Origin of the sequence: Pasteurella sp. WM03, assembly GCF_004570945.1 — a bacterium.
GTDB lineage: Bacteria > Pseudomonadota > Gammaproteobacteria > Enterobacterales > Pasteurellaceae > Rodentibacter.
This window is the reverse complement of record NZ_SPPO01000012.1, coordinates 1-56,603: the sequence shown is the minus strand read 5'-3', so window position 1 is coordinate 56,603 and position 56,603 is coordinate 1. Positions and strand designations below refer to the sequence as shown.

Below are 56,603 nucleotides of genomic sequence, written 5' to 3'. Positions count from 1 at the left end.
TCCTTTGTTTATCCATTGGCGGGTTACTCTAAAAAGATCAAAGATGTAGGTGAATTACAAGAAGGCGCTAAAGTTGTCGTACCAAATGATCCAAGTAATCGTGGTCGGGCCTTAATTCTTCTTGAAAAACAAGGCTTAATAAAACTTAAAGATGCCAATAATTTATTTTCAACTGTGTTAGATATTGTTGACAATCCCAAAAATTTAAACATAACCGAGGTTGATACCTCTATCGCTGCACGTGCGCTAGATGATGTTGATTTAGCTGTAGTAAACAATACTTATGCAGGACAAGTTGGTTTAAACGCACAAGATAATGGCGTATTTGTGGAAGATAAAGATTCCCCATATGTGAATATCATTGTAGCTAGAACTGATAACAAGGACAGCAAGGCTGTGCAAGATTTTGTGAAATCCTATCAAACCGAAGAAGTATATCAAGAAGCGAAAAAACACTTCAAAGATGGGGTTGTAAAAGGTTGGTAATTTTCACCTAACTGTAAAAATTAACTAAATCACCATTCCTATAAAAAGTGCGGTCAAAAAAATTCCTTCCCGCACTTTTCTCTAGAAACGTTTATTATCGCCCATTATGCTCAAAATATAATACTGTTGCAGCAACACGAGAATGGACATTTAATTTTCTCAACAAATTTCTAATATGTACCTTTACCGTTTCTTCCGAAATAAATAGCTGACCTGCAATTTGTTTATTCGACAAGCCCTTTGCTATAAGACTCAAAATTCCCTTCTCACGCTCAGTTAAAGAATCCATAGGATCTTGACGATATTCACGTTCAACCAATAAATCCTTAATCGAATGACTTAAAATGACTTCACCTTGTGCAATTCGTTTAATTTGTTCAAGCAAAGTATCCGGCTCAGTATCTTTGAGTAAATAACCATCTGCACCAGCATCAATTAATGTGAAAATATCATTTTTAGCATCGGAAACCGTCAAAATTATAATACGCGCATCAATCCCCTCCGCACGCAAACCTTTAAGTGTATCCAATCCAGAAAGCCCTTTCATATTCAGATCAAGAACAATTAAGTCCGGTGAAGTCTGTAACGCAATCGAAATACCTTCGGAACCATTACCTGCATCGGCAACCACTTCAAAATTATCCTCTAATTCAAGTAGCTGTTTCATTCCACGACGCATTAACGGATGATCGTCAATGAGCAAAACCCTCAATTTTTCTTGCATATTTCCCCCCTTTAAATCTTTAAATCTCTAAATCACCCTAAACATTCACTATAAAAACTTCCCCATTCTAATCCAGATTTAATCACAATTCCAAGAAGTGTAGGAAACCTAATCAATTTTATCACTACTGTCATTAATTTAAACTTCGCCGATATTTAAAAGGAAGAATTTGGATTTGTCCTTGATGGCTATGTTGGATTTGATAAAACTGTGGATAATTAAAATTACCTGATTCAATATGATACGGATTCTCCCCACCCGCTCCTGATACTTGATAAAGTTGATTAATTTGTCTTACTTTTTCATCTTTTATACCGTCACAGTGTCGGTAAATTTCCAAGTGATTCAATTCATTCAGTAAATAAACATTGAATGTACCATCTTTGTTATCTTCAAAGAAAAATTGTAAGAACCCTTCACTTGCAAAAAGATCAATTTCTGCGGGGTGTTGGCGATCCTCATTGTGAGTCTCCGTTTTTTCATCCACTGGACTTTTCAAAACATCATCGAAATCGACCGCACTTTTCCCATCATTTTCCACTTCTTGTAGGCTAACACCGCTTTCCTCAAAGAAAAACTGCCAGTTTTTTCCTGCCACACGCAAGCGGGGGATGCCCGGCATTTGGCTTTCCCCTAAACGAATGCTAATACAACGATTCACCAATCCACTAACAAGATTACGTAATGCTCGGCGATAATGTCGGCTATAACAAAAAACCTGTACAGAACGTGGGTTATTGACACCACGATAGATTTTATTTGACAGTACTTTTAAGGCAATCAAAATAGCGTTTGGCCCTTCAAAATGCAGAGTACGGATTTCATTCCAAATATTGCGATAAGTAAAATCAATACTGCCTACAAGGTTTTGTTCCAAGGGACCAAAACTAAATAAATCACTCGCTGAAAGATGATCTTTAAATTCAGCAATGGAGGAAGTCGGATCTACGGTCAAATTCACTGCAATCACAATGTTACGAATTTCACAAGAAGCGGTTAAAGCGTCACTGCTGGTGCCGGTGACCATTCTTGAAAAAGAAAGACGTAAATCTGTGACAAAATTTCTTAAAGTTTCAATACTAATAGAAGGGCTAAATAAATGAAGCTCTGTTTCTGCAGTAATTAATCGGTTAAAGTAAGCCCACGCTACCAATGTATTGAGATTTTCAGCATATTCAATAACACGGTCTTCAGAGAACATCATTTCACTTGGGAGTTTATTAATAAAATACCAACCATCTTTGAAATGTTTATTGCCACGGACTTCCAAAAAAGAGAGATGAGGCTCTGATAAATTGCGGGAAATCTGGGTATTAAGCAAGATGATTTTGCCCGGCAATTCTTCAAATGCCGTATAAAGTTTTCGAGTAAGAATATTGATGTCCTGTGGCACCATATTTGAGCTAATTTTATGCTTACGGGCAAAATTCACTAAGTTATGGTAACTCATCATCAAAAACTTCACTAAATTTTCATGAGCCTCTTTAACTCGCTTAATTTTCCAATATGGGCGGCGATTCAATTTTTGTATTAAATCAGCGTTCCAACCCCATTCTTGTGCCAAAATTCGTATGTAATTTATACGCCAGTTACTCACTTTATGCCGAGTCAAATCTTCCGTAACCTTGATATAAAAGCAACGTCGAACAAAATCAAGACGTTTAAATTCGGAAAGTGCGGTCAAATATTCCGTTACTTTAATCAGTATTGCGATATAGGGATCAAAATGGTGTACCGGTGTGGTGTTGCCAGAAAAGAGATCTTCCTTAAACTGACGAGCGATAAGGCGAGTGTTCGGATATTCTTTGGAATACGCCTCTAATAGTAAAATCTTTAACACGGACTTATATGGCGAATCAATCCCTTTGTAAAGCTGCCACAGGCTTGCACCAAAATATTCTTTTGCAGAGAATTGCCCTAATCCGCCAAAATCCACCCAATCTTGCGGATCAAGTGTCCCTTCCTCAATACGTTTTTTGACCTCTTTTTCATAATCAACCTCATCATCTACCCATAAATGCAGCCATAGTAAAGGCTTACCCGCCAAACGAACAGCAGAACGATAAAATTCATCAAGTAACAGCATATACTGTGCCGATCCGCTGTTCTCATTTGACAGTAAATCAGCATTGTAATCTCTACGAAAACGCTGCTGATCCATCAAATAGAAATTAATTTCCACATCAAACTGCATTGCCCATTCTTTAATTTTCTGAGCTTTTTGAGATAGTAAATCCCTTTCATCTTCCGTTAAACCTTCACGATGGCAAATCCAAGTATCCAAATCAGAATAACTCGTTTGGCTAATAGCCCCAAAACTCCCCATTACGTACAAACCTAAAATAGGAGAATTTGTGCGGTAAATTTGTTGCTTAATTTGCTCATAAAAGGATGGATATTCTGCTAAAAGGAATTGCTGCTGATACGCTGATAAACTAAAACCTGCAATCCCACAAGAAGATTGAACAACATAGCCAGGTAAACACGGATGGTTTAATTGAAGTAATAAAGGAAGCAAAGATAATACATGCTGTAGCCCGTCACCGGAACCTAATAAGGCACGTTCCAAACGGCGTTTATCAAGTATTTCCACATATTTTCTTGCTTGATTGAGATCGTATTTCAATACGGCATCCTACCGGATAGAAAAAGTTGGCAATACTGTACCACTTCAAGCAAATGAAAGCAAAGAATCACTACCCAACTTGAACAACATTTGCTATATTCGGGACGCTATCTTTCATTATAAAATTTACAATTATGAAACATTCATCTATGCCAACAAAATTTAGCGGATTTGCTTGGGGTCTTGCTATTTTTTGTATGCCTGTTTTACTTTGGCCCCTTGCCTTATTAATTTCTACCGGATTTTCTAAAAACCCAATATTGACAGAGGAGCAAAGCCATCTATTTTCTACCTTTTTTTGGCTCTATCCGTTTATTCTCGCCATTGTTGCACGTATCGTTTATAAATTACACGCCAAACACCCAAATCTCGCAGTAAGATTATTAGTGCTTAGTACTATCAGCTTCTACGTCATTTTGGTTTATATTTGTCTCACAAGTGCGGTTAGTTTTTTCTAGATTGTTCAATCTTATTACTTTCGATATTCTTTCCCCTAATCATCAAACAAAATGAAAAATATAGTAGAAACAAAAATGCCGTTGATATCAACGGCATTCTAACAATCATTATTTTAGACCAACAGATTTTAGCAACTCATCCGCAGCTAAAATGCCCAATTTATTACCGGCAAGCGGGCTATCTCCAGTGAGTAAATTACGGTCTTTGTGAACTTGACCACTAATACCCTGATTAATCACTTTCATGCCCAATTGTTCCAAACGAGCGGCTAACAACCAAGGTAATTTACCCGGCATATAACCAATATCAATATTTGCACCTTCATCTAACGCATCAGGGAAAACACAAAGCTCATAACCTTTAAATGGGAAATCATTCTCAGCCTTATCTATTGAGGCAGCCACTAATGCTGCCGGACCATGACAAAGCGTAATGATAAATTTGTTATTTGCCATTGCCCAATCTAAAACACGTTTTACTTCACGACTTTCCGGAATCTTATTGAATGCGCCATGACCGCCAGGAATTAACACCGCAGCGTACGGAGAATTTTCTGCCGTAACGTCATCAATGATATCAGCTAACTTTGCAGGTTTATCCAATTTTGGCAGGTATTCATTATAGATTTCTGCCACCGCTTTATCTTCTGCCGGCATTGCCCACATTTCAAATTTAGCATGGTTACCTGAAAGTGTTGCGACATCAATTTCAAACCCGGCTTTATGAATATGAAGCATAGGTAATAAAGTCTCTACCGGATGATTACCTGTTGAAAACCATTTACCATTTTGCATTTTGCATTTTGCATTTGCAAATAACGTTCATCTGTAGCGATCATCAATACCTTTTTATTCCCAGTGTAAGTTGTTCCAAATTTCACACCGTCGAAATCAGTTACCGGGCTTGTATATTGCGATAACGAGTACTCTGATGGAAAATAGGCATCGTGTTCTGCAAAATCACGCACAGGCTTTTTACTTAATTCAGTCATTATTAAAGCTCCTAGTTTATATAAGTAAATTCTGGCGCAAATTATAATGAAAAGCATACAAATCTACTTGCCTAAAATGATATTTGTATTGCCTTTTTTGACAGATTTTTATAGATAAAAATAATTCTTAGCGGAAATTCTGCTAGAATTTTATTCGTTTCTATGTTTTATTAATTACAAAAAATGACAATAAGAAAAAATACAGAAAATCTCACCGCACTTTATCATGAGCTTATCTATAAAATTTTACCCTATATTCCTAAAGAAGGGCGAGTTTATAGTCAAATTGAAGGGTTAAGTTTCTACCGTCATGATCATCCCCATTACTCTCTACCCTGTATACAACCTCTTGGTATTGTGGTTGCCTTACAAGGACGAAAGGAAATTTCACTTGGTCATCAACATATTGGTTACGAGACAGGGCAAATTCTATTTATTGGGGCAAATCTTTCGGGCTTTTCCTATATGCCCAAATGCTCATCAGATAAACCTTTTGTAGGGTTAGCACTAGAATTTGATTTTGAACAACTTGCTCATCTCGCTTGTGAATTAGACTTGAATAATAAAGAAATAAAAAAAGAAGCACCAAATCGTATTTTCAGTTTATTTAGTGCAAATAAGAAACTGCTTGAAAGTCTTTCAAGGCTTATAGATACCTTACAAGAAGTAACATTAATTAAACCACTTTCCACTCTTATAAAACACAAAATTGCCTTAAGAATCTTCCACTCACATCCTGAATTAGTCACCTTACTAAAAGATGGCAGTACTACACGCAAAATACTTGAAATTATGGCTTGGATAAAACAAAATCCACAGGAAAAAAATACACTCACTAGCCTTGCTGAACGAGCATTGATGAGCGAATCCTCATTTCGTCAACACTTTCGCGCTATTGCCGGGATTAGTCCAATACAATTTCAAAAGCAAATTAGGTTACAGCAAGCACGAATATTTATTCTACAAGAAAAACGCCCCATTGCTGAAAGTGCTAACTTAGTCGGCTATGAAAGTATCTCACAATTTTCACGGGAGTATAAAAGATTTTTTGGAATCACCGCAAAGAAAGATAAATTGGCATGGCTAACTCAAGAAAAATACGGCTAACATAGGAATAGGGAATGGAAAATAGCACTAAAAATAACACCATTATCTATACCAAATAACTGGTAATATGAGATAAACGTAATATTAGCAGAACCGACAAAAATCTAATTCTAGGTTTATTTATAGAGAGACAGTAGATAAGTCCATATATTGAAATAAATTTATTTTATAACGAACGAGTATTTCTAGATGACGTTAAAACTCCCTTTTTGTACACTTAGTACATAATACGAGATAAATTCTTATAAAAATTGAGATATTTTTCTAATAAAACTTACTTCAATTAATCTTCAATTTTGAGCTCAAAGCAAAAAGTTTATAAATATTCAACTTTTATTAAAGTACAAAAAGCTCGCAGAATTGCGAGCTTTTTATTCTTTTATTTACTATTCCGCAGAGGCTTCTACAACTTCTGGACGGTCAACTAATTCAATGTAAGCCATTGGCGCATTATCGCCTGCACGGAAACCACATTTTAGAATGCGAGTATAACCACCAGCACGCTGAGCGAAACGTGGTCCTAATTCATTGAATAATTTCGCAACAGTTTCAATGTTACGGGTACGAGCGAATGCTAAACGACGGTTTGCAACGCTATCTTCTTTAGCTAATGTAATTAACGGTTCAACTACACGGCGTAATTCTTTAGCTTTAGGCAAAGTAGTCTTGATAATTTCATGACTAATTAAAGCACTTGCTAAGTTACGAAACATCGCTTGGCGATGACTGCTATTACGGTTTAGTTGACGACCACTCTTACGATGTCGCATGATCTTATCCTTCTCAGAAAAATCTTAACCTATGGCCAAACTAGTCTTCAGCAATACTTGCTGGTGGCCAATTTTCAAGGCGCATACCAAGTGACAAGCCACGTGAAGCGAGCACATCTTTAATTTCAGTAAGAGATTTCTTACCAAGATTAGGGGTTTTTAATAACTCAACTTCTGTACGCTGTACTAAGTCACCGATATAGTGAATTGTTTCTGCTTTTAAACAATTAGCAGAACGAACTGTCAACTCTAAATCATCAACAGGACGCAATAAAATCGGATCAAATTCCGGTTTCTCTTCCTTAACTTCAGGTTGACGAACATCACGTAAATCAACGAATGCATCGAGTTGCTCTGCTAAGATTGTTGCAGCGCGACGAATTGCATCTTCAGGATCTAAAGTACCGTTTGTTTCTAACTCAATAACTAACTTATCTAAGTCTGTTCTTTGTTCTACACGGGTCGCCTCTACATTATAAGAAATGCGATCAACCGGGCTGTAACAAGCGTCAACAAGCAAACGACCTATTGGTCGCTCATCTGCCTGAGCTCGGACTGAAGCTGGAACATATCCTCTGCCACGCTGAACACGAATACGCATACTAATAGCAGCACTATCATCAGTCAAATGGCAAATTACATGATCCGGGTTTACAATTTCAACATCACCATCATGAGTGATATCCGCTGCAACAACAGGGCCAATTCCAGATTTATTTAGTGTCAGAATAACATCATCTTTATTCTGTACTTTAACCCCTAGACCTTTGAGGTTCAAAAGCACTTCAAGAATATCTTCTTGAATACCTTCCTTACTACTATATTCGTGTAACACACCATCAATCTCAACTTCAGTCACTGCACAACCTGGCATTGAAGACAGAAGGATACGACGTAATGCATTTCCTAGAGTATGACCAAAACCTCGTTCTAACGGTTCAAGGATCACCTTAGCATGTGTTGTGCTAATTTGCTCAATATCAACTAAGTGTGGTTTTAAAAATTCTGTAACAGAACCCTGCATTTTATCCTCTCTTTGCTTTTAAGCTTAACTATTATTTTGAGTAAAGCTCAACGATCAGATGTTCGTTAATATCTGCTGATAAATCGGAACGTTCAGGAATACGCTTAAATATCCCTTCCATTTTAACAGCATCAACTTCTAACCAAGTTGGTTTTTCTCTTTGTTCTGCTAATTCCAATGATGCTTTAATACGAGCTTGTTTTTTAGATTTTTCACGAACAGCAACAACATCATTGATTGAAACTTGGAAAGATGGAATATTTACAACACGACCATTTACAACAATCGCCTTATGACTCACTAACTGACGAGCCTCTGCACGAGTTGCAGCAAATCCCATACGATAAACAACGTTATCCAATCTACCTTCTAGTAATACTAATAAATTTTCACCAGTATTACCTTTCAAACGGTTTGCCTCTTTATAATAGTTACGGAACTGACGCTCTAAGATACCATAGATACGACGAACTTTTTGTTTTTCACGTAACTGACTACCATAATCAGACAAACGTGGTTTACGAGCACCATGTTGACCAGGTGCTGTATCAATCTTACATTTTGAATCAATCGCACGCACGCCTGATTTAAGAAATAAATCAGTGCCTTCACGACGGCTTAGCTTGAGTTTAGGACCCAAATATCTTGCCATTTTCTTTCTCCAACTATCCTGATTACGCCATTAAACACGACGCTTTTTCGGTGGACGACAACCATTATGAGGAATCGGAGTCACATCAGTAATGTTCGTGATACGAAAACCCGCAGCATTTAATGCACGAATTGTTGATTCACGACCTGGACCCGGACCTTTAACCATAACTTCCAAGTTCTTTAAGCCGAACTCTTTAACGATCTCAGCACAACGTTCCGCAGCAACTTGTGCAGCAAACGGAGTAGATTTACGAGAACCACGGAAACCTGAACCGCCAGCAGTTGCCCATGCTAGAGCGTTACCTTGACGATCAGTAATAGTAACGATTGTATTATTGAAAGATGCGTGAATATGCGCAACGCCATCTACAACTTGTTTTTTTACACGTTTACGTGTACGAACTGGTGTTTTAGCCATTACTTACCCCGACTATTTTTTGATCGGCTTACGAGGACCCTTACGGGTACGCGCATTAGTTTTAGTACGTTGACCACGTACCGGTAAACTACGACGATGACGTAAACCACGGTAACAACCTAAGTCTAAAAGACGTTTGATGTTTAGTGTTACTTCACGACGTAAGTCACCCTCAACGGTAAATTTACCAACTTCGTCACGCAGTTTGTCAATCTGCTCTTCAGACAATTCTCTGATCTTAACATCTTCAGCAATACCCGCAGCAGCACAAATAGCTTTTGAACGAGTTCTACCGATACCGTAAATTGCAGTTAAAGCGATTACAGCGTGTTTATGATCAGGAATGTTAATGCCTGCAATACGGGCCACTATGCACTCCTATTTCTAAAATTAATTGGTACTCTGATCATGAAAAGCCCGTTTTCAGGATACTCAAACAGAATACCAAGGACATAAATGAGTTGAGCAGTATAACTGCTCAACCGGTTCTTTGCAAGAAAATTATCAACTAACCTTGACGTTGTTTATGCTTAGGGTCACTACACAATACGCGCACAACACCTTCACGCTTAACAATTTTACAGTTACGACACATTTTCTTTACGGAAGCACGAACTTTCATTGCTTATCCTTTTATGTTAATTGGACAATTACTGCCCGAAACCTTTAAGGTTTGCTTTTTTTAGTGCTGATTCATACTGAGACGACATTAAGTGACTCTGAACTTGCACAATGAAATCCATAATTACAACAACAACAATTAGTAAAGAGGTCCCACCAAAGTAGAACTTAACATCCCAAGCTGATGTCATAATATAAGGAACTAAACACACAAATGTTACATAAAGCCCACCAATCAAGGTTAAACGGGTCATTACTTTATCTATGTAACGAGATGTTTGCTCACCTGGTCTAATACCTGGGATAAATGCACCAGATTTCTTTAAATTATCTGCTGTATCACGCGGGTTATATTGCATCCCTGTGTAGAAGAAGCTGAAGAAAATGATTGCTATTGCATAAACGAGTAAATAAAGAGGCTGACCAGGATTCAATAACATAGATAAGTTATTTAACCATTCAAATTTATCATTTTGACCAAACCATTGTGTTAATGTGGCTGGAAATAAGATAATACTTGATGCAAAGATTGCTGGCATTACATTTGCCATATTCACTTTTAATGGCAGATGTGTTGAATGCCCTCCTAAGATCTGACGACCTTGTTGACGTTTAGCATATTCAATACGAATCCGACGTTGCCCTCTTTCTACGAACACAACAAAATAAGTCACCGCGAAAACAATTGCCGCAATTAGTAGTAAAACCAATGGATGCAGTTGTCCTTGACGAGCTTGCTCAATTGTCTGCAAAATAGCTGAAGGTAACCCCGCTACGATACCACCAAAAACTAGAATTGAAATGCCATTCCCAATTCCTCTCTCGGTAATTTGCTCACCTAACCACATTAAAAACATAGTTCCAGTGACCAAACTCACAACAGAAGTAAAGTAAAAGCTAAAGCCTACATTAGGAACTAGTCCTGGTAGCATATTTGGCAAACCTGTAGAAATTGCAACAGCTTGAATTGTAGCAAAAACTACCGTCGCATAACGCGTATATTTGGTAATTTTTCTCTGACCAGCTGCCCCTTCTTTCTTTAGTTCAGCTAAAGCAGGAGAAACCGTTGCTAGCAATTGAATCACGATAGAAGCCGAAATATATGGCATAATACCTAACGCAAGAATTGAAGCTCTGCTCAATGCACCACCAGAAAACATGTTAAACATATCAATGATGGTGCCTTTTTGTTGTTCAACTAACTGAGCTAGCACAGCAGAATCAATACCAGGAACCGGAATAAATGAACCAATACGATATACAATAAGTGCAACTAGTACAAAGAGTAATCGGCTTCTTAGCTCACTTTTACCACTATTGGTACTTCTAGTTTGATAACCTGGTTGTCTAGCCATTTGCTAATTATTCCTCAACTGAACCGCCAGCAGCTTCAATCGCTACTTTCGCACCTTTAGTCACACGTAAACCGCGAACTGTAACTGCAGATTTCACTTCTCCAGCCAAAATAACTTTAGCAAACAGAATATCTTTAGTTAATACATTTGCAGCTTTTAATGCATCTAAAGTAACAATATTACCTTCTACTTTGGTTAAATCACTTAAGCGAATCTCTGCAGTTACAGAAGCCTTCATTGAGGTGAAACCAAATTTTGGTAAACGACGATATAAAGGCATTTGACCACCCTCGAAACCTCGGCGAACTCCACCACCAGTACGAGATTTTTGCCCCTTATGACCGCGACCACCAGTCTTACCTAAACCTGAACCAATACCACGACCAAGACGTTTTGCAGTGTGCTTTGAGCCTTCAGCCGGGGATAGAGTATTTAAACGCATTTCTTACTCCTCCACTTTAACCATGTATGAAACTTGGTTAATCATACCACGTACTGCAGGTGTATCAATTAACTCAACAGTATGGTGAATATGGCGAAGACCAAGACCACGCAAGGTAGCTTTGTGCTTCGGCAAACGAGCAATTGAGCTACGAACTTGTGTTACTTTGATAGTTTTAGCCATTATTAATTACCCCAAAATTTCATCAACAGTTTTACCGCGTTTCGCAGCAACCATTTCTGGTGATTTCATATTTGCTAATGCATCAATAGTTGCACGAACAACATTAATTGGGTTAGTAGAGCCATACGCCTTAGAAAGAACGTTACGTACACCCGCAACCTCCAATACCGCACGCATTGCTCCACCCGCGATAATACCAGTACCCTCACTAGCAGGCTGCATAAATACTCTTGAGCCTGTGTGCACACCCTTAACAGGATGTTGCAAAGTACCTTCATTTAAAGTGACATTAATCATATTGCGACGTGCTTTTTCCATCGCTTTTTGGATCGCTGCTGGAACCTCGCGCGCTTTACCATAACCAAAACCTACGCGACCATTACCATCGCCTACTACGGTTAACGCAGTAAAGCTCATAATACGACCACCTTTTACAGTTTTTGATACACGGTTTACTGCGATTAGCTTCTCTTGCAGTTCACCAGCTTGTTTTTCGATGTTTGACATCTCAATTTACCTCATTAGAACTGTAGACCAGCTTCACGAGCAGCGTCCGCTAAAGTTTGGACACGACCATGATATTTAAAACCGGAACGATCAAAGGCAACAGCCTGTACGCCTTTTGCTAAGGCACGCTCTGCAACAGCTTTACCAACTACTGCTGCAGCATCCTTGTTACCGGTGTATTTTACTTGCTCACGAATTGCTTTCTCAACAGTTGAAGCAGCGGCAAGCACTTCAGAACCGTTTGGTGCAATAACTTGTGCATAGATATGACGTGGAGTACGGTGAATAACTAAACGAGTTACACCTTGCTCCTTCATCATATGACGTGCACGAGCTGCACGACGGATACGAGCTGATTTCTTATCCATAGTGTTACCTTAATTATTTCTTCTTAGCCTCTTTGATACGTACTACTTCATCAGAGTAACGTACCCCTTTACCTTTATAAGGCTCAGGACGGCGATAAGCACGAATATCTGCTGCAACTTGACCGATTAACTGCTTATCTGCACCTTTCAATACAATTTCCGTTTGAGAAGGGCATTCAGCAGTAATACCTGCAGGTAAAGTGTGCTCTACTGGGTGAGAATAGCCTAAACTTAGCGCAAGAACATTACCTTTAAGTTGAGCTCTGTAACCAACACCCACTAATACTAATTTTTTAGTGAAGCCTTCAGTAACACCAATAACCATTGCATTAACTAATGCACGAGCTGTACCCGACTGAGCATTGGCCTCAACAAATCCCTCACGAGGAGAAAAAGTTAATTGACCATTATCTTGTTTAACTTCAACTGAATTATGAATTTCGCGAGATAACTCGCCATTTTTACCTTTTACTGTTAATAGCTGACCGTCAAGTTTAACCTCAACACCGGCAGGAATATTAACAGGTGCTTTTGCAACACGAGACATTTTCCTACCTCTCTATTAAGCTACATAACAGATGATCTCACCGCCTAAACCAGCTTGACGAGCTGCACGGTCAGTCATAACACCTTTAGATGTAGAAACGACAGCAACACCTAAACCACCCATAACTTTTGGTAATTCATCTTTACGTTTGTAAATACGAAGACCAGGACGGCTCACACGTTGAATACTTTCTACAACCGGTTTACCTTGGAAATATTTTAAAGTAATTTCCAACTCAGGTTTTGCACCTTCTAAAACTTTAACGCTTTCGATATAACCTTCATCAGCTAATACATTGGCGATCGCCACTTTTAGCTTGGATGAAGGCATACTGATCGCAACTTTATTCGCAGCTTGACCGTTACGAATACGTGTCAACATATCTGCGATTGGATCTTGCATACTCATTGTACTTTTTCTCCGATTCCAAAATAAAGTGGTATATTACCAACTCGCTTTTTTAAGGCCAGGGATCTCACCGCGCATAGCAGCTTCACGAACCTTAATACGACTTAAACCAAACTTACGAAGAACGCCGTGAGGACGTCCTGTTTGGCGGCAGCGGTTACGTTGACGAGACGGACTAGAATCACGTGGTAAAGATTGTAACTTTAACACAGCATTCCAACGATCTTCATCAGAGGCATTTACATCAGAAATGATTTTCTTTAATTCTACGCGTTTAGCATAGAATTTCTCAGCCAATTTAACGCGTTTTACATCGCGTGCTTTCATTGATTGTTTAGCCATTATAACCTGCCTTATTTACGGAATGGGAAATTAAAGGCAGCAAGTAGTGCTTGACCTTCTTCATCATTCTTAGCAGTGGTTGTGATAGTGATATCTAAACCACGCACACGATCTACTTTATCGTAGTCGATTTCTGGAAAGATGATTTGTTCACGCACACCCATGCTGTAGTTACCACGACCATCAAATGACTTCGCACTTAAACCACGGAAGTCACGGATACGTGGAACAGCAATTGTAATTAAACGTTCAAAGAACTCCCACATACGCTCACCACGTAGTGTTACTTTACAACCGATTGGATACCCTTGACGGATTTTAAAGCCAGCAACAGACTTGCGAGCTTTAGTTACTAAAGGTTTTTGACCGCTAATTGCTGCTAAATCCGCTACTGCGTTGTCCAGCAATTTTTTATCGGTCAATGCTTCACCCACACCCATATTCAGGGTAATCTTTTCGATTCGTGGGACTTGCATGACAGATTTGTAGCCGAATTTATTTTTTAATTCGTTTACTACTTGATCTCTGTAGTAATCATGCAGTTTCGCCATCGCATTACTCCAGTTTGTTAGATAATTTCATTGTTAGACTTAAAGAAACGCACTTTTTTACCTTCTTCAAATCTAAAACCTACACGGTCAGCTTTATTTGTTTTTGGATTAAAAATCGCAACATTTGAAACATCAATTGCTGCTTCTTTTTTCACTAAGCCACCAGCTTTACCTAAGGCAGGAACCGGTTTTTCATGTTTAGTGATAATATTGATACCTTCAACAAATACCTTACCATTTGGTAACACTTTAGTTACCTTACCACGCTTGCCTTTATCTTTACCAGCAAGCACGATTACTTCATCGTTTTGACGAATTTTTGCAGCCATTTGTCACTTCTCCTTACAGTACTTCTGGTGCCAAAGAAATGATCTTCATAAACTTCTCAGAACGAAGTTCACGAGTCACAGGTCCAAAAATACGAGTACCGATTGGTTGCTCAGTGTTATTGTTTAAAATCACACAAGCATTGCCATCGAAGCGAATGACTGATCCATCTGGGCGACGAACACCCTTCTTGGTGCGCACAACAACTGCTTTTAACACATCACCTTTTTTCACTTTACCGCGTGGAATTGCTTCTTTTACAGTAATTTTGATAATGTCGCCAACTGCAGCATAACGACGGTGCGATCCACCTAGAACCTTGATACACATTACGCTGCGAGCGCCTGAGTTATCAGCAACATCCAGCATAGTCTGTTCTTGGATCATATTAGTGCTCCGTTAAATTTAAAAAAACACCCTTTTCGGGACGAACCTCTTACATAATAGACACATAAGAGGTTGCGGAATATAGCATAACACCCTAACCAAATCAATAATATTTTGTGGATTCAATATAAAAAGAATAAAGGGAAATTGTATTTTTCATAATGTGACTTGGGGAAAATATTGTTCTGTTATATCCACCAAATCCATTAAAGAAATTAACCGCACTTTACTTTCCTCCGGCAAAAGTGCCGTTAAATTTCTCGCTATAACATCAGGCTCTATAGCGAAACATTTCCCTTCACAAGATTCAAAATACTGAGGATATTTAATCGCGAGTAATACGCCATCTTGCCAAAGTACAACGGCATCATTTTCCGTTACAGAAGACAGGAAAGTGACTAACTCATCATTATCGTAACTGCTTTGAGAAAAACAATAGAGCATACATATTCCTTAAAATGTTAGTACTTTCTCAGCTTGATGTAATTTCTTCATCAACAAACTACGATCAATGTTTTCTACGGATAAAATTAAACTTTCTTCACTTATTTTTAATTTTTCAAGGGAATTTTGACAAATAAAACGCTGCTTAATACCATACAAATCCAGTAGCTTAAACATCCGAATAAAATCCTTTTGAAGCAATAATTCGGGGCGTTGCTCCTTTAGTAGATTAAGCATACCATCATCAACAAAGAATACCCCGATATCCTCTTCATCACAAAATGCCGTCGCCGCTAATAAAGCCTCCAATCCTTCCCTTGCTTTCGATGAACCATGTGGCGCGGAACGAAACAAAAAGGCAATTTTCATAGTGTAATGAGCCTATCCGATTTTAATACTGCAGCCATAAACTCTCCTAAACCGGCAATCGTAAAACCCTCTGCCAAATTTTGTTTAGCCCTATTATTTGCTGTCATCTTGTCCACAATCCCCCGACGCTGTGAAGCAGCTACACATAAATGTAAAGGGATTGCATTCTGCTTAGAAAAAACCTGCCAATATTGCTGTAAATTTATTTCATCATTTGCGGGATAAACAAAATCATTGCCATTGGTTACACCTTCTTGGAAAAAGAAGATCTGTGTAATAGTATGCCCCTTTTTAATTAATGTTTCTGCAAATTGGTAGGCAAAATATGCCCCCTGTTTACCATAAATAGGGCTTTTAACCGCAATCACATAATTCATTATTCTTGATCTTGTTTAATTTGACGAATATAAAGGTACACGGTGTGACGAGAAATATTTAAACGTTCTGCGACCAAATTAATCGCATCCTTAATATCAAAAATACCTTTTTCGTATAAGGAAATAACAATTTGACGGTTTTTATTATTATTCGCTACCATACGATCTGTGTTCACTTCTTCAATGGTTTTCTCAATAGTTTGGGAAACTAAATCTTCGACCGAGCTGGCAAAATTCACAGAGGATGTTTCCTCCACCTCAATGGCGGGCATAAAAGACTGGATAAATTGTGAAATAGGCACATCAAGGTTAATATTGATACATAACAATCCGATCATTCGTTGATGTTTATTACGAATAGCGATCGTAACCGACTTCATCAAGACATTGCCCTTAGCCCTTGTAAAATAGGGTTGAGAAACACTCTCACTTTGCATATTACGCAAAGAACGCAATGCCCAATCTGTAATAGGCGATCCCACTTGCCGATTTGTATTATGCCCATTTGCAATGCAAATAGCAGAATGTTCAATATCTTCTAAGGAATGCAAAACAATCTCACAATGCTCACCGATAAGCGCACTTACACCATCGACCACCGCTTTGTAAGAATTTAAAATCGTGCGATCTTCATCAGTGAAAATATGTTTATTCTGTAACATAAGCAATACCCTAATCTACACTAAAAATGACCGCACTTTATGCGCTATAACAGGAATAATAAAGCACAAGCAGGGCGCTTGTGCTTCCATAAAAATTATCCATTATTTTGTTTTTGGATTCACATCTAACACTTCAACGTCAAAATAGAGTGTAGCATTTGGTGGAATAGAGGCCCCCGCCCCTTGTTTACCATAAGCTAATTCCGGAGGGAGTACCAACTCAATTTTGCCGCCTTTTTTCACTAATTGAAGCCCTTCAGTCCAGCCTTTCACGACTTGATCTAAACGAAACTCTGCCGGTTGACCACGCTCTACCGAACTATCAAAGATATCACCGTTTGGCAATTTGCCTGTGTAATGCACTTTTACCGTATCCGTTGGCTTAATCACCTCACCTTTTCCGGCCTCAACAACACGATATAATAAACCGGATTTTGTGGTTTTCACGCCCTCTTTTTTGGCAAACTCCGTACGGTATTTGTCTCCTTCATCTTGTGCTTTCTGTGCAATTTCTTTTATTTTCGCCTGTTCACGGACAATGATTTTTTGTTGAAATTGCTCTAAAGTTTGGCTCAATTCACCAATCTTTTCTTCACTAAATTTACCTTTCAATACATCATCCACTGCTTTATTTACCTGCGCTTCGTTTAATTTAATCCCACCTTGCTCCGCCATTAATTTTGCTTGTGTCATAGAATAGGCAGCTAAAGCATAAGAGACATCATCATTAAATTTTGCCTCCGTCTTTTCATCTGCAAAAACTGCACTGGAAACAACCGCACTTACCATTAATGCCGCCAATGAAATTTTTTGAATTTTTAACATTGTTATTAATCCTTTATAATAGAAAATTGCCGAATAGATTAAATCGGATTTAAGCTATTCTCAACTTTTTTTTAAAATTTAGAGAAAAATCATGCAAATTCAACAAATGTTAGAAAATCGCATTACTGAACTTGAAACGAAAGTCGCATTTCAAGAGCAATTGTTAGAGGAGTTAAACCAAGCATTAGTTCAACAACAATTTGATATGGATAAAATGCAGCTGCAGTTACGTTATATGGCGAATAAATTGAAGGATTTCCAACCCTCAAATATTGCCAGCCAAGCAGAAGAAACCCCTCCGCCGCACTACTGAAAAAAATGGATAATCAACAATGATTATCCATTTCTACTTGTGATTATTTCACCAGGCTAAACGACAGATCTTGATAAACTTTTCCCATAATCTGGATTTGCAACTTATATTTACCCAGCGGATCCGTTTCATCAAAATGCCAACATCTGACCAAACGTCTGCCTTGATCCGAAGTTGCTAATGTCGTGCGAATCACATTCACTTTACCATTTTGTGAGGTTGATACTTGAGAACCTTTTGAGGTAACCATTTGTTTTGCCGGTGCTTTTAATGTTTCAATCGTGCTCACTGCCTCAGTGAACAGTCCTTCGGCAATCCAACAAAGTCGAAGATTAGATTTATGACGTGATAATTCTGTTGTTTTAAGATCAGTGAAAGGCTCAGTTGAAGTATCAAACACAGAAAGGTAAATTTCTGACACCGCCTTTTTTTGCTCTTTTTTATTTTCTGCAGTATTGGCTATCGCCATATTTACAGAACCAAATAGCATTGTCGCAATAGACAAGAAATAAAGTATTTTTTTCATTTTTTCCTTCAATCAATAAAATAACCTAAAATCGACCGCACTTTTATTGCACGACCATCATACCAATGCAGCCCATATCAGCAAGCATGAGATTTGACGCACCAAAAATAAAAGGATAGCTATTTGAAGAAGGCTGATCAAAACGCACTAAAATTTGCGTTTTTCCTCTCACCCACACAGTATCTTTCCAAGCTAACTCACTCTCTTTCGACACACCATTCTCATTACTTTCTACGATAAATTTCGCCCCTTGAAGGGTAAACCCAACCGGTAGAGAACTGGTTAAAATCCAGCGTTCCACCGAGCCTTGTTTTGCCACCACATCCACACGACGAGGATCAAAACGTTGCTGATTAATTAAACCGCCGGTGACATCCAAAACAAATGTTCGCTCTCGTTCAACTTTTGCATTTAGCATCGACACCGCATCTGTCTCAAATTTTACGTCCATTTTTTGAGCAAAAGAGGAGAAATCACCTTGAGGGCGTAATTCTAATACGGTATTTTCCACTAATTCACCGTCAGAGGAAAACACCTGTTTCACTTTGTCAAAAATACCCCGTTTATGCCCTGAAATCAGCGAAACATTGCCACCTTCACTTAAATTAATTAAGATTTCTGTTCGCTCGCCCGGAGCCAAAATAAAGGATTTCACCACGTTGCCTTGAGGAAGAAAGCCTAAATCTTTTGCAATCACCGTGATGTCTTGATCGTTATCCAAACGCAGATCATAAGCCCGAGCCAAAGAGGCGTTGAGCAAACGCAATCTCACCCAGCCACGAGGCACATCTAAATAGGGGGATTCCAAACCATTGACCAATAAGCGATTCCCCACAAAGTGCGGTTGATTTTGTTTGAATAATTGTAGCCCTTCACTATTAAATTCCATATCCTGTAAAATTAACGGAATATCGTCTACGCCATATTTACGGGGAAGCGTGGATTTAACACTTTGCTCATCTTCAATCAACCACATTCCTACTAAACCCCGATAGGTTTGATAGGCTGAGTTAGCCAATGTCGCCGAGCGATACCAACAAGTGGCGGCGGGTTGTTCAATCGGCACAATCGGCGCCCAAGATTCCTTTTTTTTAAGCACTCGTGCTGCCCCACCAAACAACTCACCGGAAGCTTGCAAACCTTGAATAGAAAGGGAAACCTGTTGAGGTAAATTATTATGATAATTGAGTTTCGCAAAACTGCCCGATTTAATTTTGATTGTCGGTCCTAAATAATTACCGTTAAAGCCCCACACGCTGACCTGATGTTCACCGTCTAATTTATATCCCGTTTCTTCCATGGTCAGAATAATCGGGCGACCACGGCGTACTTCAACCAACGGTGGCACAACCAATTTTGGTTGTGCCGCAGCAATTAAAGGTGTCGGCACGGTGATAAGTGCGGTGGAAATTGCACTTGTTTTTAGCAACTGTCGGCGGGAAAGTTTAAGCATTTGAACTTTCCTTACCTTGATGGGCTTGCATAATTTCCGCATCTAATTCTGCAATACGCTTTTCCATCAAATCGTGGCAATATGTGGCTAAATCCCGCACGGTTTCTTTGCTATAACCGCTCGTATCAATCGGCGCCATCATTTCGCAAATCACCTTGCCGTTATCCCAACGATTTAAATTGATTTTGTTATGTGTCGTGGAACACACCACCGGAATAATCGGAACACCGGCGGCAACCGCAGCATAAAATGCACCGGTTTTAAACGGTAACAATCCCCGCCCACGGCTTCTCGTACCTTCAGGAAACATCCAAATAGAAAGGTTGTCTTTATTAATTCGCTCTGCAAGTTGAGTCATTGTGCCATGAGCTTTAGAACGATTTTCCCGATCCAAAAAAACATTTCCCGTTACCCAATACAAAATACCGAAAAACGGTATCCAAATCAGACTTTTCTTCCCAACACTCACGGTTCGAGGTTGCACCATATAAGAAATCGTCACCATATCGTAGTTATTTTGGTGATTACCAATATAAATCGCCCGCCCAAGGTTGTCTTTATTTTCCGGAAAACGGTGTTCCACTTGCAACCCGAAAAGCGGGAACAAACGCCCAAACCATCGAGCCATCACACCTACATTGCTGGGATTTTTAAAGCGGATAAAGGAATAAATCGTGCCAAGCACACAAATTAAAATACAGCAAATCACCACAATGAGGATTCGAATCAGTTTTAACATATCAATACCTATGAGAAAATTTCGCGGAAGTATAGCAAATTAGAAGGAATTTTGTGCTAATCTAGGCAAAAATTTACGGAAATTTTATGAAAAAGACTTATTTCATTGCAGATCTTCACTTAAGCGAAACACAACCAAAACTGACCGCACTTTTCTTAGATTTTATGCACAATCTTGCTCCAACAGCGGGGGCAGTTTACATTCTCGGCGATTTATTTGATTTTTGGATCGGTGATGACGAACAATCGCCATTAATTACTCAAGTTAAAAGTGCAATTAAACATCTCACAGGACAAGGTATCGCTTGCTATTTTATCCACGGCAACCGTGATTTTCTTATTGGAAAACGCTTCGCTCAAGAAACAGGAATGACTTTACTGCCCGATTATCAAATGATTAATCTTTACGGTATGCCTACCCTACTCTGCCACGGCGATACCCTTTGTATTGATGATGTCAACTATCAACAATTCCGCCTCAAGGTTCATCAAAAATGGCGACAATGGCTTTTCCTGCATTTACCCTTAAAAGTGCGGTTAAAAATTGCGGAGAAAATTCGGGCAAAAAGCCGAAAAGACAAAGCACACAAAGCCGATGAAATTATGGATGTCAATCTGCCTTTCACCTTAGCCAAAATGCAGCAATGCAATGCCCCTCTCTTAATTCACGGGCATACCCACCGTGAAGCGATCCATCACTATGAGGGCAAAAAACGCATTGTATTAGGGGATTGGCGAACCGATTATGCCTCCATTCTCGTGGCAAAAGAAAATGGGGAAATTGACTTCCTAAAATAGCCGAATTCCGTGTGAAAATATTCAAATCATCTTTTCACACTTATAACTTTTTCATCTATCAAATAGCCTTTATTTCTTTCCAAAACCAAAACTCCTCACGTACTATCAAGCGGCAAGTGATTTTTACAACAGGAGTTTTTTATGTCTCAATCTCAATTTACTATCCACAATATTGAAACCGCACCGGAAGCCGCAAAAGAAGCCTTAAGCGCGGTCAAAAATGCCAATGGATTTATTCCAAATTTAATCGGTGTATTGGCTAATGCCCCCACCGCCTTAGAAACCTATCGCACCGTGGGAGGCATTAACGGTAGAAATAGCCTTACCGCAACAGAACGTGAGGTCGTACAAATTACCGCTGCTGTAGTAAACGGCTGTGGATTCTGTGTGGCTGGCCACACGAAAATTGCCTTAAAAGTATTAAAGTTAGAGGAAGAGCTTGTGAATCAAATCCGTGCCACCGCACGCATTGAAAGCGATGATAAACTTGATACCCTCGCCCGTTTTACCCTTGCGGTCATCTTGCAAAAAGCAAAACTCACACCGGCGCAACTTCAAGCCTTTTTTGACGCAGGCTATACACAAGAAAATGCGATTGATGTCATCCTTGGCGTGAGCCTCGCCACATTATGTAACTATGTCAATAATATTGCAGAAACCCCAATCAACCCTGAATTACAACCCTTCGCATAATTCTTTCTCTCCTTATGGCAAAGTATTATCTTTGCCATTTTTCTAGGGTATGTGGATATTTTGTCACCTTTAATCATCAATAAGTTATTAATAAGAAGGAAATATAATGAACAGCCGTGATCTTTACCCTCATGAAATTTTACAAGATGTTATTGACAAAAGTTATGCCAAATCACAAGGCCATCTTAAAACCCTCGCCATTCTCAGTTTTTTAGGTGGCGGTTACGTCAGCTTCGGTTATATGGCTTATTTAAAAGTGGTGAGCGGAATACCCTCCGAGTGGAGCGGGCTTGCCACCTTATTAGGTGCGGCTGTGTTTCCTATTTGTTTAATCTGTATCCTCATCGGCGGAGGAGAACTCGCCACCGGAAACATGATGATGATGGCATTAGGGCGACTAAGTAAACGTGTCAGTTTCAAAAAATTAGTCCAAAACTGGGGGATTGTCAGCCTTGGTAACCTTGCCGGTGCACTGTTTATGGCATTTTTCTTAGGACATTATGTGGGCTTGGCAGAAGGTATTGCCTCCGCTAAAACTATCGCCATTGCAGAAGCGAAAGTACAAATGGATTTTTCCCGCGCCTTCATTTCTGCCATTGCCTGTAACTGGATGGTATGTATGGGAATTTGGTTTTATTTTGGGGCAAAACAAACTTCAGGACGAATCCTTGCCATGTGGTTTCCTGTGATGATTTTCGTGCTTATCGGTTTACAACATTTTGTCGCCAATATGTTTATCATTCCTGCCGGAATTTTTGCCGGTGCGAATATCACTTGGGGAGAATTTTTCTTAAATATGATTCCGGTTTTTCTCGGCAATGTTACCGGTGGCGCGGCGTTTGTGGGCGCTTCTTATCTGTACGCTTACCGTCATTTATTGAAAGAAGACTATCAGATCTAAATTTCATAAAGTGCGGTTAAAATCAACCGCACTTTTGTTCCATCTATTAAAAACTCGATCCCGGTTGGGTTAAAAATTTGATTTCTTCTGCGCTACTTTTCCGCCCTAATACGGCATTACGATGAGGATAGCGTCCAAAACGATCAATAATCACCTTATGTTTTAATTCAAAATCCACACTTTCCTCGGGACCAAATTGTTCAAATAAAGGCAGTGCTTGTGCATGAATCACTTTGCTTTCACTATGCATTAACGGCATTAGCATAAAATGACGTTCACGCACAGTCATATTTTTAAATTCAGGTTGTTTCACCGCCTCTTGTGCCAAGGCAATCGCCATATTGTCTTGAGCAAATGCCAACGGGCTATCACGATGTAAATTACGCGAAAACTGGTCTAACACAATAATTTCAGCTAACCGACCATATACCGTTTCACGCCAATGGCTGAGTTCCGATTGTGTCGCTTGCTGCCATAAGTCATAAAATTGCTCACGAATTTGGCAATCAAACGCCTCACTTTTAGCAAACCAAAAGGGTTTTGTTTCCTCACTAAACCAAAAATTAAGCACTCGTTGATACGACATTTAAACCTCCTACAAAGTGTTCACCGACTCTAAAAAGAGCGTTATTCTACAGGATAATCCTTTCACATAGAATGATATAAAACAACACGCAAACGTTTTCGTTTTACTGCCTTTTCCTTTATAATGACGCGCAATTTTTATTTCTATTCAGACTCAAAGGGAATCCTTATGTTTCAAATTTTCCGTGGCTCACCTGCCCTTTCCGAATTCCGCATCAATGGTTTAATGCAAAAATTCCAACAGAACGGGCTAGACGTGCGCTCTGTCTATGCCGAGTATATCCATTTTGTGGCACTCAATACACCTCTTTCCAACGAACAAGAAACCAAGTTACAAGCATTGCTCCATTACGGGCCGACCTTGGCAGAACACGACGCAAAAGGTGAAACCTTTATTGTTATCCCACGTGTTGGCACCATTTCCTCTTGGTCGTCCAAAGCGACAGATATTGCCCACAATTGTGGCTTGAAAGAAGTGGATAGAATTGAACGGGGACTTGCCTATTACTTTGAATTTAACCAACCTTTAAATGAAAAAACACAAGAAAAATTAACCGCACTTTTGCATGATCGAATGATGGAAACCGTGGTGCGTGATGCCAAAGATGCCGAAATTTTATTCCACCACCAAGCTCCCAAACCCTTCACCACCGTAGATATTTTAGGTGGAGGTCGAAAGGCGTTAGAAATCGCCAATATTGAACTGGGACTTGCATTAGCGGAAGATGAAATTGATTATTTAGTGGAAAATTTCACTGCTCTTGGACGCAACCCGAACGACATTGAACTTTATATGTTCGCCCAAGCCAACTCCGAGCATTGTCGTCATAAAATCTTTAATGCGGACTGGGTAATTAATGGTGAAAAACAAGAAAAATCCTTGTTCAAAATGATCAAAAACACCTTCGAGAAAACCCCGGATTTCGTGCTTTCCGCCTATAAAGATAACGCTGCAGTGATGGAAGGTTCAAAAGTGGGTCGCTTCTTTGCCGATCAAGACGGGCAATATCGTTACCACAATGAAGATGCACATATTTTGATGAAAGTGGAAACCCACAATCACCCAACGGCGATCTCGCCTTTCCCCGGTGCGGCAACCGGTTCCGGTGGCGAAATTCGTGATGAAGGTGCAACCGGTCGTGGAGCAAAACCGAAAGCAGGTTTAACCGGCTTTTCCGTATCAAATCTGGTTATCCCAAACTTTGAACAACCTTGGGAAAACCCGCTTTCTAAGCCTAACCGTATTGCTTCCGCCCTCGATATTATGATTGAAGGCCCGTTAGGCGGTGCGGCATTTAACAATGAATTTGGTCGCCCTGCATTACTCGGCTATTTCCGCACTTATGAAGAAAAAGTGAACAGTTTTAACGGCGAGGAAGTCCGTGGTTATCACAAACCGATTATGCTGGCAGGCGGTATCGGTAATATTCGTGCTGAACATGTGCAAAAAGGCGAAATTCCTGTTGGGGCAAAACTTATTGTATTAGGCGGCCCCGCGATGAATATCGGTTTAGGTGGCGGTGCGGCGTCTTCCATGGACAGCGGTAAATCAAAAGAAGATTTAGATTTTGCCTCCGTTCAACGGGAAAATCCAGAAATGGAACGCCGTTGCCAAGAAGTCATCGACCGTTGCTGGCAACTCGGTGAAGATAACCCGATTTTATTTATTCACGATGTAGGCGCAGGTGGTTTATCTAATGCCATGCCTGAATTGGTGCATGATGGCGAGCGTGGCGGTAAATTTGATTTACGCGCCATCCTCTGTGATGAAAAAGGCATGTCGCCCCTTGAGATTTGGTGTAACGAATCACAGGAACGCTATGTTTTAGCCATCGCCCCAGAAAAATTGGATTTATTTACCGCACTTTGCGAACGCGAACGTGCGCCATTTGCGGTAATTGGTGAAGCTACGGAAGAAAAACATTTAACCTTGCACGACAGCCATTTCGATAATAATCCGATTGATTTACCAATGAACGTGCTGCTCGGTAAAACGCCAAAAATGACCCGCAATGTGCAATCAAGTGCGGTCGAAAATCCACCTGTTTCACAAGACAATATTGTGCTGAAAGAAGCCCTCCATCGTGTATTACGTTTACCGGTGGTGGCAGAAAAAACCTTCCTCATTACCATTGGCGACCGCTCTGTCACCGGTATGGTGGCACGGGATCAAATGGTCGGGCCATGGCAAATTCCGGTTTCCGATGTGGCGGTCACCACCGCAAGTCTTGATAGCTATCATGGTGAAGCCATGTCAATGGGCGAACGAGCGCCTGTGGCATTACTTGATTTTGGTGCCTCTGCTCGTTTGGCCGTAGCGGAATCTATCACCAACATTGCGGCAACCAATATCGGCGATATCAAACGTATCAAACTTTCCGCCAACTGGATGTCAGCAGCCGGCCATGGTGGTGAAGATGCCGGACTTTATGAAGCGGTGAAAGCCGTCGGTGAAGAACTTTGCCCTGCTCTTGGCATCACCATTCCGGTAGGCAAAGATTCCATGTCAATGAAAACGACTTGGGAAGAAAACGGCGAGAAAAAAACCGTCACTGCTCCACTTTCTTTAGTGATCAGTGCCTTTGCCCGCGTGGAGGATGTGCGTAAAACCGTCACCCCACAACTGCGCACCGATAAAGGGGCATCCCGCCTCTTGCTGATCGATTTAGGCGAAGGCAAAAATCGTCTTGGTGCAACCGCCCTTGCCCAAGTTTATAAGCAATTAGGCGATAAACCGGCGGATGTGGAAAATGCGAATACATTAAAACAATTTTTTGATGCCATGCAAGCCTTGGTGGCAGAGCATAAATTATTGGCTTACCACGACCGTTCCGACGGTGGGTTAATCGTCACGCTTGCGGAAATGGCCTTTGCCGGAAACTGTGGTATCGAAGTAGATATCTCCGCCTTAGGCGATAATGATCTCGCAGTGCTCTTTAACGAAGAACTGGGGGCGGTCATTCAAGTGGCGGAAAGCGAATTAACCGCTGTACGTGAAATCTTGAATGCGCATAATTTATTACCGCTTACCCACGAACTCGGTGCGGTGACCACAGATGATCATCTCGAAATCGCACGTGGCAATAAAAAACTACTCAGTGAAAAACGTTCTGAATTGCGTGGTATCTGGGCAGAATTAACCCATCAAATGCAACGTTTACGGGATAACCCGGAATGTGCCGATCAAGAATTTGAGGTGAAAAAAGATCCTGAGAACAAAGGATTATCTGCGAGCTTAACCTATGATCCGAATGAAGATATTGCCGCACCTTATATTGCGAAAGGCGCAAAACCGAAAGTGGCCGTGTTGCGTGAACAAGGCGTAAACAGCCATGTGGAAATGGCGGCGGCATTTGACCGTGCCGGATTTGCTGCGATTGATGTTCATATGAGCGACTTAATGGCAGGTCGTTACCATTTAAATGATTTTAATGCGATGGTCGCGTGCGGCGGTTTCTCTTACGGTGACGTTCTCGGTGCCGGCGGTGGTTGGGCAAAATCGATTTTGTTTAACCCACAATTACGGGATCAATTCAGCCAATTCTTTGCCAATGAAAATACCCTTTCTTTAGGCGTATGTAACGGTTGTCAGTTTATCTCTAATCTTGCGGAAATCATTCCGGGTGCGGAAAACTGGCCTCGCTTTGTGCGAAATAAATCGGAACGTTTTGAAGCCCGTGTTGGTTTAGTGAAAATCAACGATACCCACTCTTTATGGTTCCAAGGTATGGCGGGTTCCCATATGCCGATTGCTGTTTCCCATGGAGAAGGGCGTGTGGAATTCAAAACACCGGAAAATTTAACCGCACTTCAAGCGCAAAATTTAATTGTTGCACAATATATTGATAACAATTTGAATGTGACAGAAACCTATCCGGCCAATCCAAACGGATCAGTGTTAGGTATCACCGCTATTTCAAACGTGGACGGTCGTATTGCAGCCATGATGCCGCACCCTGAACGAGTATTCCGTACCGTAAGTAACTCATGGTATCCGGAAGATTGGAGCGAGGATGGCGCTTGGATGAGGCTCTTCAGAAATGCGAGAGTTGCGTTTAAATAAAGGAATCTTAACGGAAAGTAAGGACACACTATGTGTGTCCGCTTATAGCATATTGAAATAATTTGATTTTATAACGGATACTGGCAATGTGTCCTACTAAATATACAAGTTTCTACGATATCTCCCTAAATTTCTTAATAGGTTCAAACTAAAAGTGCGGTTGATTTCAACCGCACTTTTTTCATCTTAATATAAAACCCTTGCGCGGATTGTACCATCAATTTCACGCAATTTAGTCAATAATGGCGCAGTATCCTCTGTTTCTACATCCACTACCACATAACCAATTTTCGGATCGGTTTGTAAATATTGTGCAGCGATATTGATATTGGCTTCCACAAAAATTTGGTTAATCTTATTCAATACGCCCGGACGATTTTCGTGAATATGCAATAAACGTTTAGTGCCAGCGTGTTCCGGTAAGGAGACTTCCGGAAAATTCACCGAGGATAATGTTGAACCATTATCGGAATATTTCACAAATTTCCCCGCCACTTCAAAACCAATATTTTCCTGTGCCTCTGCCGTTGATCCGCCAATATGCGGCGTTAAAATCACATTATCAAATTCACGTAATGGCGAGACAAATTCTTCATTAATTGACGCTGGCTCAACAGGGAACACATCAATCGCCGCACCATGAATTTTTCCCTCTTTTAACGCTTTAGCAAGGGCATCAATGTCCACTACCGAACCACGTGCCGCATTAATTAAAATAGATCCTTGTTTAAGTTGTGCGATACGTTCGGCGCTCATTAAATTTTTGGTTGAAGCTAATTCCGGCACATGTAACGAAATGACATCACAAGATCCAAGCAATTCTTCTAAACTACGCACTTGTTTAGCATTACCTAACGGCAATTTATTTTCAATATCGTAGAAATATACATCCATCCCCAAGGACTCTGCAATAATACTTAATTGAGAACCGATATGGCCATAACCGACAATACCTAATTTTTTACCACGTACTTCATGTGAACCTGTGGCGGATTTATTCCATACCCCACGGTGCACTTCCGCATTAGCTTGTGGCACATTACGCATCAAGAGCAGAATTTCACCCAACACTAATTCTGCAACCGAACGGGTATTTGAAAATGGCGCGTTAAATACCGGAATTCCCCATGCTTTCGCCGCATTAAGATCAACCTGATTAGTACCAATACAAAAACAACCGACCGCAATCAGTTTTGGTGCGGCATCAATCATTTCTTCGGTTAAATGCGTACGTGAACGCAAACCAATAAAATGCGCATCTTTAATCGCCGCTTTTAACTCATCACCATCAAGGGCTTTTTTGTAATAATCAATATTTGTGTAGCCTGCGGCATGCAGAGTATCCAACGCACTTTGGTGCACGCCTTCCAGCAATACAAATTTGATTTTTGATTTGTCGAGTGACACTTTATTTGTCATGTTTGCCTTCCTTATATTTATTTCTATAAATTATTCAATAATTTTTGCACCTTCAGGCGTACCAACAATCACGATATCCGCACCACGTAACGCAAAAATACCGTTTGTTACTACACCGGCAACATTATTGAGTTCTTTTTCCATTTCCACCGGATTTAGAATAGCAAAATTATGCACATCTAAAATCACATTGCCGTTATCCGTCACCACGCCTTCACGGTATTCCGGCGCACCACCAAGTGCGGCTAATTTTCTGCCCACTTGTGAGCGAGCCATGGGAATGACCTCCACCGGCAATGGGAAAGTAGAACCCAACACATCCACTTGTTTACTGGAATCCACAATACAAATAAATTTTTTCGCCAACGCCGCTACGATTTTTTCTCTCGTCAAGGCTGCACCGCCACCTTTAATCATCATTTTTTGCGGATTAATTTCATCTGCACCATCCACATAAATATCTAAACCTGACACCTCATTTGCACTGAACACCTCAATACCTTGTTTGCGCAATAGCTCTTCAGAAGCTTTCGAGGCCGCTACTGCACCTTTAATTTTATGTTTCACCGCCCCTAAGGCTTCAATAAAACAGTTCACCGTAGAACCGCTGCCCACACCCACAATGGTATCCGCTTTCACATACTGCAAGGCCGCTTGAGCCGCCAATTTTTTCATTTCTAATTGATCCATTTCTTTTCCTATTTTCAAGAAGTAAACGATTGCGTTACTTTAATACGCACAAATCAAATAAACAAGTGCAAATTTTGATGACTTATCATGAAAAAATAGCATGAATTAATCCCCGGCTAAAAACAAGGTTAACAATTCATTAAGAAATAATTTTCCCTGTTCGGTGATTTGCCATGTGGTTTCGGTTTCCACGATATAATTCTTTTGCAAAGCAATTTCAATCTGACTTCTGACCCCACTTTGTGCCAACCCTGTATAAGCCTCAAATTCCTCTTTCGGTACCGCTTCCAATAAACGAAAACGATTCATAAAAAATTCAAAAGGGCGGTCAATTTCAGGGACGTTTTTTTCCTCATAAAGATAGTCTCCTCTCAAGTAGCCTTTCGGGTGCTTGGTTTTTGAAAAACGCAGAATCTCCCCATCGGGAAAAGTGAGTTTTCCGTGCGCCCCACAGCCAATCGCCAAATAGTCGCCAAAGCGCCAATAATTCAAATTGTGTCGGCATTGAAATCCCGGTTTAGCATAAGCGGAAGTTTCATACTGTTGATAACCTGCCGCAGTAAGAAGTTGATGGCCTTGCTCAAAAATCGCCCACAGATTGTCTTCATCCGGTAATTGTGGCGGGCGGTAAGCAAACATCGTATTGGGTTCAATCGTGAGTTGATACCAAGAAAGATGAGGAGGTGAGAGCTCAATGGCTTGCCGTAAATCATCCAAGGCTTCGGCAAGGGTTTGATTCGGCAAGCCGTGCATTAAATCCAAGTTGAAACTTTTGAGACCGGAAACTTTCGCTAAATTGACCGCACTTTTTGCCTCTGCCCCATTATGGATTCGCCCGAGACGCTGAAGTTTATCATCATTAAAACTTTGAATCCCCATAGAAATACGGGTAACGCCAGCCGCTACATACCCCTTAAACCGCTCGGCTTCTACCGTACCGGGATTGGCTTCCAAGGTAATTTCGATATTGTCTTGAAAAGGAATAGATTTTTTTATTTCACTTAACAAATAAGCAATACTCTCCGCCGAAAACAAACTCGGCGTGCCGCCACCGATAAAAATTGAATGTAGTTTTCGATCTTGAATACTTGCCTGAAAACGCACCAAATCCGCTTTCAAATCTTGTAACAAATGATGAATATAATCTTTTTCGGGAATCTCACCTTTTTGTGCGTGAGAATTAAAATCGCAGTAAGGACATTTTTGCACACACCAAGGAATATGGATATAAAGAGAAAGTGGAGGAAGTTTGAGCATGATAATTAACACATTAGGAAAAACTTTCGCTATTCTACGCGATTAAAGGGGATATAGGAAAAGAGGCGTTGTGCCTAAGTATCAAAATATCCATAAAACAACTAGCACTAGAACAATAAAAATCTCACTAAAATCTCATTTTGTGAATGAGATCACACAAATTTGCAAAATAAATGTCTTTATTTTGTAACACAGGTGTTAGATTAATATTGTATAAAAAGCAACCTGAGGTAATAGCATGAGAATACTTAATTCTGAGCAATTACATTCCCAAATATCTAGCTCTCATCGTCTAATAAATCTGACATCATCTTTACGACACTGTTTAGATACATCAACAGTATTTGGAAATAACTTTGACTTTATTAGTCAAGAGTACTTTTTCAATGAAATTTTAGGTAGATTAATAGAAACTCTGTCAATGGATAGTTCTAGAAGACAAAATGTTATTCTTAAAAACATAAGGATTAAGTATGGCAATTACAATCATAGCAAGGAAGATTATATATATGAAACACTATGTGACAACTACTTTTTTAAAAATACAAAAAAATATATATCAAAAGAAGAAATAAAAAATATTTCTAAAAAAGCTATTAAAGAGCAAGGAGTAATCTATTTAGTAATGCCAATTTTATCTAGAAAACCATTATCTCCGGTAAAAAATAAAGGTAACTGCCCTGATTTAGGTGAAATATATACATTACTAAAGTGCTTTAATCTCGCTAAAATGCTTTCTAAGATATCTGGTGAACAATGTTGTTTTCTTTACTAGCTGATGGGTACAAATATAATAGAGCTTGTAAAACACCAAACTTTATTGTGGAGAGATACCAAAAAACATTAAAGTATTGGATATCATTGCTTAGCTTATCTAATCATGTTTCATTAATTGACTATGAACAATGGCTTAAAGATAACAATAATGAAAAGTGGGTAATAGATAGAGAAAACAAATTCCTAGAAATCTATCATACTCTATCCTATCAATTTGATAAATATTTTAATAGCAATAATATCAATAATTTAAAAAGCTGCTTACTTAATGAGATAGGGTATCAACTAGCATACACATTTTCATCAATACTTACCTCTGTCAATTACAACTCTTTATTTTCGAATAATTATGACTCTATCTACAAAGAAAAATATTTACAAAATTTCTATATTTCTTATCTGTCATCTTTAAACTTAGATCTTAGTGATATTAAGTATAGCTACTTATTTTCAAGAAGATTGATAGGAGAATACAATTCTAAATCTATAGATATTGTAAAAGCAATGAGAGAGGAAGCCTGGGAAGCAGCGAAGAGGTATGTATCAATATCCTTAACGGATAGGTATCTAAATACGATATTTAGTATAATTCCAAATTGCTTAAAGCTAACCATACATGGAAAAAAGGGAGAGATAAACTTTATATCTACCACTCAACAAGATTTATCTATCACTGCTCAGCATTCTGTTGCAGGTTTAGATTTGACAAATAACTCGATTCATTTTAAATATAGGATAGAACGAGAGTATAACAAAGAAAAAAGAATATTTATAGAGGAAAATAGTTCTATATCATTTAATCCCCTAAATGATATAGCAAAATCTTATCAACCTATATTTTATTCCAGATAAATAAAGGAGAAAAAAATGAACTCAAAAAACCACGGAGTTTTTGTTAGCGAGACTGAATTATATGAAGACATCATCAAAAACTTTGATAAGGAATGTTTACCACTAGAGTGCAATTCCATATTTATGGATGAGGAAGATCTAAAATTATTAGTATGTAATTTAAAAAACAAAATCACTACAGAATCAAAACAAATTGTAAAAAAAGCAATAGGAACGATAGAAGGGCATTTAAACTCTGCTATGTATTCTAATTTAAATGAGAAAGAATGGAAGGACTCAGCTGTTATATGTGAATTATTTAGAAATTATTTTATATCCAAAAACTCATCAACATTGAATACAATAGAATTACAAATAAAAATATTTAACGCCATAAGAAATAAAAATTTGAAATTCTATATAGCTTGGGGACATGCCAAAAGATCTTGTGGAGGACTAAAAACTGATAGCTATTATTCTGATTTCTCAGAAATATATTCTATATCTATGTTATCAACATTAATGAATGCTATAGGTTATATATTAAATAAGAAAGTAGAACTGACGGTGTATTCTGGTTCAGATAGATTTTACCCAGCCCTTTTCACAAACAAAAAGTATAGTGATGAATATGACAGTCAGAGAAATTTCATCTCTGCTATTCTAGAGCCAGAATACGCAGCAATCAATTTCAAAAAATATCCACAATCAGAAGATAAAAGATCTCATTTTGAGCAAAACCAAGTAGGAATGGAGGATATCGAAAGTCACTATAATACTATATTATTAAATATAGACTGGAAGAATATATTAGAAAATAACATTTCACCTCATAAAATAAAAATACCTAAATCATTTTCAACAATCAAGCTCAATGTTGAAGAAATTATAATATTAGCCATAACCAGTATTTTAAATGAAAAAAATCAATCTATTTGGATAGAAAAATTAGGAAATATAACAATATTCAATGAAATCATTGACTTTTTTCATAACGTTTGCTTAATTTCTACTAAGAAGTATTTATCTATACATTTACAAAAAATAAAGAAGATATCATACCTTCAGATAGCATAAGACTAACAGTTCATAAAAAGTATAATATGGATACCATACCGGCAATTTATCTATTAGGATATAAAGCGCGAAATAAACTATCACAACACACATCTTGTATTATTGAAAATAAGACTTTGGGATTTAATTCGAGATTTTCTATTCTAAAAAATAAAAAAGTTCATTGTGTTTATGTGGCGTCTAAACATTTACCTTGGTTTCAATTTCCTATACAACCTATTTTTTATACAGATTGTGATATAAAGGAATCTATAGATACCATTCTTAGGCATAAATTTTTTGAATAAGACAAGGAGACAAAAATGAAATCCTCTCTTAATCTCCTTTCACTTTTTTTCGGTCAAGCGTTGAGTGGTAGTGTGATTTCTTTACTCACACTCAGCTCCACTTTGGTGGGTAACGCTTTGTCACCTCAAGATTTTTTAGTGTCTTTGCCGATTACGATGACTATTTTAGGTTCGGCAATCACCGTCTATTTCGCGTCTTTTTTAATGGCAAAATATGGCAGAAGAACGGCATTTATTGTGAGCGGATTCATCGGTATTGTCGGGGCATTATTGGCGATTTACGCCATTTATAACGCACAATTTTATCTATTTAGCCTTGCCACTTTTATTTTGGGGGGAGCAACGGTGTTCAACCAATATTATCGTTTCGCCGCGGCGGAAGTGTTCAATGATGAAGTGAACAAAAAACGGGCAACTTCGTTGATTATCAGTGCAGGCATTGTCGGTGGCGTATTAGGTCCATTTTTAGCAGCGAAAGGCGCAAATTTATTAGCGGTAAAATATGCGGGGATTTTCTGGTTGTGTTTGGCTGTCTTTTTACTTTTAATTATCAGCCAACTTTTCCTTTCAATCAAAAATACACAAACCGTATACGCTCAAAATCAGCCTGTACCGAAAGATATTTTCTTACAGAAAGAATTTAAAATCGGTACGGCGTGCTGTGCTTTAAGTTTTGCGACGATGGTGCTATTGATGAACGCCACTCCTTTGGCAATGCATCATCAGCATTTTCAGCTTGAACAAATCAGTCCGGTGCTGCAATGGCATTTTGTAGCAATGTATAGTCCAGCGTTGTTGCTACCTTTTGTGCTGAAAAAAGTCGCGAACCAATACATTATTGGTTTAGGTTGCTTGTTGTTTATTATTGGCGGTTTATGCAGTTTGTTTTCCCAACAACATTGGGCATATTTAGCCTCATTGATGTTCATTGGCGCAGGTTGGGGCTTGATGTTTAGCGGTGGCACGTTTTTGCTTAATCAGCTATCGCCACAATATAAGCATAAATTACAAGGCACAAGTTCTCTTATCACTTATCTTGCCAATCTGACCGCCTCTTTTTCCGTGGGATTATTAATGGCAACTACCCACGGCTGGAAAATGGCGAATTTAAGTGCGGTCATTTTTATGAGTATTTTTAGCTTATGGCTCTTTCATCAATTTAAAAGAGTGAAAACTAAACCCTAACTTGAAGAAAAGTGCAGTCACTTCTTTTGAGTTTTAATACATACAAAAAGGGCTTGTTTTCACAAGCCCTAAAAAAATTTTCGATTAATTGACCGCTCTTGTGGTTTTCGTGACGGTTTTACGGCGTGGTGTTTTAGGCTTAGCCTCCACTTTAACAAACTCTATGCCTTCCGGTGGATTTTCCAATGCGAAGCCAAGCACCTCATCAATAGTTTCTACCGCATGAATAGCAAGACTTTGTTTCACATTATCCGGAATGTCTTCCAAATCTTTTACATTCTCTTTTGGAATCAATACGGTTTTAATACCGCCACGGTGTGCCGCTAAGAGTTTTTCTTTTAAGCCGCCAATTGGCAATACTTTACCACGTAAACTGATTTCCCCTGTCATCGCCACATCCGCACGCACCGGATTGCCCGTTAAACAAGACACAAGCGCCGTACACATTGCAATACCCGCACTTGGACCGTCTTTTGGTGTGGCACCGTCCGGCACGTGAATATGAATATCACGTTTCTCGTGGAACTCAGGATTAATGCCCAGTTTATCGGCACGTGAACGTACGACCGTCATAGCCGCTTGGATAGATTCTTTCATCACATCACCAAGGGAGCCGGTAAAAGTTAATTTACCTTTACCCACCACAGACGCAGTTTCAATGGTGAGCAAATCACCACCTACTTCCGTCCATGCCAAACCGGTCACTTCACCTATACGATTTTGCGTATCCGCTTTACCAAACTCAAAACGTTTCACACCAAGATAATCGTGAAGATTCTCACTATTCACCGTGATCGATTTTAGCTTAGGATTCACCAATAAATTTTTCACCGCTTTACGGCAAATTTTGGAAATTTCACGTTCTAAATTGCGCACACCGGCTTCTCGGGTGTAATAGCGGATAATATCCAAAATGGCACTTTCTTCCACCACTAATTCCCCTTTCTTCAAGCCATTACGCTCAATTTGTTTTTGTAACAAATGGCGCATCGCAATATTGAGTTTTTCATCTTCCGTATAACCGGAAAGGCGAATCACTTCCATACGATCGAGTAATGGCCCTGGAATATGCATAGAATTTGAGGTTGCCACAAACATCACATCGGAGAGATCATAATCCACTTCTAAATAATGATCGTTAAAGGTGGTGTTTTGTTCCGGATCAAGCACTTCTAATAAAGCAGAAGCCGGATCACCACGCATATCCGATGCCATTTTATCGATTTCATCAAGCAAGAATAACGGGTTTTTTACCCCCACTTTTGCCATTTTTTGAATAAGTTTGCCCGGTAATGCACCGATGTAGGTTTTGCGATGACCTCGAATTTCCGCTTCATCACGCACACCACCCAGCGCCATACGCACATATTTACGCCCGGTTGCATTAGCAATGGATTGACCAAGAGAAGTCTTACCCACCCCAGGTGGTCCAACCAAACAAAGGATCGGTCCTTTAATTTTATTGAGGCGTGCCTGCACCGCAAGATATTCTAAAATACGTTCTTTTACACGCTCCAAGCCATAGTGGTCGGCATCTAACACTTGTTGTGCTTTGGCGATATCTTTTTTCACTTTCGTGCGTTTATGCCATGGTACTTGGATCATCCATTCAATATAGCTACGAACCACCGTCGCTTCTGCTGACATTGCCGACATCATTTTGAGCTTTTGCAGTTCACTTTCCACTTTATCACGTACTTCTGCCGGCATACCTGCCGCTTCCACTTTTTGACGAAGTTGCTCCACTTCATCAATGGTATCTTCGTTTTCGCCATCGTCCATTTCTTTGCGAATCGCTTTAATTTGCTCGCTCAAATAATAGTTACGCTGGCTCTTTTCCATTTGTTTTTTCACTCGGCTACGAATGCGTTTTTCCACTTGCAGAATATCCGCTTCCGATTCCATCATACCAAGTAAATATTCTAAACGAGCTTGAATATCGGCAAGTTCCAATACGCTTTGTTTATGGCGAACACTCACCGGTAAATGTGCCGCCATGGTATCCGCAAGGCGATCTGTGTCATCAATACGTTGTAAAGCGCCTAACACATCTGCCGGCACTTTTTTATTTAAGGTCAGGTAATTTTCAAATTCGGACAATACCGCATTTTTGACAATATCTAATTCTTTTTCATCACCACGGACAGTATCAATCGGGGTGACCTCTGCCGAGAAAAATTGTTCCCCTTCTTCGAGATGATTGATTTTTGCACGTTGTTGTCCTTCTACAAGGACTTTCACCGTGCCGTCAGGCAATTTTAGTAGTTGAATAATATTGGCAATGGTGCCCACATCAAACACATCGTCAATAGTCGGTTCTTCTAAGTCCGCTTGTTTTTGTGAAACCAAAAGAAGCTGTTTATTTTCATTCATTGCTTCTTCAAGGGCATTAATGGATTTTGCCCGCCCCACAAAAAGTGGCATCACCATATAAGGGAAAACCACGACATCACGTAGCGGTAGTACGGGCATCGTACGTTGTATTCTTTTGGCGTTCATATCTTCTCTCTAATTCTATTTCGATAATTTGGGGTAATATGGGGGTAGGTTAGATGAATTCAAGGGAATCGGCTTAATTAAGACATTAAAGTGCGGTTGTTTTTCACCGCACTTTTGAGAAAAATTAAAGAATCTTTAATAATTGATCAAAATCATCAAATACCCAGTCCGGATTGGATTCGCTAATTGGAATGTTATAGTTATAACCATAGGTTAAACCCACCACGGCACAACCGGCGGCATGTGCGGCAAGAATATCATTTTTAGAATCTCCCACAAATAAAACTTGTCGAGGCTCAACCCCAAATTTACCGCATAAATAATAAAGCGGTGCGGGATGAGGTTTGATTGCCGGCAAAGATTGCCCACCTAGCATCTCGCTAAATAAATGATCGATGCCAAATGCCGCTAACACAGGTTGAACATGTTTGGTCGGTTTATTGGTTACAACAGCTAATGTATAACCTTTCTGTTTTAATGCTTCCAAGGTTTCCTTTACATTTGGATATAACCGACTCACATTGCAAAGATTCTCGCCATAATAATGGTTAAAACGCGCTTTTACTTTTTCTACATCTGCTTCACTTAACGTTTTGCCGGTTTGATCTTTTGCCCAATCTAATGCACGTGCAATCAATACCGGTGCACCGTTACCAATCCAAGTTAAAACAAGTGCCTCCGGGGCTTGTGGCAAATTAAATTCTGCTAAGGCTGAATTTACCGATAAAGCTAAATCCGGCAAGCTATTGACTAACGTGCCATCTAAATCAAAACCAATGAGTTTAAATTGTGTCTTCATTAACGTTCTCGTCTTTATACTACAATAATGAGAAATTTATCCTTGGATACCTGCGAGCTGATGTCTCATTTGATCAATCACTTGTTTATAATCAGGTTGATCAAAAATTGCCGAGCCCGCCACAAATGTATCCGCACCGGCAGCCGCAATGTCTGCAATATTATTCACTTTTACACCGCCATCAACTTCTAAACGAATATCAAAACCACTGTTATCAATGATTTGACGAACTTGTTGTAATTTTTTCAAAGTCGAAGGCAGGAAAGATTGCCCACCAAATCCCGGATTCACCGACATTAACAAAATGATGTCAATTTTATCCAGCACATAATCGAGATAGCTCAAGGGGGTCGCAGGATTAAACACTAAACCGGATTTACAGCCATGGTCACGAATCAACTGCAAAGTGCGGTCAATATGCTCGGAACTTTCCGGATGGAAAGTAATATAATTCGCACCGGCCTTAGCGAAATCAGGAATAATCCGATCCACCGGTTTCACCATCAAATGCACATCAATCGGTGCGGTAATCCCATAATCACGTAAAGCTTGGCAAACTACCGGACCAAAAGTTAAATTTGGTACATAGTGATTATCCATCACATCAAAATGAATCAGATCCGCACCGGCATTAAGCACAGTTTGAACATCATCACCTAGGCGGGCAAGATCGGCAGAAAGAATAGAAGGGGCAATAAGGTAAGGTTTCATTGTGATCTCCTGAAAGATTATTGTCGCCCTAGTTTACTACGTGAGCGTAAAAATTGCCCTGATTATTTACAAAAAACTTGAGAAAAAATGACCGCACTTAGCACATTTTTTATAAAAAACACGGTGCAATAACCAATGAATATCATGAATAATTTTGTCGATCTAAAATCATCGTAATCACTTTTAGATATTCAATGGCAAGGTCTTGATGCTCTGCACTCGCATTAAATACAAGATCTTGAGAAAGGACACCACAGGACATCTCTTTTGGAATTTCACCTTGCTCGTAGGCTTCATAATCATCACGCCAATCACCCGCAAAATAATATTGTTCTAATTTTTTAATTTTCGGTAAAAAAGCCTGCCATTTCTCAAGAAAATCACCGATTTCTGCCAGAAAGTCGGTTGATTCATCTAAAAGATTTTCCATTTCTGCTATTTGGGCTAAACGCTCTTTGGGTAACATCATTTCCTCCAAAATTTTTAAATACACAAGAGAAAGAGAGGGCAAAAACCGGTATCGTCCCTCCGTAAAAATCGCTCAAAAATCACACTTATAAGGAAGGTATAACGTGACAAAATCCCCTAAAAAATCAACCGCACTTTTTGATTAAAAGTACGGCTGAACCGGGAAAATTGCTATCAACTATACATCATAGGTGGTGGAGGCCGTGTTACCGCCACGCCCTGTCCAGTTGGTATGGAAAAACTCACCACGTGGTTTATCTGTACGTTCGTAAGTATGTGCCCCAAAGTAATCACGCTGAGCTTGTAATAAATTAGCCGGTAAACGGGCGGAAGTGTAACCATCTAAGAAGGTAATCGCTGACGCCATACACGGCATTGGAATCCCTACCTCAATAGATTTTGCCACCACTTTGCGCCAATCGCCCATTGCATTTTCTAAAATACCTTTGAAATACGCATCAGAGCCTAAGAAAATCAAATCTGGATTGGTTTCATACGCATCACGAATGTTGCCTAAGAAACGGCTGCGGATAATACAGCCTTCACGCCATAACAGTGCGGTATTGCCGTAGTTGATATTCCAATTAAAGTTTTCTGAGGCTTCGCGAATTAACATAAAACCTTGTGCGTAAGAAATAATTTTAGACGCCAATAATGCTTTACGCACCGCTTCAATCCAGACTTTTTTATCGCCTTCTACTTTGCCGATGGTTTTACTGAACAGTTTACTTGCCGCCACACGTTGATCTTTGAAAGCAGAGACACAACGGGCAAAAACAGATTCGGTAATTAAGGTTAATGGAATACCAAAATCAAGGGCATTAATCCCCGTCCATTTTCCCGTGCCTTTTTGCCCAGCGGTATCCAAAATTTTATCTACTAAACGTGTGCCATCAGTATCTTTATAGCCTAAAATATCCGCTGTAATATCAATTAAGTAACTATCTAATTCAGTCTTACGCCATTCGTTAAAAGTGGCTTCCAATTCATCATCGGACAATCCCACACCTTCTTTTAAGAATTGGTAAGCTTCACAAATTAATTGCATATCGCCGTATTCAATGCCGTTATGCACCATTTTGACAAAATGGCCTGCACCGTCTTTGCCCACCCAATCACAGCAAGGCTCACCTTGTTCGGTTTTAGCTGCAATGCCTTGTAAAATCGGTTTCACGAATTGCCACGCTTCTTCGTTACCGCCCGGCATAATGGAAGGCCCGTGTCTTGCCCCTTCTTCACCACCGGAAACCCCCGTACCAAGGAAACGAATCCCTTTTTCACGCAATGCTTCTACACGACGATTGGTATCCGGATAGTTGGAGTTACCCCCATCAATAATAATATCGCCTTCTTCTAAGTGCGGTAGTAATGCGTCAATAAATTGATCCACCACCTCACCGGCACGCACCATTAACATCACTTTACGCGGTTTTTCCAATTTAGCGGCTAAATCTTCCAAGGAATACGCCCCAATAATGTTCGTTCCTTTCGCCGCCCCTTGTAAAAACTCATCCACTTTAGAAGTGGTACGGTTATACGCCACCACTTTAAATCCGTGGTCGTTCATATTTAAAATAAGATTTTGACCCATCACGGCGAGTCCAATCACGCCGATATCGCCTTTTTGTGACATTTTTGCTCCTGTTTTATTATAGTGAAACATTAGATCACTTTAGTATTTAAAATTTTATTCTCTTTTCTTTCATTTCATATTTATCTTTATTCAAAGAGATATATTTTAATTCTATACTAAAGTTTCCATTTTTTATCATATTTTCAAAAGAATGCCTGCATTCGTTATATATTTTTTGATATATCTCATTATTTGGATATTTCTTTCCTATTTCAGAATTGGTGTATTGTGTAGGAAAACTAATTAAAGCTAGGTCTTCGCCATCTTTGATTGATGATTCCGTAGTAGGTATATAGTCAAAAGAGAAAAATAATCTACAACTGTTATTCTTGTTAATTTCTTTAGAACTTTCTCTAAATTCAGAGTTACCATCCCATATTGTATTAAAAGTTTCTGAGTAAATTTGAAGTTCAGGAAGTAGGATATCCAAGATATTACTATTGATATCTTTAAAATAAATTTTACTTTTAGCTTTTATATAACCTCCAGTAATTATTGCAGGTCCTTTGCCTGTGTTTCGAATAACAAGTCCAAAGTAATCATCTTTATAACTAACTCTAGAGGGACCTATATCTAAATAAGGGCGTAAATTAATTTCTCTGTTTTTTTCCTCAATACAAGATGTAATACCCCAAGAAATAAAAGCGCAGATAATCCCAGTACTAAGAGTAGATACAAATTCTTTATTACAGAAAAAATCCTTTATCCTATCTAAAATGCTCATATAAACTCCCTTAATTTAAACTTCTAGCTGTATTAAAACTAGTTCAAAACTAAACTATCCACATAGAATATTAGCATTAAAAGAAAAATATAGAAATCTTACTACTTGTTTTTATTCTCTGAAATCACCACATACTTTTGCGCGATAATTTCTCGAAAACTTTCGGAAGTTGTCGCCCAGTCAATCACATCCACTTTATAGGGGAGATCACTCTCGCTAAAGGCTTCACTGACCTCAGCAAAAAGCCGTAATGAAAGCGGTTCTTCGCTCATTACCACCAAATCCAAATCCGAAAATTGGCGTGCTGTACCTTTCACTCTAGAACCAAATGCCCAAACCTCATAACCTGCTAAGTAGGTTCTCAAAATATCCTGCACAATAGCGAGATGTTTGGGTTCGATATCAAAAACGTTATCCACTTTGACCGCACTTTAATTTTTCTTGAAGATATTTCACTTCGTTTAAAAACTTAGGAATTCCTTGCACCACCAAAATTGCCGTATCTTCATCGTAAGTATGGCTAGTTCGGCTACGCATTTCACGATACTGTTTCCAATCTAACCATTCGCCTTGCAATAATCCATATTCATTGCCTGTACGAATAAGATCCTGAAAGCTGATACCCTCATAAAGTTCTGGATTGGGCGAAATTGCAACTAAATGACGCTTTAACATTTTATGGCTGAGTTCATAGGTAAATTCAAAGCGTTGAATTAAACCATCACGAATCTGAATATCGTTAATATCTTGCAGATAACGATTTAGCCCTTCCTCTAAACGGAAAATCGCTTTTTCCAATGGTGTAAAATCAAGCATAATTATTGTTCTCCACAGAACATTAATTGTTCGTAACAATTTGTAAAACCAACGCCAATACCGCCGGCAACCCTTGCTTTACCAAAATACCCTTATTAGCGGTGATTGAGCCAAAAATTGCGGCAATTACCACACAAACTAAAAAGAAATAAATCACTGAAATTTGTTGAATGACATAACCAAAAATAATCCCGGCAGCCAGAAAGCCGTTGTATAAACCTTGATTGGCAAACATCACTTTCACTTTCTGTTGGGCGACAAATTCATCCGTTAAACCAAAAATACGTTTGGCTGTTTTTCCTTCAATAGCAAATATTTCTAAATAAAGAATATAGAAATGTTCGAGTGCCACAAGGGCAGTCAAAATATGGGCTAAAATTTCCACTATAATAACTTCGCCGCCGCTTTATCCAAATACCACTCCGTTATGCCATTTTGTGCTTTAATTTTCGCTGCCGGATAAGGCAAATTTTCAGCCGATGTGGTTTGGATTTCTTTCAAAATCTCCGCTTTTCCTTCCCCTGTCACAAGATAGGTAATGCGTTTTGCTTGCTTGATCAGTTTTGCCGTTTTGGAAATGCGGATTTGCCCACTTTCAGGGTGTTTTGCAATCACCGCAAGATTTTCATCATCAAAATTGGTTTGGTGAGGAAATAACGAAGCGGTATGCCCGTCTGCCCCCATACCTAAAATAATCCAATCAAAAACACCGTCAGAAATGACCGCACTTAGTTCTTCTTGGAAACGTTTTAGTTCAACCTTCGGTTCATTTTCGCCACGAATTCGATGAATATTCTCTGCGGGAATTTGAATATGATCAAATAACAATTTTTGCACTTCGCCATAATTACTTTCCGGATCTTGTGCCGCAACCATTCGCTCATCGCCCCACCAGAAATGGAGGTTTTGCCAGTTAATTGCGGTTTGGTATGGGAACTGTGATAAGGTTTTAAATAATAATTTTGGTGTAGAGCCACCGGAAAGGGAGATATGCACGGGATGGGCTGATTGGCTATAAATCACAAATTCTTGTGCAATTTTTTCAACCGCTTGCTGTGCCGTAGAGAACGTGATCGTATTCATTTTATTCCTATAAAAGTGCGGTCAGATTTTCCAGTATTTTTTTAGGGAAAAGAAAAACGGATAACCAAACCGATGATAAAATTGCAGGTATTCTATCATAGCAAAGAGGTTAAGTTATCCATTTGAAATAAGAAATTATTAATTAAATTAACGTTATCGCAAAAGTTGTTTTAATTGTGCTGCACTTGGCGAGACAACCGGCAAAAATGCCCCTTCATTCCAACGCCGAACAAAGCTCAATGATGAGTTTTTCAAATAAGCCGCACCGCCACTTGCTTCTAACTCCAACAATAAACTTTTAGCCACGAGATCAACCACCTCTAAACGTAGTGCCAGTAGTTCTTTTGGACGCTCAATAAAATATTGTTCTTCCGTCAATCCATGGTACAAACGCTGTTTGAGAGAAGCAAAATGCTCGCTTATTTGTTGCCAATCTACCACTAATGACTCACGATAAGTTAAACGTTGTTCTACTTCTTGCAATGAACGTTTTGCTAATCCTAGTGCCAAGCCAAATTGGTAACCTAAAAAATAAGGGCGAGTTTGAGCTAAAAAGTCGGGGGCATTATCAGATAAAACCCATTCCGGCTTTAGTTCCACCTCATTAAACGTTAGACTCGCAGTGTTTGCGCCTTGTAACGCGATAAACTCTAAATCAGCCGAACGAACTAACCCAATAGTATCTGATGGAATCGCAATAACCCAAGGCGCCTGATTTTCTAAACCCGCACAAAATACAGCAAGAAACCGATCTTTTCTCACATTGGTTACCCAAGGTAACTTGCCATTTAAATAATATTTACCGTCTTTTTGTATAATTTTTACGTTTAATTCCTCCAAGTTCGCCAAATATTTCACCGTGTTGGAAAGCCCTGTCGCCCCAGCAATATTGGCATTAATGAGGTCATTTAAATAATGTTCTCTAAAATAGGGATTTGAGCTAATTAAAATTTGTTTAATAAAGGTATAATGTCCCCATGCAATAAAACTGGCCGTCAGTGAATGCGATGCCAACTCTTGCAATATTTCAACAACATCCTTAGCTTCACCATCTAGGCCACCGAATGCTTGTGGGATACCAATTTTGAATGCGTCTTCATCCGCAATGCGTTTTAGTAAACCCTCCGATAAGGCTGACGATTTTTGATCTAATTCATTTGCGTTATTTTCTAACCAATGAAGAAAAGTGTCTGAAAAAAATGCCATTTCTATTCTCCTTATGTAATTTAACTAATATTCAAATTACTATAGAAAAATAGGACTGTATAAGATCAATTATTTATATGATATATATTTTAAATATAGGATGGAGGGTAAAGGTTATTCATCTAAAGAAAAGTAGGATTTTTATTATAAATAAGTATAAGTTATCTTAAATTAATATAAGATTAAAACAGCAAAGGACGTGAAACTTGAATTTCACGTCCCCCAATATCATTTAAATTTTCTTCTTCATTAATCCGCTCGGTTTACGCCATACTTTGCCTTGTCTCGCAATGAGTTTATCCGCCGCCACCGGCCCCCAAGTACCGGCTTCGTATTCATGAATCCGTCCACCGTTGGCTTTGTAATCCAAAATTGGTTGAACGAATTTCCATGCGGCATGAACGGCATCTGTACGGGCGAATAGGGTTGCATCACCTTTCATCGCATCTAGCAATAAACGCTCATAGGCAGTCAAGACTTGTGCGCCGGCAAGATCCGCATAGCGGAAATCCATTGATACTTCTTTGGCTTCAAAGCCTGCACCCGGTTTTTTCAAACCAAAACGCATTGAAATGCCTTCATCCGGTTGAATACGGATAATGAGTTTATTTTCCGGTGCATTTTGACTGAATACCGGATGTGGTGTCGTTTTAAAATGAATCACAATTTCAGTCACACGAGCAGGTAAGCGTTTCCCCGTACGCACATAGAAAGGCACACCTGCCCAACGCCAGTTTTCGATTTCACAACGCAGTGCCATATAAGTTTCCGTGTGTGAATCTGCCGGTACACCTTTTTCTTCTAAATACCCTTTCACTATGTTGCCATTCACTTCACCGGCAGTATATTGACCCAACACTAAATTATGTTCCACATCTTCTTGTGTAAGTGGACGTAAACAGTGCATCACTTTTGCCACTTCATCACGCATAGAATCCGCATTAATGATTGCCGGTGGTTCCATTGCCACCATGGCAAGTACTTGCAATAAATGATTTTGGAACATATCCCGCATTGCGCCCGAGCCGTCATAATAGCCGCCACGTTCTTCAACGCCAATGGATTCAGCACCGGTAATTTCCACATAATCAATAAAATTACGATTCCAAAGGGGTTCAAACCAACCGTTAGAAAAACGCAACACGAGCAAGTTTTGCACGGTTTCTTTACCAAGATAGTGATCAATACGATAGATTTGATGTTCTTCAAAGAAACGGTGAATTTGCACATCTAACACTTGTGCGGTTTTTTCATCGTAACCAAAAGGTTTTTCTACGATAATACGCTTCCAACCATATTCTTCCGTATTTAACCCATGTGCCGCCAAACATTCGGGAATCACACCATAAAGACTTGGTGGGGTGGACATATAATAGAGTGTGTTGCCACAGGTTTGATATTTATCGTGTAATTCGTCCAAACGAGGGACTAATTTGCCATAATCATCGGCATCTGCCGTATTGACGGATTGGTAATACAGATGATGACAAAATTCATCAAGGGTTTCTGGTGTGGTATCTTCATTCTTGATTAAAGCTTCACGCATTTTTGTACGGAAAGTTTCATCATTAAGTTCCGAACGCGCCACGCCAAGCACAGAAAAGTTCTCACCCAATCTTCCGATTTTGAAAAGATTATAAAGAGCCGGAATGAGTTTTCGGTGGGTTAAATCACCGGATGCGCCAAAAATGACGATACAGCTGTTCTCAGTTTGCATAATTATCCTTGTAAAAATACCGAGTGAAATGACGGGCTATTCTAACGAAAATTCCCCCTCTAACCAATCAATTAAATCGAAAGATAGATGTCCAACCTATAGATTTATCCGCCACCATCACAAAAGCGGGATTAATTAAGGTTTCACGTTGGTTGTATGTCAGCGGTGCAAATTGCGGATCAAAAATTTGCCCGTTCGTTTCCCCCAATAACACTTCCGCCCCTGCCGTATCCCATTCGCCGGTTTGCCCCAAACGGATATAGCAATCTACAATGCCCTCCGCCACTAAACCACTTTTTAAACTGCTCGACCCCATCACAACAAATTCACAAGGCAAATCTTTCGGTAAAATTGACCGTACTTTTTCCTGCGAGGTCGTTGCTCCCACTGCAATGCGTAATATTGGGGAACAAGAAGTGCGGTTAAAATCTGTGGTGTTTTTAGCCAATTTTTTGACTTGTTCACCCTGTTTTTTAAACGCACCAAAATCCTCCATCGCATAATAAGTGAGCGATAAAATCGGTGCATGGATAACGCTTAACACCGGTTTATTTTTACGTACGAGGGTGATTAGAACGGAAAATTGATCAGTGTGATTAATAAATTGTTGCGTACCATCAAGGGGATCGATGAGCCAATATTCTTTCCAAGTCTGTCGTTGCTCAAAAGAAATATCACAATTTTCTTCAGAAAGTACCGGCGTTTGAGGAAAAAGTGCGGTCAGTTTTTCCGTTAAAAATTGACTGACGAAAAGATCCGCTTCGGTGACCGGTGTATTATCTTCTTTAATTTGTACATCAATATGCTGCTGATAAAAACGTTGTAGATGCTTACCGGCTTGGTAAGCAATCAATAGAACTTGATTCAGTAAATGTTCATTGAGTGGCAACATAAAACCTCCCGACAATATTTTTCATCACGATTTGGTTTTGGGTAATAAAAATGGCAAGACAAAGAGAGAATAAAACACTATACCGCACATATTTAATAGTCCCAGCACTAGCCCATCTTTAATTAACCATGTCCAGATTGATATATCCGGTTCTTTTATTACGACCAATAAATAAGCAATGAAATAAAAATAGAAAAAACCGATCAATGATGAACATAGCACAATCGATAGGATATTATAGCGTACATAGCGATATTTAGTGGCGACCAAGGCAATCAGAAAAGCGGGGATGGTTGCTAGGATAAAAGCAATGAAAAGGTAGTGGCTAAAAGGTACGCTTACATCAAGATCCCAATCCAAAAACCAAAATAATGCGGTAGCTAATCCTTGCAAAATCAACGGAAATAAAATTAATGCTTTGCGATAACGTTTCATAAAATCTCCCTACAATTTCTTATGATGATTTGGTTTTTGGCAAGAGCCAAGGCAGTATAAACAAAGTGCAAAATGTCATAAAGCACATACCCAATAAAGCTCCCCAGAATGAAATAGTAAACTCAATAAGAGAGATGATGGTGAGATAATAAAAAAAACTCACTAATGCTGAGCATAGTACAATAGCGGCAATGTTATAGCGCATATAACGGAATTTAGTGGTGATCAGGCTAATCAAAAAAGCGGGAATCGCCACGAGAATAAAAACGACAAGAAAATTTTGGATAAAAGGCGTTTGGTAATATGGATCCGCATTCGCATTCAAAAACTCTACAAGAGCGGTTGCTAACCCTTGCAAGATAAGAGGAAATAAAATTAATGCGTTAAGATAAGGTTTCATAAAAAATAGGCTATCAGGAAAGATAGCCTATTTTAAAGGAATTTTAAGGATTAATCAGATTTTTTCGCACGTAATACACGAGAAGCAAAAATGATGATTCCAGCAATAAATACGGTTAAGCCTAACAATTCACCGATACTTCCCCAATTTTCAAGGTTAAGTGCCAGTGGGGCTTCGGAACCGCCGGATGTAACGGAAGCCGCAATAATAAAGGCAAGAATCACCCCCATTAAACTTTCCCCCACAATTAATCCTGCCGAGAAAAGCGTACCAAAACGTTCCGCTTTAGCCGAAATTTGTTTATCGCCGGTACGTGCGGCATAGTTTGCAATATGGCGGTTAATAAACCAGGCTAAGAATGCTCCAACGACAACCGGTGTATTAATGGATGGTGGCAAATAGATACCAATCCCCACCGCTAATACCGGTAATGCAAAGGCTTTATTGCTCACCTTTTTCAAGAAGGCATCAATAATAATTAACACCGCACCTAAACCCACGCCGGTTAAAATGTATGTCCATTCTAATTGGTTGGTAAAGATACCTTGCGAGATAGTCGTCATAATTGTGGCTTGCGGTGCGGAAAGTGCTTGGGTCGGATCCATATCCGGACGAGGTAATGCGCCGCTGAAACCATAAGCGTGATATAAAATTTCCAATACCGGTGCAATCACCAGTGAGCCGACAAAACAACCTATAATCAAAGCCACTTGCTGACGCCACGGTGTGGCTTCAACCAATAGACCTGTTTTTAAATCTTGTAAGTTATCATTAGAAATCGTTGCGGTGGTTAATACAATGGACGCGGTAAACAGCGTAAGTGCGGTTAAAAATTTCTGACCATCTGAGGTTTCAAATAAGCCCGTAGCATTACCGATAGAAACCAATACAAGAGAAATCACAATCACCGAAATAATCCCGATACCGGAAATTGGGCTGGATGATGACCCCACTAACCCCGCCATATAACCGGAAGCTGCTGCCACAAAAAAGCCGATAAATACGGCGAGGAAGGTACAAACCACCACCAATAAAATAGAAAGTTCCGGTGAAATAGGCGCAGCTGCAATAAAGTGATGGAGTGAAATCACGATCAACGCAACGGTTGCAATAAGGATATAAATCATGGTTTTTGGTGAGAGATCAATATCAATGCGATGAGCCGATTCCGATTGACCATTTTTCAGCATACGGAATGAATGCACCATGCCTTCTACCATAGGTTTCATTAAAACTAATAATGTCCAGATTGCGGCAATCCCGATAGTTCCCACACCAATAAAGCGGACTTTGGTTTTCCATGTACTCATGGCAAAATCGATTAAGCCCATATCTGTCGGCATATCACCGGACATGGTAAAGAATGGAACGGCAACGCCCCAAGTCAGCACCAACCCGACTAACATGGCAATCCCGCCGACGATACCAATCAAATAACCGGCACCTAACAACGCAAGAGAGAAGCCCATTGGTAATTGGAAAGCGGCTTTACCGGTTTGAATCCATGCACTCGCACCATCCGCCATCACACGTAAGCCATTTGTTAAAAACGCTACTACACCGGCTAATACACCGCCATACGCAATGTCTTTTACCCCTGTATCACCTTTATTATGATTTCCCGCCTTTAAAATCTCAGCGGCGGCAACCCCTTCCGGATAAGGTAAATCACTATTCACCACCATCGCACGACGTAATGGAATAGTGAACAATACCCCTAATGTTCCGCCGGAAGCACAAATCAACATGGTTTGCCAAAATGGAAAATCGTTCCAGTATCCCATCATTAATAAACCCGGCAAAACGAAAATAACAGAAGATAAAGTACCGGCTGCGGAAGCCTGAGTTTGAACCATGTTATTTTCTAAAATACTGGAATCTTTAAAGAATTTTAACACTGCCATAGAAATAACTGCGGCAGGAATGGAAGAAGCAAAAGTCATCCCGACTTTTAATCCTAAATAGACGTTAGATGCAGTGAAAATCACCGTAATTAACGCCCCGAGAATCATCCCACGAAACGTGAGTTCTTTTAAATTTGAATGAGGCATAATGTTTCCTTGGGTTAAATAACAAGGCGTTCACTTTCCCAAGAAATGCTAAAAAACTCAAGAATTATTTTAATATTTCCTCAATTAAAGTAGAAAATATTTAATAAATTATATCTTTATCAGAAAAATTATTAATATTTATTCTCCTCGGCAGTTCAAATAATCTCTTAAAGTATAAAGTGCGGTCAAATTTCGGGCTTCATTAAAATTAGGATCGCGAATCAATTCATCTAAGTTAGAGAGCGGAAAACGAACCAATTCCAACGGTTCGGGCTCATCCCCTTCAAGTTTACAGGGGTAAAAATCCTGCGCGACAAAAATATGCATTGGATTACGCATATAACTCGGACTGGTTATGACTGTACGCAAAAAATGAAACTGTTTTGCACCCAAGCCAATTTCTTCTTTTAGCTCACGATTTGCCGCCTCTTGCGGGATTTCCCCCATATCTACGCCACCTTTTGGAAAACCAAGCTCGTAACGTTCCGTCCCCACGGAGTATTCTCTAATCAGTAAAAGATCATTTCCATCAATCGGCACAATCATCACAGCCTGATGTGACCCGGGTTTAAAACGTTCGTAGGTTCGCTTTTCACCGTTACTAAATTCTAAATCAACCGCATGAATTTCAAATAAACGGGATTTTGCGACTGTGCGTGTAGATAAAATTTTCGGTAACGACGTTTGATCATCCGACATCATAGGTTTTCCTTTATTTTGTGATACCATGGGTGCAAACTGTATCACAAATTAAGCAAAGAGAGATCGTAAATGGAAGAAAAAGACGTTCGCCTCGATAAATGGTTATGGGCAGCCCGTTTTTATAAAACCCGCAGTATTGCCAAAGCAATGATTGAGGGAGGTAAGGTACATTACAACGGACAACGCGCAAAAGTGAGCAAAATTGTGGAAATCGGGGCAATCTTAAAATTACGCCAAGGCAATGAAGAGAAAGAAGTAGAGATACTGGCATTAAGCGACCAACGCCGTGGCGCGCCCGAAGCACAATTGCTTTATCGTGAAACGGATCAAAGTGTGAAAAAACGGGAAGAAATGACATGGGCAAGAAAAAATAACGCCCTTGCAATGCCCCACCCCGACCGCCGCCCGAATAAAAAAGAGCGTCGGGATTTGTTGAAGTTTAAGCATCAGGTATAAAAAAGTGCGGTTAAAAATCTAGTAATTTTTCAACCGCACTTTCTTTTTTAAGAGAATATTAAATGACGGACTCCAATGCCCAAAGTTCTTGCAAACTTTCACGTCGGCGGATTAAATGCGCTTTATCGCCATCCACTAACACTTCGGCTGTACGCGGGCGGGAATTGTAGTTGGAAGACATACTCGCCCCATAAGCGCCGGCAGAACATTGTGCGATATAATCCCCCTCGGCAATGGCAAGTTCTCGCTGTTTGCCTAAAAAATCCGAGGTTTCGCACACCGGCCCGACTACATCGTAAACCACTTTTTCACGTACTAAAGTGCGGTCAATTTCCACAATATTCATATAAGCCTCATACAATGCCGGACGAATCATATCGTTCATACCGGTATCTGTGATGGCAAAATTGCGGCTTTCGTTACTTTTCAAATACTGGACTTTTGCCACCAAAATGCCGGCATTGGCGGTGATTGCCCGTCCCGGTTCAAGAATAATTTCAAGATCCTGATAATCTTTTAATTTTTCCAACAGGGCTTTGGCATACTCGCTGGGATGAGGTGGGTTTTCATTGGTATAAGTCACCCCTAAACCGCCGCCTAAGTCTAAATGTTTCAAGGCAATGCCATCTTGTTTGAGTTGTTCCATTAACACAATTAGACGATCTGTCGCATCTAAAAAGGGTTGTAATTCTGTGAGTTGCGATCCGATATGACAATCCATTCCTGTGATCTTCACATTCGGTAGGCTTGCTGCCAGCTTATAGACTTCAAGGGCTTCGTCCACGCTGACACCAAATTTATTCTCTTTTAAACCGGTGGAAATATAGGGGTGCGTGTGCGCATCTACATCAGGGTTTACACGCAAAGAAATCGGTGCAATTTTTCCCATTTCGCCGGCAATGAGGTTGATGTGGTGAAGTTCAGACACTGATTCCACATTGAAACAACGAATCCCCACTTCTAACGCACGCATAATCTCTTCTCGGGATTTTGCGACACCGGAAAAAACGACTTTCGAAGCATCCCCCCCTGCCACCAATACGCGTTCCAATTCACCTTGCGAGACAATATCAAAACCTGAACCTAATTTTGCCATAACACTTAATACCCCAATGTTAGAGCAAGATTTCACGGCAAAACAAATTAAATGGGGATGTGAACCTAACGCCTCATTAAACGCATGCCAATGACGTTCCAGGGTCGCACGGGAATAGATATAAAGGGGCGTACCGAACTGTTCGGCAAGTTGTTGTACCGGCAGTTGCTCGGCATAGAGTTGATTATTTTGATATTGAAAAAAATTCATATTATGTCTCACCAATTATGGATTTTGTTGGGTTTGCTCTTTTTCCGGAAAATACAATGGGCCTTTTACACCACAACCTGTCGCTAAGGTACAAACTGCACTTAATACTAAAATTGACAATAATTGTTTCATTTTTTCTCTCCCACTCATCGTTAAATCCGCCTTTCACAAGGGGGCAAAAGGCTTTATAATCTGCCGCATTCTATCAGATTTGAAAGGAAAAACTTTATGAATGTTGCAGAATTTCATCAAAACATTGAACAAATTTGGCAAAAAATTGAAGAAGAATTAGAAGAGCAAGGTGCCGATGTGGATTGTGAAACTCAAGGTGCTGTGTTTACTATGACCTTTGGTAATCGCACACAAATTGTTATCAACAAACAAGAGCCTTTGTTTGAACTTTGGCTTGCCAGTAAACTAGGCGGTTTTCATTTTGCCTTCAAAAATGGTGAATGGATTTCCAATGACGGTAAAAATTTTTGGGCGAGTTTAACAGAAGCCTGTGCTGCACACGGTGAAGCTATCCAATTCTAATATGTCCCACACATCCCCTTCCCCAAAAACTCCGGAAAAACCGACCGCACTTTCCGTGCTAAATTCAGTGTTTGGTTATCAATCTTTCCGCAAAGGGCAGGAAGAAGTGATCAATGCCGCATTGAATGGACAAGATTCACTGGTAGTGATGGCAACGGGGAATGGTAAATCGCTCTGTTATCAAATTCCAGCGCTCTGTTTTAATGGGCTTACGCTGGTGATCTCCCCTCTCATATCCTTAATGAAAGATCAGGTAGATCAGTTACAGGCCAATGGTATTGAGGCAGATTTTCTCAATTCCAGCCAAACATTAGAACAGCAGCAACAAGTACAGAATAAGCTGATTTCTGGGACGCTTAAACTCCTTTATATCTCACCGGAAAAGGTGATGACGAACAGTTTTTTCCAGCTGATTTCCTATTGCCAAGTCAGTTTCATCGCGATTGATGAAGCACACTGCATTTCCCAATGGGGACACGATTTCCGCCCCGAATATACCCAACTTGGCGGGTTAAAATCCAGTTTTCCGAATGCACCTATTATGGCACTCACCGCAACGGCGGATTACGCGACGCGCCAAGATATTCTTACTCATCTCAAACTGCAAAATCCTTACAAGTATATTGGTAGTTTTGATCGCCCAAATATTCGTTACACGCTGGAAGAAAAATTTAAACCCATTGAGCAACTTGCCCGTTTTGTGTTAGCTCAAAAAGGCAAAAGCGGTATTGTTTATTGTAACAGTCGTAATAAAGTCGAACGAATAGCAGAAAGTTTACGCCATAAAGGGATATCCGCAGCAGCTTACCATGCAGGAATGGAAACCGCACAGCGTGAGCGTGTGCAACAGGATTTTCAACGTGATAATGTGCAAGTGGTAGTCGCAACCATTGCTTTTGGTATGGGAATCAATAAATCCAATGTCCGTTTCGTAGCGCATTTTGATTTACCTCGCAGCATTGAATCTTACTATCAGGAAACCGGTCGTGCGGGACGGGATGACTTACCCGCCGAAGCCGTATTATTTTATGAACCGGCAGACTATGCTTGGTTACAAAAAATCTTACTTGAGAAACCGGAAACACCCCAACGACAAATTGAGCAACATAAATTAGAAGCCATCGGTGAGTTTGCCGAAAGCCAAACTTGTCGTCGCTTGGTGTTGCTTAATTATTTCGGTGAACATCGCCAAACACCCTGCAATAACTGCGATATTTGTTTAGATCCACCGAAAAAATATGATGGTTTAGTGGATGCGCAAAAAGTGATGTCCACTATTTACCGAGTAGGGCAATGTTTCGGGGCACAATATGTGATTGGCGTATTACGAGGAATGCAAAATCAGAAAATCCTCGAACGTCAACACGATAAACTTAGCGTTTATGGTATTGGGAAAGATAAGAGTAAGGAACATTGGCAATCGGTGATTCGCCAATTGATTCACCTAGGTTTTATACAGCAAGTGATCGGAGAGTTTAACACCACCTTACAACTCACAGAAAATGCCAAACCCGTGCTAAAAGGAGAGATACCGTTGGAACTCGCCATGCCACGTATTTCCGCAATTAGCAAAATTGCTCACAGCCCACAACGAAGCACGATGGTTAATTACGATAAAGATCTGTTTGCCCGTCTGCGCTTTTTACGCAAACAAATCGCCGACAAGGAAAATATCCCACCCTATATCGTGTTCAATGATGCAACACTACAAGAGATGGCACAATATATGCCGACCTCTAATATTGAAATGCTGCAAATTAACGGCGTGGGCACAATAAAATTGGAACGATTTGCCCAACCTTTTATAAATTTGATTAAAACACACCAGAAAGCCCTGACAAAGACTGAAATAGACTAAAAAGTTCAATTTATTCTGCGAGCCTTTAGGATTTATTAAATTTATTCTAGTCTCACAAAGAAGAAATTTTTACACAGACAAGATGAGCTCATCTTGTAGAATATTTCCTATATTGTTAGAAAGATAAAAAAATCTGGTGTAGTAGAGATAGTTGATCAAAATAGGGTTAAAGCCTTATAGGGAAGAGAATTTGGTGTACTTGTTTTAATAGATCAAGTTTCTTTTATAATCGGATCACCAAAACTGAAAAAGATATTTACTAGTTATTGGCATTAATAAACTATGCTAAAAAAGCTATAAAATTCAATCAATTACTTGTAATGGCAGGCAAGGTTTCTGGCTATTCCCATAAGTTTACCAATTTCCTCAGTTGCGTTGGTTATCCATAAATGAACAAGAACACCTAAAGCAAAATCAAGATGATTTATTTTGTTTCGAAAATATACTGAATTATAGATAGAAAAAACAAATAATAGATTAGAAGGACTATTTAGTAAACCTAAGAATAAATTATCCGTTCACAATGGATTGACGAAGTATTATAAGATTATTCTTATTAAAGATTTTAAATAAATAAACGGGGTATAAGACCGAGCTAAAATTTAGGTTGGCCTTCTCCTCTGAGAATCTTGTCGACAAACAGGACATTTTTGGGCGTATCCTGTAAACAAAAATCCCCAAGCTCATCAACTCGGGGATTTATGGGTAATAAAGCCCTGGCGGTGCCCTACTCTCACATGGGGATA

The 56,603-nt window shown here is 39.6% G+C and carries 67 protein-coding genes (1 of these 67 running past the window's edge); 15 read left to right on the top strand and 52 right to left on the bottom strand.

Annotation, left to right across the window (positions count from 1 at the left end; translation table 11 throughout):
• Positions 1-486: the 3' portion of a MetQ/NlpA family lipoprotein gene (locus E4T92_RS10350; protein WP_135094696.1), read on the top strand. The gene continues 339 nt to the left of window position 1, outside the view; the window shows 486 of its 825 coding nt (coding positions 340-825); the start codon falls outside the window, past its left edge; it ends in the stop codon at positions 484-486.
• A gap of 94 nt (positions 487-580) precedes the next feature.
• Here the strand turns inward: E4T92_RS10350 and narL are convergent, their stop codons facing one another.
• Together narL and E4T92_RS10340 are read right to left on the bottom strand one after the other, a co-directional pair.
• Positions 581-1,210, bottom strand: coding sequence for a two-component system response regulator NarL (gene narL, locus E4T92_RS10345; protein ID WP_135094694.1), 630 nt, complete (start codon positions 1,208-1,210; stop codon positions 581-583).
• Positions 1,211-1,343: 133 nt separating this feature from the next.
• Positions 1,344-3,836, bottom strand: a complete 2,493-nt coding sequence (locus tag E4T92_RS10340; RefSeq protein WP_135094692.1) for a class I adenylate cyclase — start codon at positions 3,834-3,836, stop codon at positions 1,344-1,346.
• 134 nt (positions 3,837-3,970) lie between these two features.
• On the opposite strand from E4T92_RS10340, the gene E4T92_RS10335 reads away from it, so the two are divergent.
• Entirely contained in the window at positions 3,971-4,294 is a 324-nt protein-coding gene (locus tag E4T92_RS10335) for a DUF5389 family protein (protein WP_077542391.1), read from the top strand.
• A gap of 108 nt (positions 4,295-4,402) precedes the next feature.
• Here E4T92_RS10335 and E4T92_RS10330 read toward each other — a convergent pair whose 3' ends face one another.
• Positions 4,403-5,089, bottom strand: a complete 687-nt coding sequence (locus tag E4T92_RS10330; protein ID WP_228063599.1) for a DJ-1/PfpI family protein — start codon at positions 5,087-5,089, stop codon at positions 4,403-4,405.
• Complete coding sequence (locus tag E4T92_RS11290) at positions 5,047-5,286, bottom strand: hypothetical protein (RefSeq protein WP_228063598.1); 240 nt, start codon at positions 5,284-5,286, stop codon at positions 5,047-5,049. Before E4T92_RS11290 ends, E4T92_RS10330 begins: the two co-directional genes overlap by 43 nt.
• Positions 5,287-5,469: 183 nt before the next feature.
• Here E4T92_RS11290 and E4T92_RS10325 point away from each other — a divergent pair, with 183 nt between their 5' ends.
• Positions 5,470-6,393, top strand: coding sequence for an AraC family transcriptional regulator (locus E4T92_RS10325; protein WP_135094690.1), 924 nt, complete (start codon positions 5,470-5,472; stop codon positions 6,391-6,393).
• A 386-nt stretch (positions 6,394-6,779) separates the two neighbouring features.
• On the opposite strand, the gene rplQ is transcribed toward E4T92_RS10325, so the two are convergent.
• The 22 genes from rplQ to E4T92_RS10215 all read right to left on the bottom strand — a co-directional run bounded on the left by rplQ (position 6,780) and on the right by E4T92_RS10215 (position 17,974).
• The gene (gene rplQ / locus E4T92_RS10320) at positions 6,780-7,163 is read right to left on the bottom strand and encodes a 50S ribosomal protein L17 (RefSeq protein ID WP_077542388.1); all 384 of its coding nucleotides are present in this window, start codon (positions 7,161-7,163) and stop codon (positions 6,780-6,782) included.
• A gap of 40 nt (positions 7,164-7,203) precedes the next feature.
• Positions 7,204-8,187 carry a DNA-directed RNA polymerase subunit alpha gene (gene rpoA / locus E4T92_RS10315; RefSeq protein ID WP_077542387.1) on the bottom strand — a complete coding sequence of 328 codons (984 nt, stop codon included), beginning with the start codon at positions 8,185-8,187 and terminating at the stop codon, positions 7,204-7,206.
• A gap of 31 nt (positions 8,188-8,218) precedes the next feature.
• Positions 8,219-8,839 carry a 30S ribosomal protein S4 gene (rpsD, locus tag E4T92_RS10310; protein ID WP_077542386.1) on the bottom strand — a complete coding sequence of 207 codons (621 nt, stop codon included), beginning with the start codon at positions 8,837-8,839 and terminating at the stop codon, positions 8,219-8,221.
• A gap of 30 nt (positions 8,840-8,869) precedes the next feature.
• Positions 8,870-9,259 (bottom strand): 30S ribosomal protein S11, encoded by a 390-nt coding sequence (rpsK, locus tag E4T92_RS10305; RefSeq protein WP_077415376.1) that lies wholly within the window; start codon positions 9,257-9,259, stop codon positions 8,870-8,872.
• Between the two features lie 12 nt (positions 9,260-9,271).
• The gene (rpsM, locus tag E4T92_RS10300) at positions 9,272-9,628 is read right to left on the bottom strand and encodes a 30S ribosomal protein S13 (RefSeq protein WP_077542385.1); all 357 of its coding nucleotides are present in this window, start codon (positions 9,626-9,628) and stop codon (positions 9,272-9,274) included.
• A 139-nt stretch (positions 9,629-9,767) separates the two neighbouring features.
• A complete protein-coding gene (gene rpmJ / locus E4T92_RS10295; RefSeq protein ID WP_005625868.1) occupies positions 9,768-9,881 on the bottom strand; it encodes a 50S ribosomal protein L36 in 114 nt (37 codons plus the stop codon).
• Between the two features lie 28 nt (positions 9,882-9,909).
• Positions 9,910-11,235, bottom strand: a complete 1,326-nt coding sequence (gene secY, locus E4T92_RS10290) for a preprotein translocase subunit SecY (RefSeq protein ID WP_135094688.1) — start codon at positions 11,233-11,235, stop codon at positions 9,910-9,912.
• Positions 11,236-11,242: 7 nt separating this feature from the next.
• Positions 11,243-11,677, bottom strand: coding sequence for a 50S ribosomal protein L15 (gene rplO, locus E4T92_RS10285; RefSeq protein ID WP_135094686.1), 435 nt, complete (start codon positions 11,675-11,677; stop codon positions 11,243-11,245).
• Positions 11,678-11,680: 3 nt separating this feature from the next.
• The gene (rpmD, locus tag E4T92_RS10280; protein ID WP_005693169.1) at positions 11,681-11,860 is read right to left on the bottom strand and encodes a 50S ribosomal protein L30; all 180 of its coding nucleotides are present in this window, start codon (positions 11,858-11,860) and stop codon (positions 11,681-11,683) included.
• Between the two features lie 6 nt (positions 11,861-11,866).
• Positions 11,867-12,367, bottom strand: coding sequence for a 30S ribosomal protein S5 (rpsE, locus tag E4T92_RS10275; RefSeq protein WP_077426962.1), 501 nt, complete (start codon positions 12,365-12,367; stop codon positions 11,867-11,869).
• Between the two features lie 14 nt (positions 12,368-12,381).
• A complete protein-coding gene (gene rplR / locus E4T92_RS10270; protein WP_077542382.1) occupies positions 12,382-12,735 on the bottom strand; it encodes a 50S ribosomal protein L18 in 354 nt (117 codons plus the stop codon).
• A 13-nt stretch (positions 12,736-12,748) separates the two neighbouring features.
• Positions 12,749-13,282 carry a 50S ribosomal protein L6 gene (gene rplF / locus E4T92_RS10265; protein WP_135094684.1) on the bottom strand — a complete coding sequence of 178 codons (534 nt, stop codon included), beginning with the start codon at positions 13,280-13,282 and terminating at the stop codon, positions 12,749-12,751.
• Between the two features lie 15 nt (positions 13,283-13,297).
• Entirely contained in the window at positions 13,298-13,690 is a 393-nt protein-coding gene (rpsH, locus tag E4T92_RS10260) for a 30S ribosomal protein S8 (protein WP_077542380.1), read from the bottom strand.
• Between the two features lie 36 nt (positions 13,691-13,726).
• A complete protein-coding gene (gene rpsN, locus E4T92_RS10255) occupies positions 13,727-14,032 on the bottom strand; it encodes a 30S ribosomal protein S14 (RefSeq protein WP_077415358.1) in 306 nt (101 codons plus the stop codon).
• 11 nt (positions 14,033-14,043) lie between these two features.
• On the bottom strand, positions 14,044-14,583 hold the full coding sequence (gene rplE, locus E4T92_RS10250; RefSeq protein ID WP_005695093.1) for a 50S ribosomal protein L5: 540 nt from the start codon (positions 14,581-14,583) through the stop codon (positions 14,044-14,046).
• A 17-nt stretch (positions 14,584-14,600) separates the two neighbouring features.
• Positions 14,601-14,912: a 50S ribosomal protein L24 gene (rplX, locus tag E4T92_RS10245; RefSeq protein WP_077542379.1), complete on the bottom strand. Its 312-nt coding sequence runs from the start codon at positions 14,910-14,912 to the stop codon at positions 14,601-14,603.
• 13 nt (positions 14,913-14,925) lie between these two features.
• On the bottom strand, positions 14,926-15,297 hold the full coding sequence (gene rplN, locus E4T92_RS10240) for a 50S ribosomal protein L14 (RefSeq protein WP_077415353.1): 372 nt from the start codon (positions 15,295-15,297) through the stop codon (positions 14,926-14,928).
• A gap of 156 nt (positions 15,298-15,453) precedes the next feature.
• Positions 15,454-15,741 carry a DsrH/TusB family sulfur metabolism protein gene (locus tag E4T92_RS10235; RefSeq protein WP_135094682.1) on the bottom strand — a complete coding sequence of 96 codons (288 nt, stop codon included), beginning with the start codon at positions 15,739-15,741 and terminating at the stop codon, positions 15,454-15,456.
• A 9-nt stretch (positions 15,742-15,750) separates the two neighbouring features.
• A complete protein-coding gene (gene tusC / locus E4T92_RS10230) occupies positions 15,751-16,110 on the bottom strand; it encodes a sulfurtransferase complex subunit TusC (protein WP_135094680.1) in 360 nt (119 codons plus the stop codon).
• Positions 16,107-16,487, bottom strand: coding sequence for a sulfurtransferase complex subunit TusD (tusD, locus tag E4T92_RS10225; RefSeq protein ID WP_135094678.1), 381 nt, complete (start codon positions 16,485-16,487; stop codon positions 16,107-16,109). The genes tusC and tusD overlap by 4 nt, the downstream gene beginning before the upstream one ends.
• Entirely contained in the window at positions 16,487-17,149 is a 663-nt protein-coding gene (locus tag E4T92_RS10220; protein WP_077542375.1) for a transcriptional regulator, read from the bottom strand. Before E4T92_RS10220 ends, tusD begins: the two co-directional genes overlap by 1 nt.
• Before the next feature lie 102 nt (positions 17,150-17,251).
• Entirely contained in the window at positions 17,252-17,974 is a 723-nt protein-coding gene (locus tag E4T92_RS10215; RefSeq protein ID WP_135094676.1) for an FKBP-type peptidyl-prolyl cis-trans isomerase, read from the bottom strand.
• A gap of 91 nt (positions 17,975-18,065) precedes the next feature.
• On the opposite strand from E4T92_RS10215, the gene E4T92_RS10210 reads away from it, so the two are divergent.
• Positions 18,066-18,287 (top strand): SlyX family protein, encoded by a 222-nt coding sequence (locus tag E4T92_RS10210; RefSeq protein WP_135094674.1) that lies wholly within the window; start codon positions 18,066-18,068, stop codon positions 18,285-18,287.
• Between the two features lie 43 nt (positions 18,288-18,330).
• Here E4T92_RS10210 and E4T92_RS10205 read toward each other — a convergent pair whose 3' ends face one another.
• From E4T92_RS10205 to E4T92_RS10195, 3 genes are read right to left on the bottom strand one after another with little or no spacing between them, the layout of a single operon-like run.
• Positions 18,331-18,813 (bottom strand): hypothetical protein, encoded by a 483-nt coding sequence (locus E4T92_RS10205; protein WP_135094672.1) that lies wholly within the window; start codon positions 18,811-18,813, stop codon positions 18,331-18,333.
• 43 nt (positions 18,814-18,856) lie between these two features.
• The gene (locus tag E4T92_RS10200) at positions 18,857-20,266 is read right to left on the bottom strand and encodes a multicopper oxidase domain-containing protein (RefSeq protein ID WP_135094670.1); all 1,410 of its coding nucleotides are present in this window, start codon (positions 20,264-20,266) and stop codon (positions 18,857-18,859) included.
• On the bottom strand, positions 20,259-21,005 hold the full coding sequence (locus tag E4T92_RS10195) for a 1-acylglycerol-3-phosphate O-acyltransferase (RefSeq protein WP_135094668.1): 747 nt from the start codon (positions 21,003-21,005) through the stop codon (positions 20,259-20,261). The genes E4T92_RS10200 and E4T92_RS10195 overlap by 8 nt, the downstream gene beginning before the upstream one ends.
• Positions 21,006-21,091: 86 nt before the next feature.
• On the opposite strand from E4T92_RS10195, the gene lpxH reads away from it, so the two are divergent.
• From lpxH to E4T92_RS10180, 3 genes are all read left to right on the top strand, one after another.
• Positions 21,092-21,802, top strand: a complete 711-nt coding sequence (lpxH, locus tag E4T92_RS10190; RefSeq protein WP_135094666.1) for a UDP-2,3-diacylglucosamine diphosphatase — start codon at positions 21,092-21,094, stop codon at positions 21,800-21,802.
• A 141-nt stretch (positions 21,803-21,943) separates the two neighbouring features.
• On the top strand, positions 21,944-22,495 hold the full coding sequence (locus E4T92_RS10185) for a carboxymuconolactone decarboxylase family protein (protein ID WP_135094664.1): 552 nt from the start codon (positions 21,944-21,946) through the stop codon (positions 22,493-22,495).
• 106 nt (positions 22,496-22,601) lie between these two features.
• Positions 22,602-23,396 carry a formate/nitrite transporter family protein gene (locus tag E4T92_RS10180; protein WP_077493069.1) on the top strand — a complete coding sequence of 265 codons (795 nt, stop codon included), beginning with the start codon at positions 22,602-22,604 and terminating at the stop codon, positions 23,394-23,396.
• A 46-nt stretch (positions 23,397-23,442) separates the two neighbouring features.
• Here E4T92_RS10180 and E4T92_RS10175 read toward each other — a convergent pair whose 3' ends face one another.
• A complete protein-coding gene (locus E4T92_RS10175; protein WP_135094662.1) occupies positions 23,443-23,982 on the bottom strand; it encodes a DUF924 family protein in 540 nt (179 codons plus the stop codon).
• 168 nt (positions 23,983-24,150) lie between these two features.
• On the opposite strand from E4T92_RS10175, the gene purL reads away from it, so the two are divergent.
• Positions 24,151-28,044, top strand: coding sequence for a phosphoribosylformylglycinamidine synthase (purL, locus tag E4T92_RS10170; protein WP_135094660.1), 3,894 nt, complete (start codon positions 24,151-24,153; stop codon positions 28,042-28,044).
• Positions 28,045-28,230: 186 nt separating this feature from the next.
• Here the strand turns inward: purL and serA are convergent, their stop codons facing one another.
• The 3 genes from serA to hemW form a co-directional block, all read right to left on the bottom strand.
• Complete coding sequence (gene serA / locus E4T92_RS10165; protein ID WP_135094658.1) at positions 28,231-29,463, bottom strand: phosphoglycerate dehydrogenase; 1,233 nt, start codon at positions 29,461-29,463, stop codon at positions 28,231-28,233.
• Positions 29,464-29,493: 30 nt separating this feature from the next.
• Complete coding sequence (gene rpiA, locus E4T92_RS10160) at positions 29,494-30,153, bottom strand: ribose-5-phosphate isomerase RpiA (protein WP_135094656.1); 660 nt, start codon at positions 30,151-30,153, stop codon at positions 29,494-29,496.
• Positions 30,154-30,258: 105 nt separating this feature from the next.
• Positions 30,259-31,410, bottom strand: coding sequence for a radical SAM family heme chaperone HemW (gene hemW / locus E4T92_RS10155; RefSeq protein WP_077542362.1), 1,152 nt, complete (start codon positions 31,408-31,410; stop codon positions 30,259-30,261).
• Positions 31,411-31,648: 238 nt separating this feature from the next.
• Between hemW and E4T92_RS10150 the strand changes: the two genes are divergently transcribed.
• The 4 genes from E4T92_RS10150 (at position 31,649) to E4T92_RS10135 (ending at position 35,567) form a co-directional block, all read left to right on the top strand.
• A complete protein-coding gene (locus E4T92_RS10150; RefSeq protein ID WP_077542361.1) occupies positions 31,649-32,185 on the top strand; it encodes a hypothetical protein in 537 nt (178 codons plus the stop codon).
• Positions 32,167-33,039, top strand: a complete 873-nt coding sequence (locus tag E4T92_RS10145) for a hypothetical protein (RefSeq protein ID WP_135094654.1) — start codon at positions 32,167-32,169, stop codon at positions 33,037-33,039. The genes E4T92_RS10150 and E4T92_RS10145 overlap by 19 nt, the downstream gene beginning before the upstream one ends.
• A gap of 15 nt (positions 33,040-33,054) precedes the next feature.
• On the top strand, positions 33,055-34,095 hold the full coding sequence (locus E4T92_RS10140; RefSeq protein ID WP_135094652.1) for a hypothetical protein: 1,041 nt from the start codon (positions 33,055-33,057) through the stop codon (positions 34,093-34,095).
• 302 nt (positions 34,096-34,397) lie between these two features.
• A complete protein-coding gene (locus tag E4T92_RS10135) occupies positions 34,398-35,567 on the top strand; it encodes an MFS transporter (RefSeq protein ID WP_135094650.1) in 1,170 nt (389 codons plus the stop codon).
• An 84-nt stretch (positions 35,568-35,651) separates the two neighbouring features.
• On the opposite strand, the gene lon is transcribed toward E4T92_RS10135, so the two are convergent.
• The 17 genes from lon to nudE all read right to left on the bottom strand — a co-directional run bounded on the left by lon (position 35,652) and on the right by nudE (position 51,703).
• Positions 35,652-38,066: an endopeptidase La gene (gene lon, locus E4T92_RS10130; RefSeq protein ID WP_135094648.1), complete on the bottom strand. Its 2,415-nt coding sequence runs from the start codon at positions 38,064-38,066 to the stop codon at positions 35,652-35,654.
• Positions 38,067-38,190: 124 nt separating this feature from the next.
• A complete protein-coding gene (locus E4T92_RS10125; protein ID WP_135094646.1) occupies positions 38,191-38,865 on the bottom strand; it encodes a phosphoglycolate phosphatase in 675 nt (224 codons plus the stop codon).
• A 36-nt stretch (positions 38,866-38,901) separates the two neighbouring features.
• Positions 38,902-39,576, bottom strand: coding sequence for a ribulose-phosphate 3-epimerase (gene rpe, locus E4T92_RS10120; protein ID WP_077542356.1), 675 nt, complete (start codon positions 39,574-39,576; stop codon positions 38,902-38,904).
• Between the two features lie 142 nt (positions 39,577-39,718).
• Entirely contained in the window at positions 39,719-40,042 is a 324-nt protein-coding gene (locus tag E4T92_RS10115) for a DUF4298 domain-containing protein (RefSeq protein ID WP_135094702.1), read from the bottom strand.
• Positions 40,043-40,222: 180 nt separating this feature from the next.
• The gene (gene gnd, locus E4T92_RS10110; protein ID WP_135094644.1) at positions 40,223-41,677 is read right to left on the bottom strand and encodes a decarboxylating NADP(+)-dependent phosphogluconate dehydrogenase; all 1,455 of its coding nucleotides are present in this window, start codon (positions 41,675-41,677) and stop codon (positions 40,223-40,225) included.
• Positions 41,678-41,723: 46 nt separating this feature from the next.
• A complete protein-coding gene (locus tag E4T92_RS10105) occupies positions 41,724-42,401 on the bottom strand; it encodes a hypothetical protein (protein ID WP_135094642.1) in 678 nt (225 codons plus the stop codon).
• A 101-nt stretch (positions 42,402-42,502) separates the two neighbouring features.
• A complete protein-coding gene (locus E4T92_RS10100) occupies positions 42,503-42,820 on the bottom strand; it encodes a nucleotidyltransferase domain-containing protein (protein ID WP_135094640.1) in 318 nt (105 codons plus the stop codon).
• Positions 42,813-43,217: a nucleotidyltransferase substrate binding protein gene (locus E4T92_RS10095; protein WP_135094638.1), complete on the bottom strand. Its 405-nt coding sequence runs from the start codon at positions 43,215-43,217 to the stop codon at positions 42,813-42,815. Before E4T92_RS10095 ends, E4T92_RS10100 begins: the two co-directional genes overlap by 8 nt.
• A 22-nt stretch (positions 43,218-43,239) precedes the next feature.
• Positions 43,240-43,602 carry a DUF1304 domain-containing protein gene (locus tag E4T92_RS10090; RefSeq protein ID WP_135094636.1) on the bottom strand — a complete coding sequence of 121 codons (363 nt, stop codon included), beginning with the start codon at positions 43,600-43,602 and terminating at the stop codon, positions 43,240-43,242.
• Positions 43,602-44,300 carry a 6-phosphogluconolactonase gene (pgl, locus tag E4T92_RS10085; RefSeq protein WP_135094634.1) on the bottom strand — a complete coding sequence of 233 codons (699 nt, stop codon included), beginning with the start codon at positions 44,298-44,300 and terminating at the stop codon, positions 43,602-43,604. Before pgl ends, E4T92_RS10090 begins: the two co-directional genes overlap by 1 nt.
• Before the next feature lie 153 nt (positions 44,301-44,453).
• Positions 44,454-45,506 (bottom strand): acyl-CoA dehydrogenase family protein, encoded by a 1,053-nt coding sequence (locus tag E4T92_RS10080; protein ID WP_135094632.1) that lies wholly within the window; start codon positions 45,504-45,506, stop codon positions 44,454-44,456.
• Between the two features lie 232 nt (positions 45,507-45,738).
• Positions 45,739-47,223, bottom strand: coding sequence for a glucose-6-phosphate dehydrogenase (zwf, locus tag E4T92_RS10075; RefSeq protein ID WP_135094630.1), 1,485 nt, complete (start codon positions 47,221-47,223; stop codon positions 45,739-45,741).
• Between the two features lie 67 nt (positions 47,224-47,290).
• Positions 47,291-48,115 (bottom strand): 3'(2'),5'-bisphosphate nucleotidase CysQ, encoded by an 825-nt coding sequence (gene cysQ / locus E4T92_RS10070; protein WP_135094628.1) that lies wholly within the window; start codon positions 48,113-48,115, stop codon positions 47,291-47,293.
• A gap of 24 nt (positions 48,116-48,139) precedes the next feature.
• Positions 48,140-48,550: a hypothetical protein gene (locus E4T92_RS10065; RefSeq protein ID WP_135094626.1), complete on the bottom strand. Its 411-nt coding sequence runs from the start codon at positions 48,548-48,550 to the stop codon at positions 48,140-48,142.
• 19 nt (positions 48,551-48,569) lie between these two features.
• The gene (locus tag E4T92_RS10060; RefSeq protein ID WP_135094624.1) at positions 48,570-48,950 is read right to left on the bottom strand and encodes a hypothetical protein; all 381 of its coding nucleotides are present in this window, start codon (positions 48,948-48,950) and stop codon (positions 48,570-48,572) included.
• A gap of 50 nt (positions 48,951-49,000) precedes the next feature.
• Positions 49,001-51,001 (bottom strand): oligopeptide transporter, OPT family, encoded by a 2,001-nt coding sequence (locus E4T92_RS10055; protein ID WP_135094622.1) that lies wholly within the window; start codon positions 50,999-51,001, stop codon positions 49,001-49,003.
• Between the two features lie 138 nt (positions 51,002-51,139).
• Positions 51,140-51,703 (bottom strand): ADP compounds hydrolase NudE, encoded by a 564-nt coding sequence (nudE, locus tag E4T92_RS10050; protein ID WP_135094620.1) that lies wholly within the window; start codon positions 51,701-51,703, stop codon positions 51,140-51,142.
• A gap of 69 nt (positions 51,704-51,772) precedes the next feature.
• Between nudE and hslR the strand changes: the two genes are divergently transcribed.
• Positions 51,773-52,159, top strand: coding sequence for a ribosome-associated heat shock protein Hsp15 (hslR, locus tag E4T92_RS10045; RefSeq protein WP_135094618.1), 387 nt, complete (start codon positions 51,773-51,775; stop codon positions 52,157-52,159).
• A 58-nt stretch (positions 52,160-52,217) separates the two neighbouring features.
• On the opposite strand, the gene lysA is transcribed toward hslR, so the two are convergent.
• Together lysA and E4T92_RS11285 are read right to left on the bottom strand one after the other, a co-directional pair.
• Positions 52,218-53,465 carry a diaminopimelate decarboxylase gene (gene lysA, locus E4T92_RS10040; protein ID WP_135094615.1) on the bottom strand — a complete coding sequence of 416 codons (1,248 nt, stop codon included), beginning with the start codon at positions 53,463-53,465 and terminating at the stop codon, positions 52,218-52,220.
• A gap of 15 nt (positions 53,466-53,480) precedes the next feature.
• Entirely contained in the window at positions 53,481-53,597 is a 117-nt protein-coding gene (locus E4T92_RS11285) for a lipoprotein (protein ID WP_077542342.1), read from the bottom strand.
• Between the two features lie 96 nt (positions 53,598-53,693).
• Between E4T92_RS11285 and cyaY the strand changes: the two genes are divergently transcribed.
• Positions 53,694-53,999, top strand: a complete 306-nt coding sequence (cyaY, locus tag E4T92_RS10030) for an iron donor protein CyaY (protein ID WP_135094613.1) — start codon at positions 53,694-53,696, stop codon at positions 53,997-53,999.
• A 1-nt stretch (position 54,000) separates the two neighbouring features.
• Positions 54,001-55,857, top strand: coding sequence for a DNA helicase RecQ (recQ, locus tag E4T92_RS10025; RefSeq protein WP_135094611.1), 1,857 nt, complete (start codon positions 54,001-54,003; stop codon positions 55,855-55,857).
• Positions 55,858-56,603 lie beyond the last annotated feature (746 nt).

Bases quoted from the DNA above. Each gene is read 5' to 3' on its own strand.
- narL (WP_135094694.1), bottom strand. From the start codon at position 1,210: ATGCAAGAAAAATTGAGGGTTTTGCTCATTGACGATCATCCGTTAATG.
- E4T92_RS10335 (WP_077542391.1), top strand. From the start codon at position 3,971: ATGAAACATTCATCTATGCCAACAAAATTTAGCGGATTTGCTTGGGGT.
- E4T92_RS10330 (WP_228063599.1), bottom strand. From the start codon at position 5,089: ATGCAAAATGGTAAATGGTTTTCAACAGGTAATCATCCGGTAGAGACT.
- E4T92_RS11290 (WP_228063598.1), bottom strand. From the start codon at position 5,286: ATGACTGAATTAAGTAAAAAGCCTGTGCGTGATTTTGCAGAACACGAT.
- E4T92_RS10325 (WP_135094690.1), top strand. From the start codon at position 5,470: ATGACAATAAGAAAAAATACAGAAAATCTCACCGCACTTTATCATGAG.
- rplQ (WP_077542388.1), bottom strand. From the start codon at position 7,163: ATGCGACATCGTAAGAGTGGTCGTCAACTAAACCGTAATAGCAGTCAT.
- rpoA (WP_077542387.1), bottom strand. From the start codon at position 8,187: ATGCAGGGTTCTGTTACAGAATTTTTAAAACCACACTTAGTTGATATT.
- rpsD (WP_077542386.1), bottom strand. From the start codon at position 8,839: ATGGCAAGATATTTGGGTCCTAAACTCAAGCTAAGCCGTCGTGAAGGC.
- rpsK (WP_077415376.1), bottom strand. From the start codon at position 9,259: ATGGCTAAAACACCAGTTCGTACACGTAAACGTGTAAAAAAACAAGTT.
- rpmJ (WP_005625868.1), bottom strand. From the start codon at position 9,881: ATGAAAGTTCGTGCTTCCGTAAAGAAAATGTGTCGTAACTGTAAAATT.
- secY (WP_135094688.1), bottom strand. From the start codon at position 11,235: ATGGCTAGACAACCAGGTTATCAAACTAGAAGTACCAATAGTGGTAAA.
- rplO (WP_135094686.1), bottom strand. From the start codon at position 11,677: ATGCGTTTAAATACTCTATCCCCGGCTGAAGGCTCAAAGCACACTGCA.
- rpmD (WP_005693169.1), bottom strand. From the start codon at position 11,860: ATGGCTAAAACTATCAAAGTAACACAAGTTCGTAGCTCAATTGCTCGT.
- rpsE (WP_077426962.1), bottom strand. From the start codon at position 12,367: ATGTCAAACATCGAAAAACAAGCTGGTGAACTGCAAGAGAAGCTAATC.
- rplR (WP_077542382.1), bottom strand. From the start codon at position 12,735: ATGGATAAGAAATCAGCTCGTATCCGTCGTGCAGCTCGTGCACGTCAT.
- rplF (WP_135094684.1), bottom strand. From the start codon at position 13,282: ATGTCTCGTGTTGCAAAAGCACCTGTTAATATTCCTGCCGGTGTTGAG.
- rpsH (WP_077542380.1), bottom strand. From the start codon at position 13,690: ATGAGTATGCAAGATCCAATCGCAGATATGTTGACACGTATTCGTAAC.
- rpsN (WP_077415358.1), bottom strand. From the start codon at position 14,032: ATGGCTAAACAATCAATGAAAGCACGCGATGTAAAACGCGTTAAATTG.
- rplE (WP_005695093.1), bottom strand. From the start codon at position 14,583: ATGGCGAAACTGCATGATTACTACAGAGATCAAGTAGTAAACGAATTA.
- rplX (WP_077542379.1), bottom strand. From the start codon at position 14,912: ATGGCTGCAAAAATTCGTCAAAACGATGAAGTAATCGTGCTTGCTGGT.
- rplN (WP_077415353.1), bottom strand. From the start codon at position 15,297: ATGATCCAAGAACAGACTATGCTGGATGTTGCTGATAACTCAGGCGCT.
- E4T92_RS10235 (WP_135094682.1), bottom strand. From the start codon at position 15,741: ATGCTCTATTGTTTTTCTCAAAGCAGTTACGATAATGATGAGTTAGTC.
- tusC (WP_135094680.1), bottom strand. From the start codon at position 16,110: ATGAAAATTGCCTTTTTGTTTCGTTCCGCGCCACATGGTTCATCGAAA.
- tusD (WP_135094678.1), bottom strand. From the start codon at position 16,487: ATGAATTATGTGATTGCGGTTAAAAGCCCTATTTATGGTAAACAGGGG.
- E4T92_RS10220 (WP_077542375.1), bottom strand. From the start codon at position 17,149: ATGTTACAGAATAAACATATTTTCACTGATGAAGATCGCACGATTTTA.
- E4T92_RS10215 (WP_135094676.1), bottom strand. From the start codon at position 17,974: ATGTTAAAAATTCAAAAAATTTCATTGGCGGCATTAATGGTAAGTGCG.
- E4T92_RS10210 (WP_135094674.1), top strand. From the start codon at position 18,066: ATGCAAATTCAACAAATGTTAGAAAATCGCATTACTGAACTTGAAACG.
- E4T92_RS10205 (WP_135094672.1), bottom strand. From the start codon at position 18,813: ATGAAAAAAATACTTTATTTCTTGTCTATTGCGACAATGCTATTTGGT.
- E4T92_RS10200 (WP_135094670.1), bottom strand. From the start codon at position 20,266: ATGCTTAAACTTTCCCGCCGACAGTTGCTAAAAACAAGTGCAATTTCC.
- E4T92_RS10195 (WP_135094668.1), bottom strand. From the start codon at position 21,005: ATGTTAAAACTGATTCGAATCCTCATTGTGGTGATTTGCTGTATTTTA.
- lpxH (WP_135094666.1), top strand. From the start codon at position 21,092: ATGAAAAAGACTTATTTCATTGCAGATCTTCACTTAAGCGAAACACAA.
- E4T92_RS10185 (WP_135094664.1), top strand. From the start codon at position 21,944: ATGTCTCAATCTCAATTTACTATCCACAATATTGAAACCGCACCGGAA.
- E4T92_RS10180 (WP_077493069.1), top strand. From the start codon at position 22,602: ATGAACAGCCGTGATCTTTACCCTCATGAAATTTTACAAGATGTTATT.
- E4T92_RS10175 (WP_135094662.1), bottom strand. From the start codon at position 23,982: ATGTCGTATCAACGAGTGCTTAATTTTTGGTTTAGTGAGGAAACAAAA.
- purL (WP_135094660.1), top strand. From the start codon at position 24,151: ATGTTTCAAATTTTCCGTGGCTCACCTGCCCTTTCCGAATTCCGCATC.
- serA (WP_135094658.1), bottom strand. From the start codon at position 29,463: ATGACAAATAAAGTGTCACTCGACAAATCAAAAATCAAATTTGTATTG.
- rpiA (WP_135094656.1), bottom strand. From the start codon at position 30,153: ATGGATCAATTAGAAATGAAAAAATTGGCGGCTCAAGCGGCCTTGCAG.
- hemW (WP_077542362.1), bottom strand. From the start codon at position 31,410: ATGCTCAAACTTCCTCCACTTTCTCTTTATATCCATATTCCTTGGTGT.
- E4T92_RS10150 (WP_077542361.1), top strand. From the start codon at position 31,649: ATGAGAATACTTAATTCTGAGCAATTACATTCCCAAATATCTAGCTCT.
- E4T92_RS10145 (WP_135094654.1), top strand. From the start codon at position 32,167: ATGTTGTTTTCTTTACTAGCTGATGGGTACAAATATAATAGAGCTTGT.
- E4T92_RS10140 (WP_135094652.1), top strand. From the start codon at position 33,055: ATGAACTCAAAAAACCACGGAGTTTTTGTTAGCGAGACTGAATTATAT.
- E4T92_RS10135 (WP_135094650.1), top strand. From the start codon at position 34,398: ATGAAATCCTCTCTTAATCTCCTTTCACTTTTTTTCGGTCAAGCGTTG.
- lon (WP_135094648.1), bottom strand. From the start codon at position 38,066: ATGAACGCCAAAAGAATACAACGTACGATGCCCGTACTACCGCTACGT.
- E4T92_RS10125 (WP_135094646.1), bottom strand. From the start codon at position 38,865: ATGAAGACACAATTTAAACTCATTGGTTTTGATTTAGATGGCACGTTA.
- rpe (WP_077542356.1), bottom strand. From the start codon at position 39,576: ATGAAACCTTACCTTATTGCCCCTTCTATTCTTTCTGCCGATCTTGCC.
- E4T92_RS10115 (WP_135094702.1), bottom strand. From the start codon at position 40,042: ATGTTACCCAAAGAGCGTTTAGCCCAAATAGCAGAAATGGAAAATCTT.
- gnd (WP_135094644.1), bottom strand. From the start codon at position 41,677: ATGTCACAAAAAGGCGATATCGGCGTGATTGGACTCGCCGTGATGGGT.
- E4T92_RS10105 (WP_135094642.1), bottom strand. From the start codon at position 42,401: ATGAGCATTTTAGATAGGATAAAGGATTTTTTCTGTAATAAAGAATTT.
- E4T92_RS10095 (WP_135094638.1), bottom strand. From the start codon at position 43,217: ATGCTTGATTTTACACCATTGGAAAAAGCGATTTTCCGTTTAGAGGAA.
- pgl (WP_135094634.1), bottom strand. From the start codon at position 44,300: ATGAATACGATCACGTTCTCTACGGCACAGCAAGCGGTTGAAAAAATT.
- E4T92_RS10080 (WP_135094632.1), bottom strand. From the start codon at position 45,506: ATGGCATTTTTTTCAGACACTTTTCTTCATTGGTTAGAAAATAACGCA.
- zwf (WP_135094630.1), bottom strand. From the start codon at position 47,223: ATGCAAACTGAGAACAGCTGTATCGTCATTTTTGGCGCATCCGGTGAT.
- cysQ (WP_135094628.1), bottom strand. From the start codon at position 48,115: ATGTTGCCACTCAATGAACATTTACTGAATCAAGTTCTATTGATTGCT.
- E4T92_RS10065 (WP_135094626.1), bottom strand. From the start codon at position 48,550: ATGAAACGTTATCGCAAAGCATTAATTTTATTTCCGTTGATTTTGCAA.
- E4T92_RS10060 (WP_135094624.1), bottom strand. From the start codon at position 48,950: ATGAAACCTTATCTTAACGCATTAATTTTATTTCCTCTTATCTTGCAA.
- E4T92_RS10055 (WP_135094622.1), bottom strand. From the start codon at position 51,001: ATGCCTCATTCAAATTTAAAAGAACTCACGTTTCGTGGGATGATTCTC.
- nudE (WP_135094620.1), bottom strand. From the start codon at position 51,703: ATGATGTCGGATGATCAAACGTCGTTACCGAAAATTTTATCTACACGC.
- hslR (WP_135094618.1), top strand. From the start codon at position 51,773: ATGGAAGAAAAAGACGTTCGCCTCGATAAATGGTTATGGGCAGCCCGT.
- lysA (WP_135094615.1), bottom strand. From the start codon at position 53,465: ATGAATTTTTTTCAATATCAAAATAATCAACTCTATGCCGAGCAACTG.
- E4T92_RS11285 (WP_077542342.1), bottom strand. From the start codon at position 53,597: ATGAAACAATTATTGTCAATTTTAGTATTAAGTGCAGTTTGTACCTTA.
- cyaY (WP_135094613.1), top strand. From the start codon at position 53,694: ATGAATGTTGCAGAATTTCATCAAAACATTGAACAAATTTGGCAAAAA.
- recQ (WP_135094611.1), top strand. From the start codon at position 54,001: ATGTCCCACACATCCCCTTCCCCAAAAACTCCGGAAAAACCGACCGCA.